The organism is Oceanobacter sp. 1_MG-2023 (genome assembly GCF_030689025.1).
GTDB lineage: Bacteria > Pseudomonadota > Gammaproteobacteria > Pseudomonadales > Oceanobacteraceae > Oceanobacter.
Genome location: NZ_JAUYWA010000001.1, coordinates 230,686 through 288,356 on the forward strand (window position 1 = coordinate 230,686; position 57,671 = coordinate 288,356).

Consider the following 57,671-nt stretch of genomic DNA (forward strand, 5'->3'; position numbering starts at 1 on the left):
GCACTTCCAGTGACACACGGGCCACGGAGTAGTGTTTGACGATGTCGGTCCGCACATCGGTTCCTTCAACGTTTACCACCACTTCCACCGGGTAGCCGTACCAGTACGGGTTGACCTGTAACAGGCTCAGGTCGGTGTGGTAATCGGCAATGGAGTCGTAGTAGCTGTCGATCGAGCCGGTTGCGGCCGAGCGGGCACGGGCATTGGGTTCATACTCTTCTGACGCCAGGTGGGTGTTCCATGGTGTCACAACAGCAGCACAGTGGTTGTAGCCGCCATGAATGGCAGAGAAGTCCAGCACTTCGGTGGTCATCGGCGTCAGTTCGCCCGTGATGCTGTCCTGGCTCAGTTCCAGCAGGTTCATGCCACCGGGAATATTCTCAAACTGGCTGACGGCAAAGATGCGGTCGCCAATCGGCAGAATCGACATAAACTCGTTGTAGTTGGAGACAAACAGGTCGGAGCCAGCGCTGTCACGTACCTGGGCGTAGACGTTGCCATCCACCAGCTGGCCAGACTTCACCAGGGTTTTGTAGCCCGAGTTGGCAACCGCTGCGCCATTCACACTCAAGCCGGTAGAGCCAATGGCAATGTACGAGTCGGCAGAACCTTCTACCGGCGCTGCAACAGCCTCAAACGACAAGGTGCCTTCGCTCCGCTGGTTCACTGCGTTCAGAGCCGTATAGGACGGGGCAGTCTCTGCGATCTCGGTGGTGCCTGTTGTGTTGCTGCTGTCGGTATCAACTACCGTGCTGGTTTTTTCTTGAATCAGGAAATTGGCAATTTCCCAGGTCGCGGAATTGGCCGGGTCACTGGTGTAAACAAACGCGACATAAATCGTCTGACCAATATACGCAGACAGATCGATCTCACCGGAGCTGATGGCATCGGTATAACCCGACGATGGTTGTGTTGCCCAGTTCACCAGATGACTCAGGTCATCCCAGGTCGCTGTGGCGGTATCGGAACCATCAAAGTCGGTTGAGATCATCAAAGCGATTTCAGAAGCATCTGATGGGCCATAGCTGTTACGCAGGCTGTCGAATGTCAGTACAGGCACATTGGCACTGGTCAGATCAGCGCTTTTGATCAGCCAGTCGTTGCAGTTTTCTGCACCGTTGTAACAAGAGATTTTGGCGTATTGCAAATCACCGTAGCTGCTGGCGTACCAGTCGTTACCGTCGGCACCACCATTAATTACGGTAGCGTCATCAAGGCTGGCGAAATCATCTTCGGCATAAGGGGCAAGCTGCCCAGTCACTTTGAAATTGGCAATTTCCCAGGTCGCGGAATTGGCCGGATCACTGCTGTATACGATGGCGATATATACCGTCTGTCCTTCATACGCTGACAGGTCGATATCACCGGAGCTGATGGCATCGGTATAACCCGACGACGGTTGTGTTGCCCAGTTTACCTGGCCACTCAGGTCATCCCAGGTTGCCGTGGTGGTATCGGTGCCATCAAAGTCGGTTGAGATCATCAAAGCGATTTCAGAAGCATCCGACGGGCCATAGCTGTTGCGCAGGCTGTCAAACGTCAGTACTGGCGTATTGGCAGTGGTCAGGTCAACGCTTTTGATCAGCCAGTCGTTACAGTTTTCTGCACCGTTGTAACAAGAGATTTTGGCGTATTGCAGATCGCCGTAGCTGCTGGCGTACCAGTTATTGCTGTCGGCACCCTGATCCAGCACGATGAAGCCATCCAGGCTGTCAAAATGGTCAGCGACCAGCTCTACACCATTGTTGCCAGTACCTGTATCACCGCCACCAATGGCTGTTGTGCCGTCGGTAAGGGTCAGATCCATCCACACCATGCGGTGGTCGGAGCTGGCAATATCGGTGCTGTCGATAGCTTCTATCAGGTAGTTCAGGTTATCGGCGCTGGATGGCCAGAAGACACCTCCCTGCGCGACTTCCAGACCAAAGGCCGATGGCAGTACATAGTCCGCCCGCATCGCCCAGCTGGCTGTATGCGTGGATGAGTAAATGCTATCCGGGGTATTTTCGGTACCGGCAACGGACGTCGGTGCCTGGAAGGTGGTGCTGTCTTCGTGCAGGTTGGGGTTAACCAACTCTGACAAGGTCAGTTGTTCAATCGCCCGGACACCGTCCTTGGTGTAAGCGTCGCCTTCTTTGGCGGAGGCGTTTTCATCACCCAGAATCACAAAACGGGTGTTTTCTGCCAGCGTGACGCTAACGCCATCATCGTCGTACAGGTAGCTGCTGGCTGGGTCGATGTAATCAGCCCACATCCGGATTTCATCGAAGTTACGCATGCCGTTGCGGTCTTCGTTGCCATCAAACGTAGGAGGCGTCGGATGCGAGGCCAACACGTGAACGGTGGTGCCATCAATGGTGACCGGCAGGTCGATATGAGTTTTGGAAGACAGACGGAATACCGTCATTTCTTCGTCGGTGTACCAGTTGCCATCGGTTACATTACCGTCGCTGTCCACGGCGGAAGGCACCAGATAGTCTGGCATATCGGCCCATTTGAATTCCTGGAAGGTGCGGATATTGGCTTCATCAATGGGGTACTTGGAGAAAATCGCCATGCAGTACTGGCCATTGTAGTTACCAAAACCGTAACGATCTTCCGGATCCAGGCTGTCGCCGTCCTTGTTGAAGTCGATTTCGATGCCTTCTTCAATCGGTGCACCGGTGTTGCAGTAGTTGGTGTTGCCGTTGTCGCCGTAATACACATAAGGGTATACCGCCGCATCCACGTCATCTGCTTGCGCGACTTGCAGGTATTCCTCATTGAATGTGTTTACTGTGGCCCCATCGTCGTTACCGTCGATTTCGTTCAGCAACAGAACATCCGGGTTGGCTCGCTGGATGATTTCGGCCACTTTCTGGGCTTTGCGGTACTCGCCGCCGCTGAAAGCCGTGTTCTGCTCGCCGACAGCGGATTGCAGATCAAAGCCGGCATTAAAAGTCGCAATACGGAAGTCACCGCTTTTCTCCGGTACGGTATACACAGAACCGGTCGCTACATCGATAAACAGGCTGCTGGTCTCGGTATCACCGTCGTTATCGCTTACGGTCAATGTCACTTCGTAGCGACCCGCTTCGGTAAAGGTGTGATTGGCGACCGCATCGGTTGCACTGGCACCATCACCAAAGTTCCAGGCATAGGTGTACGGTTCACCGGCACCGTTCACGGCGGCACCCGTAAACTTGATACTGCGTTCGGTGTAGAACTCATCGCCAGCGACACTGATTTCTGCCGCGAGCGGGAAGTCTCCGGTGCCATTACCCTTGATCAACACATCATCAATTTCCCATTTGCTGGCATCGCTGACCGGATGGGCATAGTGGAACGCCACATACACTGGCTGGCCAACAAAGTCCGACAGATCAACCGTACCGGATTCGACAAACTCAAAGCTGCCCGGGGACCAGGTCGCCCGATCAGAAATATCCGTCCAGGTGGCGGTGCTGACATCCCCATCGTAGTCGGTAGAAACCATCAACGACATCTGATCAGTACCGGTACCATAGTTCCAGGCACTGTTGAAGGTCATTTGCAGATCTTCAAAGTTGGTCACATCCAGTGCCGGTGTCATCATCCAGGCATCACACTCACCGGCGCTGCCGTAGCAGTTGGCGACGGCAAACAGGTCTCCGGCATAGCTCTCGGTGAGCCATGAGTTGCTGCCAGCAATACTGTTGATCACAGTCCATTTGGCGGTGGAAGCGGACTCGAAGTCATCTTCAAACAGTTTGATTTCGCGCGGCTCTTCCGTTTCGCCAGCATCATCAACGCGGTTAATCGCCAGCGTGAAGGTTTTTTCCAGGCTGTTAACACCATCGGAGACAGTGACCGTGGCGCTCAGCTCCGTCAGGTTGAGATCATCATCGTTGATCGCCTCAACACCTGCTTCAGACAAGGTGATCTGATTGCCTGTCAGGGTGAAATAGCTGATGTTCACACCCTCGATATGAACACTCAACGTATCCTGCTCAGGGTCTGACGCTTCCACGGTTGCCACTTGGGTATCAGTAGTGACATCGTCTTCAGTCAGGCTGCTAACCGCGTCAACGCTCAGGACTGGCGCATCGTTAACACGCGTCACATTGATCGTCAGCGTTTGCTGGGCAGACAACTGGTTGTCGCTGACCACCAGCGTGACACTCAATGCCGTCAGGCTCAGGCTGTCGTCATTGATGGCCGTCACACCGGCGCTGGTCAACACAACCGTCGAACCGGAAATCATGAAGTAACCATCGCTGTTATCGTCCAGACGATAGAACAGCTCGTCACCTTCGGCATCGGTGGCATCAAATGTCGCTACAACCGTGGTGCTGCTGACGCTGTCTTCGGTCAGGCTATTGGTCGTGGCGCCCAATTCAGGGGCGGTGTTATCAGCCACGGTATCGTCAATACGTGTAATCGCCACGGTGGCGGAGTCGGTCGCCGACAGCTCACCATCCGAGACAGTCACGGTCACAGACAATGATGAAAGGTTGAGGCTGTCATCATTAACAGCGTTAACCCCTTGGCTGTTCAGCTGGACAGTATCACCAGAAATGGTGGCGTAGGTGTTGTCGCTGAGGCTGTAGCTGAGTGTATCGCCATCGGCATCCGTGGCGGTGATGGTTGCCAATACGGCACCTGCCGAGACACCGTCTTCGACCAGCGTATCACCTGCCGTCAGCACCAGCTCGGGGGCCGTATTCACACTGACGTCATTATCATTATCGTTATTGTTGTTGTCGTCATCAGAGCCACAACTTGCCAGTGCCAGAGAAGCAACCAGCACAGACATCGGCAATAGCCGTTTGGTCAGTGCAGGCGTTCCGGACAGCAGCAAACCGTCATCGGTTGCTTGAGTCATCGGGATTTCCTCGTTTCTTTAACGTGTGTTGGGTTTGAACGTCCTGACCTGCGGCTCAGCCGCAGGCAACCTGGCGGATACGACGCCGCAGCATCGCCGCCAAAGTCAGCAACACCCCCAGGGCAGCAAAAGACCATGCACCACCATGAGCAGCACCAGCGTCATGCCTGGCCTGGCTGGCATCTGCAGCGCTTTCATTACGGTGGGAGTCGGGGGATGAAATATCTGCGGCCACCATGGCCGGACTGAGATCGGGCCATTGCAGCCGGAGGTCGTAGTGATACTGACGACTGGCTGGCAATACCGGAACATGGTCCTGATCGACCGTCGCAAACACATTGACGGGATCGCCCAACACGGCATCTCTGCCCAGATAAAAGGATTGTTCCAACACGGTGCGCTGATAGGCTTTGTTAAGCGCCAGCGCACGTTCAGTAGAAGGGATTAACAAGGTATACACATCGGCCGTTGCAACGGCGGCTTTATTCACCGAACCATCGCCGTTAAACCAGCGCTCGATCATCTCACCGTTTTGACGGAACTCATCGCCACCACCGACCCGCTCAAAATAGCTCGCTATCTCACCGAGAGAATCACCGTAGTTCGCAACGTCATTCATACCTTTGAGGTTGATATAACCCCAGCCAGCAGCACCGGTCACTTTGCGTGGAAATGCCAGTGTGCTGTCAATATGGGTGCCTGTTGTGGTATGGCAGCCCATACAAAATGCGTTTTCTTCGTAGTTCTGCAGACGCAGATCGCCAGATTCATTTTCAATCCAACCCTGAATCTGCCAGCCCAATTTGTTGTTCATCCCTGCTTGTGACGCGGGTTGTGCCCAGGAGTAATGCGGCAGTTTTTCTTCTGCTTTTTCCCGATGCTCCTGATTAAACGCATAACGTAGCGCCACTTCAGACAGCTGGCGATACTTGCGGCTGTAACGGAGTTCTTTCAGGCGCCGCGACGGCTCAATATCACCATGGCGACTGATATCCAGATAACGAACCGTGTGAATAAATTCGGTGCCAACCGGATATTGCTGACGTACCAGATCGATCGTGGCTGCAGCACCCAGATATTGCTCGCGCCGCTGCATGCGTACCGCCAAGCCCAGGGTATTGTCGCCATCCAGATCCAGCCCCAGCAGGGATTCATCCGTTACCGGGATCGAGATGTTATCGAGATCCTTGATTGTCATTTCCAGCAAGGACAAATTCAGTAAATACAGCGATCGACTGTCATTACCACCAGTATCCTGCCGGAACACTGGCGGCAAGCGGATCATCACATCATCAAAACTGCCATTGGTCGGCCAAAACGTACTCGGCAACGGCTTGTAATTAAAGGCTACCCAGCCAGAGCCATCGCGGGCAAACCCCTGTCCATCAAATGCCAGCCGAGGATCAGCCAGATGCGTTAAGTCCGGCGTATACCCTGCATTTGGAGTCGCCATCAGCGCGCTGTAGTTATCCTGGCGGACATAATCAAGAATATATTCATCCGACACATTGGCGATTTCTGCCAGCCGGGGTTTGAACAGATTGCTCCAGTGATTGGTCTCTCCCAGTTCAGAAAAGCTGTAATCCCCCTGGATATCACCATCATCCATATAGTTAATGCGCGTGCCTTGCGGATGGCTTTGGTGGCAAACATAACAAGGGTTGAACTTGCCTTCTGTTTGGGTATAGCACTGCGGTGGAATCACCGCTTCGTGGTTATGCATGGTCTCGGCAGACGCCAGCAACGGCCAACCGGCGATCACCATGCATATCAGCTGCTGCAATTGTTGCTGCTGTCCTCTGCCCCACACCTTGCTCAACACCATAACCATCCCGCTGCGCCTACTGCTCACCGGTCGCCAACAGACGAATAGTTTGACCTTGCGTGACAAAGCGCCACACAAACCTTCATAACTTGACCGGGACGTGCACTGTGAAGGTGCAAGATGAAAGGTTCGTGTGATTTATATTTCACTCAGGTTAAAATTTTTATTCTTCTTGTTAATAATATAATGAGATAAAGGGTATCGAAGACTGAAGAAGGCCAGCATAAATGCCAAGGTTTTGAGTTGGGTTTTGAGTTGGGTTCTGGGGTGGGGTTGGGTATTTAAAGGGAGTGTTCAAACTGTGCGCATAGTATAAATATCATACACAAATATTTATATAATGGGATATATTCAGACAATGGCCCGTCAACCGAAGAATGATTTAACGCCAGCGCATATTAATAATATCATCAGATCAATATAGCCATTTTTATCAGTATATTATTATAATTAAAATCATGACAAAAAAAGTATTAATATTTTTCTATTTTATTACCATTGTTCAACACAGTAGAGTACTTCTCGCTTACTCAATGAGACAGCGGTATATGCTATCAGATTATGATTCCAATTCTCCTGGATGTCCTCGAGGTCGGAATCAAAGAGAAAAATTCTGAAACCTTCAGGTAATTCGCTGAGCTTCCCCAGACTATTTTCTTCTGAAGATTTTTCAATCCTATAATCCGGATAACAATTTGATACAGAAATATCGCCAAAATCACTGATTTCCATTCGCCCGCTTTGCTCCAGATCATGCAATAACCGGGAAATTTTCTCTTTGGGTAAACGCTGTCGCAAACCGAGTACATCATTACCCTGCAGGATACCTGGAATATGAAAAAATGCCGTGGCTTCTGCTTCAGTATCAATCACGCTTGGAAGGAATAAATAACTGGATGAGTATTTCACTTTGGTTGAAATAATTTCTTCATAATCCTCCAGGGAGACCTTTGGCTCGAGATCGGAGAGACCCCAGACCAACAGATTTGAAAGAAACAAAAAAAACCAAAAAGGAATCCATATAGATCCGGCAATCCCGAAGGTAATCAGGATTGCGATAATGGCACCAATCGACTTAACAGTACGTTTCATTTTTACAGCAAGCATGAGGTGAGCTTCCCTGGTACCTTTTACATCCTGAATTCAGATAATAACCATAACACTTGAACGCTGACAGGAAAAAGAAATGATCGGAGTCGTTGACAAAGCCCCATGCCGGCAGACTCTACCAGGTTCCTTGAGCTGCAATGGGTGGGCACAGTACCTCTTTGAAAACCATATCATTGACAGGGCAGATCCCGCGCGCCTTTAATCCACCAATAAACACGGTAAATCGGAGTCTATATTGTGATTGTGCAGCATCCATACCAAGGAAAACCTGTATGGATCTACAACTGTATATTAGGAAATAATATTAGGAAGCAGCTAGTTTGGGAAAATAGCGAAAATATAAGCCACTGATTTTTAAAGGAAAAATTGGTCGGGACGGAGTGATTCGAACACTCGACCCCTTGCACCCCATGCAAGTGCGCTACCAGGCTGCGCTACGCCCCGACACTCTGAAACAGAGGCTGTTCCAGAAGCACGCATTATACTCAAGTAGTTGATAGATGGAAGTTTTTTTACCATTCCGAGAGCAGAGTCTCGATTTCCTTCAACTCGATAATCATGGATTTTATCAATGCCTGATCCATGGCGGCGGTATTCTCGCTTGCTCCGTATTCCAGGCGCTGACGTGCCCCCTGAATGGTGTAGCCTTCGCCATACAGCAGTTCACGAATTTCACGTACCAGGATCACATCCTGACGCTGGTAATAACGACGATTGCCGCGACGCTTGACCGGGCTAAGCTGTGGGAATTCCTGCTCCCAGTAGCGCAGCACATGTGGTTTGACGTCGCAGAGATCGCTGACTTCACCGATGGCAAAGTATCGTTTTGCCGGAATGGCTGGCAATTCGTTATTGTGGCTGGGTTCCAGCATAAGCTTCTACTCGAACCTTCAGTTTCTGGCCGGGTTTGAAGGTAACAACGCGGCGAGCGGAGATCGGAATCTCCTCGCCGGTTTTTGGGTTACGCCCTGGCCTTTGGCTTTTGTCGCGCAGGTCAAAATTACCGAAACCGGATAATTTGACCTGTTCGTTTCGGCGCAGACTATCGCGGATCTCATCAAAAAAGAGATCGACCATATCCTTGGCCTCACGTTTGTTGAGACCAAGTTCCTCGAACAGTTTTTCTGCCAGTTCCGCTTTGGTCAAGGCTGTCATGCTAACCCCGCAACGTTGCTCCAAGTGTTTGCTCCAAGTGTGACAAAACAGCATCCACTGAATCGTTCACTTCTTGGTCAGTAAGAGTGCGCGATGGATGTTGCCAGGTCAAGCCCAGAGCCAGGCTTTTTCTATCTGGATCAATGCCTTTACCTTCGTATACATCAAACAGATTAAGCTTGGCGAGGTACTCTCCGGCCTGGCTGCGAATCTGCTCCAGTACGTCGTCAACAGCAAGATGCTTGTCGACCACCAAGGCGAGGTCCCGACGCATTTCCGGGTATTTGGATAACTCTTCAAAAGCCGGAATGGTGGTTTGCAGCAACAGGCTCATATCCAGCTGAACCACAAACAGGGTTTGCTTGATATCCACCTGTTTCTGGGTTTCCGGGTGTAATGCCCCCATCCAGCCCAGTTCCGTCCACTCACCATCAATCAGCTTGTCGATTCGGGCGGTTTGTCCCGGATGCAAGGCTGAGTGCTTGTCGGCCACAAAGCGGAATTCATCCAGACTGCCGGTTCTTGCCAGCAGGGCTTCGACGTCCCCTTTGACATCAAAGAAGTCGACGGGAGTTTCTGTGGCAGACCAGTTTTGTTGCAACCGATTGCCCGTCGCCAGCATGGCCAGTGTTGGCAACTGCTTCAGGCCATCTTCCGATGGCACAAACCGCAAGCCGGTTTCAAACAGACGCACTCGTGGCTGTTGGCGCTTGAGGTTGTAACCTGCGGCCGGTACCAGTCCGGCCCACAGATTGGTGCGCATGACAGACATTTCCGAAGAAATCGGGTTCAACAATGCCAGACCGGCAAGATCAGGGTCCAGCGCCTGTTGCATCGCCGGATCAACAAAGCTGTAGGTGATGGCTTCGTGATAACCCCGTGCCACCATCATGCGGCGAACGTCGCTGATGGTGTAGCGGTTTTCTGGCACGATAGCCAGAGGCATCGCGGCTTCCGGTGTACGCACAGGCAAGCGGTTGTAACCGTAGATCCGGGCCAGCTCTTCGATCAGGTCAGGCTCAATGGCCATATCAAAACGGTAGCTGGGGGCGATGGCTTTCCAGCCGTCATCAGTGCGTGTCACGCTCATGCCCAGGCGCGCAAGGATATCTTCTACTTCTGCATCCTCAAACGTCAGGCCCAGAATCAGCTCGATACGGGCTTTACGCAGATGAATTTCAGCGGCTTTGGGCAGGTGCTCTGCTGCTGCAATGTCAACGACCGGGCCAGGCTGGCCGCCACAGATATCCAGAATCAACCGGGTTGCACGTTCCATGGCTTGTACAGCCAGGTCGTAGTCCACCCCACGCTCAAAGCGATGGGAAGAGTCTGTGTGTAATCCATGGGCACGGGCTTTACCGGCGATAATGATCGGATTAAAAAATGCCGCTTCCAGTAACAGGTCAACCGTTGTGTTACTGACGCCGGAATGCTCACCGCCCATCACACCGGCCATGGCCAGCGGTTTGTTATGGTCGGCAATCATCAGGGTATCGGAACCGGGTTCTATTTCCTGGCCGTCGAGCAGGGTCAGTTTTTCGCCTTGTTCGGCCATGCGGACACGGATACCACCGTCGATACGGGAGTAGTCAAAGGCGTGCATGGGCTGGCCCAGTTCCAACAGAATAAAGTTGGTAATGTCGACCACTGGATCGATTGAGCGGACACCGCTACGACGTAATTTCTCGACCATCCACAATGGAGTTTCGGCTTTGACATCGACCCCTTTGATGATGCGACTCACATAACGAGGGCATGCTTCTGGCGCAACCACGTCGATAACAGGTACATCGTCAATCACGGCGGCAACCGGCTCGATCGCTGGTCCCTGCACTGCGGCCTTGAACAGCAGGCCGGTTTCACGTGCCAGGCCGGCAATGCTCAGACAATCACCCCGGTTGGGGGTCAGGTCCACATCAATAACGACGTCGTCCAGATTCATGTAGACGCGGAAATCTTCACCGACGGGAGCCGATGCTGGCAGCTCCATCAGGCCATCAGAACTTTCTGACAGGCCCAGTTCGGCTTCGGCACACAACATGCCGAACGATTCGACGCCGCGTAATTTGGCTTTCTTGATTTTGAAGTTGCCGGGCAAAACGGCACCAATCTTGGCGAACGGGATTTTTAACCCTTCGCGTACATTGGGAGCACCACAGACAATCTGGAAAGTCTCGTTGCCGTCGGTCACCTGGCACAAGCTGAGCTTGTCGGCATCCGGGTGTTGTTCTCGTGTGACAACCTGGCCAACCACAACGCCAGAGAAATCACCGGCGACGGCTTCAGTGCCATCCACTTCCAGGCCCGCCATCGTGATCTGATCAACCAGTTGCTGGGTGTCTGCTTCAGGCTGCACCCATTCGCGCAACCACTGTTCGCTGAATTTCATGTGTTTACCTTTTTCGATGAGCCTGAATTAACGGAATTGCTGCAGGAAGCGCAGATCGTTCTCGAAGAACAAGCGCAGGTCGTTGACGCCATAACGCAACATCGCCAGACGCTCTACCCCCATGCCAAAGGCAAAACCGGTGTACTCATCCGGGTCAATCCCTACGTGTTTGAACACGTTCGGGTGAACCATGCCGCAGCCCCCCACTTCGAGCCAGCGACGCTTGGTGCCTTCCGGTGTTTCGATAACCCATTCGATGTCGATTTCGGCAGATGGCTCAGTAAACGGAAAATAGGAAGGCCGCAGGCGAACTACCAGTTCTTTTTCGAAAAACACGCTCAAAAACTGCTGGATCGTACCCTTCAGGTCAGCAAAGCTGACGCCCTTGTCGACCAGCAACCCTTCCACCTGGTGGAACATCGGTGAGTGGGTCTGATCGTAGTCACAACGGTATACCCGGCCAGGGCAAATAATCCGTACCGGTGGCTGACGGGCTTCCATGGTGCGAATCTGTACCGGTGAAGTATGAGTCCGCAACAGGGTGTTCGCATCGAAGTAGAAGGTATCGTGCATCGCACGGGCCGGATGATGCGATGGAATGTTCAAGGCTTCAAAATTATGGAAATCGTCTTCAATTTCTGGCCCTTCTTCAACCTGGTATCCGGCATTACGGAAGAAGGTTTCGATACGCTCCAGGGTGCGGGTCACAGGATGCAGACTGCCTTCCTGCTGCGCTCGACCTGGCAGGGTAACGTCGATTTTTTCTGCCGCCAGCCGGGCTTCCAGAGCTGCGGATTCCAGCGCTTGCTTGCGGCTGTTGATCGCGTCCTGAACCTGGCTTTTGGCTTCATTGATCACCGCACCGATTTTGGGGCGATCTTCCGCAGACACTTTGCCCAGGTTTTTCATCAGGGAAGTAATTTCCCCTTTTTTACCCAGAAACTGAACTCGAACCTGATCCAGCGCGGCCACATCCTGCGCATCGGATACAGCGGCCAGGGCTTGCTGAGTCAGGGCCTCAAGGTTTTCCATCGCTGATTCCATCGTTGTCTTGAATTTGGACAAAAAAATAGGGGAATCGCCTTGGCTATTCCCCTATTTTCGTTGCTTCCAACCATAACAGAAGTTATCGCCAGAAGCTGAATTTGGCATTACCTTGCTGTCTGGATTATATCCATCAGGCAAGGCAACCCAGAGAAATTACAGGCTAACTTTGGCTTTCTCAACCAGAGCTGCAAATGCTGCTTTCTCGTTTACTGCCAGGTCGGCCAGTACTTTACGGTCAATTTCAACAGAGGCTTTTTTCAGGCCGTTGATGAATTTGCTGTAAGACAGTCCGTTCTGACGAGCACCCGCATTGATACGAGCAATCCACAGTTGACGGAACTGACGCTTCCTTTGACGACGGTCACGGTAAGCATACTGACCAGCTTTGATCACGGCTTGTTTGGCAACACGGAATACACGTGAACGTGCACCGTAATAACCTTTGGCCAGTTTCAGAATTTTTTTGTGACGACGACGAGCGACTACACCACGTTTTACGCGAGCCATATTCTATCTCCTGGACTTAAAGGTTAGGCAACATGCGGATAACAAGCTTTTTATCTGAGGCATTGACTTGATTCATGCCGCGCAGATGACGCTTACGCTTGGTGCTCTTTTTGGTCAGGATGTGGCTGCGGAATGCATTACGGTGTTTGAAGCCGTTTGCAGTCTTTTTAAAACGCTTGGCTGCCGCGCGCTTAGTTTTGATTTTAGGCATTTTGGTACTCCAATAGTAATGGCGCGCACAGAAACTAAGACCCTGTACTACACCTGCCGTTACACCCGCTCTGGCCCTTGGGCACGGACGGGATCTGTTCAGTAGTCGGTAGAAAAACAGAAACCCCGGCTAACGCAGGGGTTTCTGGATGTCGTTTGCAGAACCGGACTACTTCTTCTTACCTGGTGCGATCACCATAACCATCTGGCGACCTTCCATTTTGGGATGTTGCTCAACAACACCCATCTCAGCAAGATCAGCTTCGATGCGTCTCATCAGCTCCATACCGATATTCTGGTGGGCCATTTCTCGGCCACGGAAACGCAGGGAGACTTTCGCCTTGTCGCCGCCTTCCAGGAATCGAGTGAGGTTACGCAGCTTGATCTGGTAATCCCCTTCTTCAGTACCAGGGCGGAATTTCATTTCCTTGATCTGAACCTGGTGCTGTTTTTTCTTGGCTTCGGCTTTCTGCTTTTTCTCTTCGTAAAGCTTCTTGCCAAAGTCCATGACTTTACAAACAATCGGGTCACCGTCTGAGATCTGAACAAGATCCAGCTCGGATTCTTCCGCTATTTGCAGAGCTTCCTGGATGCTAACTACCCCGACCTGATTGCCATCGGCGCCGATCAGTCGGACTTCGGTTGCACGTATCTGATCGTTAATAGCAGCCCGATCGTCGTTGCGGCTGCCTCTTCTATTGTCGCGTCTGATATTCAGTTCTCCATTCCAAACCGTCCGCGCTGTTCTATAGCACTATCGAGGAGGGCTTGGAATGCGTCAATAGTCATTACGCCTAGATCATCTCCCTTACGAGTGCGCACAGCTACGGTGTTTGCTTCAACTTCTTTATCCCCTACCACAAGCAGATAGGGTACCTTGTGCAAAGTGTGCTCACGAATTTTAAAGCCGATCTTCTCGTTTCTCAAGTCCGCATTCGCCCGATAGCCTCTTGATTTGAGTGTTTTTGCCAAATTCTGGCAATATTCACCCTGATTATCGGTAATATTCAGAACGGCAACCTGCTGCGGAGCCAACCAGGGTGGCATGGCACCGGCATAGTGCTCGATCAGAATACCAACAAAGCGCTCAAACGAGCCAAGAATCGCCCGGTGCAACATCACTGGTGTTTTGCGTTCGTTGTCTTCATCGACATATTGCGCGCCCAGTCGTTCTGGCAGCATAAAGTCGAGCTGGACGGTACCACACTGCCAAACCCGACCGATACAATCCCGTAATGAGAATTCGATTTTCGGTCCGTAGAAGGCTCCTTCGCCAGGCTGCAGTTCCCAGTCCAGGCCGGCATCATTCAAGGCATCTTCCAATGCCGATTCTGCCTGATCCCACAATGTATCATCACCGATACGGCCTTCAGGTCGGGTCGACAGCTTCATCTCAACCACGTCAAAGCCGAAATCTTTGTAAACATCCAGCGTCAGACGGATAAAGTCGGCCGCTTCCTGACGAATCTGGCTTTCGGTAACAAAGATATGGGCGTCATCCTGGGTAAAACCACGTACACGCATAATGCCGTGCAAGGCACCGGATGGTTCGTTGCGGTGACAGGAACCAAATTCGGCCAGACGCAGCGGCAGGTCACGATAGCTTTTCAGCCCCTGGTTAAAGACCTGGATATGACACGGGCAGTTCATCGGCTTGACCGCGTAAGTGCGTTTTTCCGATTCAGTGGTAAACATCGCGTCGGCGTAGTGTTCCCAGTGCCCGGATTTTTCCCACAGCGTGCGGTCAACAACTTGCGGGGTTTTAATTTCCAGATAACCGGCATCGTTCTGCACTTTGCGCATGTACTGTTCCAGCACCTGATAAATGGTCCAGCCATTCGGATGCCAGAACACCATACCCGGTGCTTCTTCCTGCAGGTGGAACAAGTCCAGTTGTTTGGCCAGTTTACGGTGATCCCGTTTTTCCGCTTCTTCCAGGCGCACGAGATATTCTTTCATCGCCTTCTTGTCGTTCCAGGCGGTACCGTAAATACGCTGCAACTGTTTGTTGTTGGAATCGCCACGCCAGTAGGCACCGGACACACGCTGCAACTTGAAGATGCGCATGACTCGGGTATTCGGCACGTGAGGGCCAACACACATATCAATGTATTCTTCGTGGTGGTACAGGCCGACGCTGGTTTCACCTTTTTCAATCAGGCCATCAACCAGTTCAACCTTGTACTCTTCGCCACGTTCAACAAACACCTGCCGAGCCTGCTCGATAGGTGTCATTTCCTTGATCACGGGATAGTCTTTTTTGACCAGCTCCTTGATACGCTTTTCGATCGCTGCCACGTCTTCCGGTGTAAATGGACGCTCATAATCGATGTCGTAATAGAAGCCGTTCTCGATCACTGGACCAATCGCCATTTTGGCGGTTGGGTACAGTTGCTTGACCGCATGGCCAACCAGGTGAGCAAAGGAGTGACGAATCACTTCCAGACCTTCCATATCCCGGCCGGTAATCAGCGTGACATCCGCATCATCGGTAATCAGTTCACAAGCATCCACCAGCGTGCCGTTGATACGGCCGCAAACGGTGGCCTTCGCCAGACCCGGGCCAATATCTTCGGCCACTTGCATCAGAGTTACCGGTTGCTCGAACGTACGTTGAGAACCATCGGGAAGGGTAATAACAGGCATAGTATTTCCTTGGTCAGTGGTGGCCCCTACGACAGGCCACGTGCGATCACAAAATTCAGGCGGGGTACTCTAACGCCACACTGGCGGGCTGTAAACCGGACAGCGGCCCTCACGCCCTCAGACAGGGCATTATCCTGTATCCGTAACATTACAGTGCAGCGACAATAACCAGTGAAAAGTCATATATTTGTCTTTGAATAGTCTCTGAACTGTCTTTCATCTGCCATCGAAGGGTATCAACACTAAAAATCGAACCACTGTCATCGCTTTTGCAGGCAGACAAGCAGTGACAATTCGCCGCATCCCAATCAAATGATGAGAAGGCCGGATTATGCTAGCCACTCCGACTTTATTCTTGCTCTCCTGTCACCTCTGGCAGCCATCAAGGTGATCAAGACCAGCCGGTATTTGTGGCGTGGCTCTTGCTGTTTGAAGCAGATACTCTTTTATTGGCAGTTGCGGCATGACAAGTGTTCAGCCTCGTATCGAAAACACGGTTTGTAACGAAGTCAATTCCTTCGCCCATTCACTTTCTTCCTGGCCGCAGCAATACGACCAGGTAGTGCCAGGGCATTTCCATGGCCGCTTGCAGGATGTCGAACTGCCATCGGTCCGGCTGTTCCGGGAAACCATGAATCTGTCGGTGGCCCAGCACACCCACACTCCAACAGGCAAGATCAGTGTCCTGATTCCGATCTCGTTCCATAATGCCAAAACCTCGGATCAGGCGCGTAATATCGCCAGTGACGGCGTCACCCTGCTGCCCTATCAGAATGAGTTCTTTTTTGTTGGCCCGGCCAATACCGACTACATCGTGATTTCACTGGATCAACAGGAACTGACCGCGTTATTGACAGAAGAGGATATGAACCAGCTGCTGTCGGCCCAACGCAGTTACGAAGTACCCGTAAATACGCGCCATCTGGCCAGACTGCAAAGCCAGGCAATCTCTTTGCTGAACCAGCTGCTGGCGCTGCAATCCGAAGACGGCGAGCACACGGTTGTCTTTCCGGACGAGGCCGAACTCTCGCATCAGGAGGAACGCAAGGCCACGCGCCGGGCGGCACTCGAGCGCGCCATCCAGCACCAGCTGATCAGCATGACGCTAGATCTGTTTATACCGTCAACTGACCATAACCGGCCGATGCGCCCCTTGGGCAACCAGCATCATTATCTGGTGCGCAGCTGCCATCAGCATGTACTCTCGGAACAAGGTGCCGACGACAGTATTCTGGATATCTGCAAAACGCTGAACGTACCTCGGCGGACGCTGAATTACAGTTTTGAACGGGTGGCAGGTTGTTCTCCTGCGCAGTATCTGCGCGCCGTCAAACTGAATGCGGCACGGCGGGAATTATTATCCAGTGAGCTACCGATTGGTTCGGTTGCCGCCAATTACGGGTTTTACCATGGCGGCTATTTTGGGCAGGAATATCGACGTCTGTTTGGTGAAACGCCCAGCGCTACCCGCACAGGACGCCCGTAGTCTTCGGCGGCATGATTCCACTGCTCACCGGCTCTGAGCCAGACCCCGAAGGATCTGACAAAGGACCATGCACGACCCGACTCATTAACCAATAACTGAATGCGCCGCTCAGTAACACGGCCCCTCCCAGCCATTGGTCGACAATGCCAGGCAGTGCCAGGGGTAGCCATGCCAGCAACGGAGCAGCCTCGGGATAGGCCGTGATTGCCGTCGTCATACGATACATCAACGGGTTAAGCACCATCGCCAGACCCAGTCCCACCAAGGGTAGCAACATCACCAGGGCAACCGGCAAGGCATGCTGTTGCAGGCGCTGAGGATTCAGACACAGCCATACCCCCCCCAGCGCCATGGCCCATTTTCCCAGGGCATACAGCACCGGACTGTCCATCAAGGGTTGATGCCAGGCTGGCAACATGCCGATCCAGGATAGCAGCCCCGCCAGAGTCAATCCGAGCCAGAATGGCAGTGATGTTTCTTTATGCTGCTGGCAATCACCTTTGCTGTCCGCTTCCTCAGCACGCTTGGCTGAGAGACCAGCCTCGGCAAAAACCGCCAGCCAAAGCATGGGAACCAGATGGTGGACAACCACACTTTGCCAGCTGTGCAACCAAATGGAATGACGTGCCAGGGTGTCCAGCCAAGGGTTCATGGCCACCACAAACAGTGCCACGGCGAACCAGAACAAGGGCTGCTTCCAGCCACCGGATTGCCGGGCGATCCAGACCACAACCAGCAAAATAAACCCACACTCCAGCCAGAACTGATTATTCAGTGCAAACATGGCGCTCTCCATCATATTTGGCGCAAAGGCCAACCCGCCGCTTTCCCGGTTGGCTGGCCTTCGGTCAGGACATCGTCTCAATCATGTATTGATCGTTTCGATGCTCATGTCCTAGCTGGCACAGCAATCACCACCATCACCACCATCACTGTCGTCATCGGCGACGCCGACACTGCGATGATCCTTGCCGGCTGGCAGGTCCATGGCCGGGTTGGCGTCGAAGAAATTGTTGGGCTTGAGCTTGAAGCCAACGTATTCCACCGGCATCACCGGGAAATCTTCCGGCTTGCAGATATGGGTATGGCCGTAGGTGTGCCACAACACAATATCGGTATTTTCGACATTCCGGTCTTGTTGGGTATACACCGGCAAGCCATCCCCCTTGTTCTGGTTCGGGTAGTTGCCGGTGCCGTAACGCTCCGATGGCTCGTAAGGGGTTACCCATACGTGTTTGGCGGCAAAACCGGCACGCTGACCAATATAACTGTCGGCCTGGGCCAGCATGACGGGGTTATGCTCCGCCATCAGTTTGTAACCAGGATGATTGCCCACGGCATTTGTTTTGTTGGGGTTGATCACCTTCCAGAAGCGGCCGCTCTGGCCATTGGCTTCCCGGGCAGCTTGCTGTTCGGTGGTCAAGGTAGTGACATCGGTATTGAAAGCATTCCCCCAAGGGTTGTCTTCCCCCGCAGGCTTGGCGCTGAAATTGGTTTCCAGAACCGAGTTTTGTTCCCCATCCAGCATCATATGCAAACGGGCATTAAAGAAATGCTGGTGTGAAGGGCCATAAATTTCCGGAGTCACCAGGCCACCACCACAGGCCGGTTTGGTGCCAGGAACCATACCGGCCGTCTGGATAATACCGGTCAGTTTGGTTTCCATTTCAATGGTGCCATCCTGGTACAGATACCAGTAAAAACCATAATCATAGTTGCCAACGGTACAGAAAAAGCTGATCACCAGACGACGTGAACGGCGGACTTCAAATACATCGGTACGGAATTCGTAATGCTTCCACAAGGTGCCGTAATCTTCTTCATGCATACATACGGCGTTCTTCATGGTGAAGGGTTCGCCCTTGTCATCGACCGCCGGAATATCAAAATAATGGATCGCACCCAGGCAATCACAGCCCAGCTCCAGCTGGTTGGCCAGTCGCCCCAGGCCATACTCGCCGCCGTCGAAGGCGCATTTCCAGTAGTGGTTCAACGCCGTGTCGGAATAAGGTACCGCCATGTCCGTGACACTGGCGCGGTAGATGATGGGACGGGTTTCGCCCTTGTCGTTATAACCTAATTGATGCAATACCAGGCCTTCCCGTGGCGTAAAGCCGACCCGGAATTCCCAGTTTTGCCAGTTAACTTTCCAGCCATCCACTTCAAAGCTCACGCCTTCCGGTTGCACAATATGCAGCGGTTTGACATCGCTACGTGGCTCCCCCAACGATGGTGTGTCGTAGTTACGCTTGGTTTTTGGAATCGGGGTATCACGGCCATCGTCAAGCAGCTCGATAACCTTGCCTTCGTTCAAATCAATAATGGCTACCAGACCTTCAATCGGATGGGCATAGCCGTTATCGGTAAACTGGTCACGATAAAACGCCACGCCACGCATCAGGCGCTTGCCTTTGTATTTGGGGTCATCCCCAAAATACCCGAACGACCAGGGATCAATCTGGATGTTTTCAATATCGGCATCGGTCAGACCACGACGTTTGACCGCAGCGCGCCAGTCAGCATCGTTCTGGACGATATCCACACAGGTAAAGAATTCTTCGATCATGATCGGGGCTTGCCCGGTCACTTCAGGGTCCAGTTGCTGCCAGTCGGTGACGGTTTCTGCAACCAGATCCACCATGGCTTCAAACATCGCACCGTTGCTTTTATCCAGCACGGTGGCAAAGACACGACGGGAAAAGGCCTTTCCTGCTTCAAATGCCAGCACTTCGGCTTTGGGCGGCTCTTCCAGTTGTAAATACGGAAACCGGCAGCTATCGCCAAGCTGCTGCGTTTGTTTCAGAATCGCCGCGGCCTGTGCCAGTTCGTCCTGGGTCAAGGGATCCAGTGGATGAACCGGGGTTGGTATCGTGGTAGATGCCTTGGATGCGCAACAGGTCTCGCTCATGATGTATTCCTCGTGATTCAGTGAATACAGCCATGCTAAGCAGAAGCACCGGGGACGTTATCGCAAAGTGGCAAAATAACCCGTGTCAGAAAAAACCAGCGGATAACACCGACAAAACATGACATTTGCCCCCGTAACTCTCACACTGCGCCCGTTACTTGTTTGTCTTGATCGTATCTCTTGCTATTTCAATATGAGGACTCTGCCATGAACGCCCTGATTGCTATTGCCAATGGTAGCGAAGAACTGGAAGTCATTACCCTGGTAAACGTACTGCGCCGAGCTGGAATCACCGTCACACTGGCGTCGACTGGCCCGGAACGCAGCGTACGTTGCGCTCGCGCCACCGTGATTGAAGCCGATTGCGTACTGGGCAAGCTGGCGATTGATCACCCATTTGATCTGATTGCCATACCGGGCGGTATGCCGGGAGCTGCCAATCTGGCTACGTCGCTGGGGTTGTTACACCGTTTGCAGCAACAAAACCGGGCCGGAAAGTGGATCGCCGCGATTTGTGCCGCACCGGCGGTGGTATTGGGTGCTGCCGGTATTACTGCAGGCCGGGTTATGACCGGTTATCCCAGCTTTGATCCGCTGCTGACCCAGGCAGGAGCCTGCATCAATCATGATGATGACGTGGTCGTGGATGGCAATCTGATCACCAGCCGCGGGCCAGCAACCGCCCTGCCCCTGGCACTGACTCTGGTGGAGTTATTGTGTGGCAAGCTGGTGCGCGACGATGTCGCTGCTGCCATGCTGTATCAAGGCTGATACCTCACGTCCTGTTACCTTGTGCCCTGCTGGCTGATGACGTTTCTTGCTAACGCGGGCAATCTGTCGTCATCCAGCAATGATCCGTCAGCCCAGAATCTTGCGCATCAGCTCGGCGGTGCTGCCAACGCCAAACTTCTGCCGGATCACCGTAGCGCGATTGGCAACGGTTTTGGCACTGATGCCAAGCTCGGTGGCAATAACCTGATTGTTTTTGCCTTCCAAGAGTCGCTCGGCAATTTCACGTTCCCGGGTTGCCAGCGACGCCAGCGGGTCAATCACTGCAGCACCACAGTTAGTCGGGTCGGCCATACGCTTGCGCTCGGTAGAGCGACAGCCCACTGCCAACAATGATTCAAATCTCGGTTCCATAAAGGACTGTCCAGCAGCCACCTGAGTAACCGCCTGCAACATCACTGCCGGTGGGCTCGACTTGGATAAGTACCCCAGTGCCCCCGCGTTTAATGCTTCCCGAATCACCGTCGCTTCTTCATACATACTGAAGATAAGAATACGGGCATCCGGCTTGGCGCCTATCAACTGGCGACACACTTCGATGCCCGACATATCTGCCATATTCACATCCAGAATCAGAATATCGGGGGCATGCTGAAAAAACAGCAAGGCGGCATCCGTCCCCGAACCCGCCTCGATAAACTGCACCTCATCAATCATGGCCGCCAACAGGGAGCCATAACCTTGCCGTACCACAGCGTGATCATCTGCCAGTAAAATTGTCAGAGCCATCCAGCCACTTCCTTTGTTAAATATCCTGCGGGCAAGGGTCTTTATCCTCGGCATCTTGTGGATAAGGCAGATGCGCGCTGACCTTCGTTCCCTCAGCGGCAAAGTCGACCGTCAGGGTACCACCCAGCAATCGGGCACGCTCAGCCATGGAGCGCATACCAAACCCGGCCACTGCCTCCGTTGCACCATTACCGTTATCCTGAATCTGCAGCGTCACGGTTTTCTGGCTGTCCAGGGTTAACGATACCCGGATCTCATCCGCTGCCGCATGCCGCACGGCATTGTTAACCGCTTCCTGTACCAGCCGATAGATCTGCGCGGCGTCCTCTTCGTTCCAGCCTGGCCAGGTATCACCCGACAACACACAATCCAGCCCCGTCGTTTGCCCGGTCGTGCGTAACAACTCATCGACGGCGGACTGCAAACCCAGCCGCTCCAGCACCACGGGATACAGGTTGTTGATGATACGACGAAAACCCAGATTGATGGCATCGCAGCCCGCCTGGATACACTCACTGGTTTCCAGTAACTGGGCTGGCTTGTCCAACTGGAAAGGTAATACGCAGGAATGCACCCGAACACCCGTTAGCTGCTGACCAAGGTCATCGTGTAATTCCCGGGCTAACGCCGAGCGCTCTTGCTCCTGAATTTCCATCAGGGTGCGGGTCAGGTAGCGGTTTTCGTTACGGGCGCTTTCCAGTGATTCTGTCATGGCGTTGAAATGCCAGGCCAGGTTATTGGCTTCGCGTAAACTGTAATGCCCGAGACGGGCGTTCAGGTGCCCTTGCTGCACCTGGTCAAAAGCGGCCAGCACATCCGCCAAAGGCCGCAGTCCGGCCCGTACCCCCAGATAAATAGCGAGGTTGGAAACCAGCGCACAACCACAAAACAACCAGAACAGCCAGCTGGAGGAATGCCAGACTTCTTCGATTTCATCACGATCATCCGACATCAGGATCACTTTTTGGCCGTGACTGTCGGTCAGTGCCAGCTGATAACCGCGTCCGGGGTGATCGAACAAGGCCTCAAACCAGGCTGGCACCGAGTGTTCGTCCGGGCGTTCGGTATAGGTACCGGCAACCCGTACATGCCGCAAACTGCTACCAACCAGCGCCAGTATCTGTTGCGGCTGACCGGAACGGATCAATGCTTCCACTACCGGTTTCATCGCCTGCTGCTCGCGCAGCACATCGTCCCGCCCTTGCACCAGCAACGTGGCCAGGCTGACCAGCAGCGCCAGTGCAAAGGCGCTGTTGACCATCAGCAGGATACGGGTCATGACGTTCATACACGTGCCCCGGTTGTGCCCTGGGGCAATGGCCGTAATGGCCATCGCATCGGCTGATCAGAAGCCGATTTTGATACCTGCCTTGACGGTTCGTGGTGCACCTGGGCCAACAAAGCTGTCTTCTTCAAATCCGGGATAGGCTTCATCCAGCACTTCATCCGATTCACCATAAACACCAAAGGTTTCGTATTCGCGATCGAATACATTAACGACACGACCATAGATTTCAATGGCATCGGTTGGCGCGTAGCTGGCCCGGACATTCACCAGGGTATAACCAGCCAGTTGCTCATTTTCATTGGCCTCATCACCACGGAAGTACTGGCTGCTGCGATACTGAATATCGCCACCCACTGACACTTGTGGCAACAGGTTCCAGTCGGCCGCCATTTTCAGATTGTGCTGTGGCAGCCCGGGAATCTGGTCGCCCGCTTCAACCTGTCGATCAGAACCTTGCGGATTATTGGGGCTGAACGATACAAACGGCGTTTCAAAGGTGGCTCGCATCCAGGTATAAGAAACGGCTACCTGAACATCGCTCCAGTGGCCTGTCATCCCCAGCTCGGTTCCCAGTCGGCGGGTTTTCCCGACATTGGCAAAATACCCTTCAGACGGCAAACCACCCGCCTGCTGAAACAGAATATCATCGTGGCTGGTAGAGCGGAAAACACCGGCGGTCCAGCGGATATTGCGGCTGGCAGTGCCTTTCAGACCAGCTTCCACAGAACGCGTAACCACTTGCTCCAGCGGTGGATCTGACACAAAACCATTGGGCAGTTTGCATGGATCATTTTCATCCGCACAGCTGAGCTCGGCCGGGCTTGGCGCTCGTGATGATTCGCTGTAGCTGGCGTATACGTTCAAGCCATTATCCATGATATAGGCTGCTCCCAGCATTGGATTGACCCGGGTAAAGGTGTGGTCGCCATCCAGCGATCCCGGCCCGGATTCCAATTGATCCTGCATCTTGATATGGACGTGATTGTATCGGGCACCAACGGTCACACTGAGCTGGTCATCCACGGCCAGCGTGTTGCTAAAAAACACCCCCATGGTCTGGGTATCGGTTTGCAGGCTGACTTCAGACTCACTGTCGTAGAGGCCAATGGCTGTGACATCTCGGGCATCCCCTGGCTCATCGTTATTGAGAATGGCAAAGCCGGTACGTGAGCGAAAGTGAATATCAGCCTGATCCAGTGTCACACCAGCGGTAAACAGATTGTCCCGACCGGCAACTGGTGCCGAAGACGCCAACTGCAGACTGAAGCCCTGACTGTTTTGTTCGGTGCGGGAGGTGTTCAGAGTACCGTCAACGTCGTCAGCATCAATATCCAGCCCCAGCTCGGCAGCAATGGCTTCCAGTGTGTCATCGTCATCGTAACCCACAAAGGTGACTGGCTCTTCATCGCCACCGTCTTCGTCTTCTTCACACAGGGTTTCAGCACCATTAAGCAAGCATTCTTCGTAATCCGAGTCGTCGCCATTTACTGTGGTGGTGAGGTTACGGCGCAGATAAATATTACCGGCCAGCTGCAAGGTATCCGAGAACCAGTGATCACCATCCAGGGCAAAATAATTCAGTCGGTTGCGAGTGATATCCGGGTTGGTATAAATAGCGCTGCGGCCTTCGATATCCATCAATGCCTGGGGCACGGCACCATTACCGATCATTTCGTTGTCGTCCAGCAAGACTGTCAGATTCAACGAGCTGTTCAGCGAGCGCCAGCTCAGTACCGACATGGCCTGGCGAATATCGCTGCCAGAGGCATCACGCCAGCCATCTTCTTCTTCACGATTGAGTAATACGTAATAGCCAACGTCTTGATTACCCAACTGGCCATTGCCACCGCTCTGGAACTGCGCTTGACGAAAACCAAACTGACCCGCACCCAGCTCCAACTCATTGTATTCGGTGTTGAAGCCGTTTTTGGTGGTCATCGCAATGGCGCCGCCCTGGGTATTCTGGCCAAACAGCGGATTGGAGCCAGAATACAGCGTCATATTACTGACGGCATCCGTTGGTAACAGATCCCAGTTTACCGTGTCCCCAAAAGGTTCGTTAAAACGCACGCCGTTCATATACACGGATACGCCTTGCGGTAATCCCAGCAACGGCGATGCCGTAAAACCACGATATTGAACATCCGGTTGATAGGGGTTGCTGACCGCTTCGTTAATGCTTACCGAACCCAGCTGATAGCGCAGATGTTCAGCAATATTTTGTGCCTGGATACGCTCCAGGTCATCACTGCCCAGACTTTGTACCGGGCTGACCAGTTGGTTTTCCCGCACACCGGTACCCATCACAGGAGTCGGCGCTATGACAACGATTTCGTCCGTAACCGGACTAGCCTCTGCCCAGGCGGCCAGGGGTACCAGACACCCCGCCAGACTGCCAAAGACAGTCCATGTCGAACCACTGTTAGAGGGAGAATTTAGAAATGCCATCCACATCTGCCTTATCGTTATTATTAGATGCAGCTATTCTGGACGACCGCCGGTCTGCTGACTCTGCCTCTGCCGTTGCTGATCGCGTCTGCTTTGGCACTAGGTAAACAGGATAGGGAAATCTTCCCGATTAATGCCCTGGATTCATAAAATATACAATTTTTACCAAGAACCATGCTAAAGAAAGCAAAAATACGGTGCCAAAGAAGGCGATTTCGACTAACTTTACTACTTTAGACCCCCATACAAAACGCCAAGGTAGGATACCTGACAGTAGCAACACGGGGTGTAATGCAGAGATTACAAAAATAAATAAACAGGTGTAGCTATCATGTTGACACTCCAGACCGGCCACAGCGCATCCTCAAGCGCCAGTGATGACTCCCCCAGCCAGAGCGCACAGCCAGATATGACTGATACAATCACTACGGCAGAATTGCCGACCAGCCCGCTGACGGAAAACGACACGCCTGTTTACAAGCTGCTGATTGCGGATGATCACCCGCTGTTCCGGGAAGCCATTGCCGATGTCATTCGTAACCGCTACCCCAATTCCGATATTCTCGAGGCAGAAAATCTTGAGTCTGCCGCGGCGATGGCCGGTACCCAGGATGACCTCGACCTGATTCTGCTCGATCTGAACATGCCTGGCATGAACGGCTTGAACGGCCTGATTCAGTTACGCAACGAGTCCCCGACAATCCCGGTGGTTATCATCTCTGCCGAGGAAGAAAAAAGCGTGGTGCTGCAAGCCATGACCTATGGCGCTGTGGGCTTTATTATCAAGTCACTGCCACGAGAAAAAATGACCCAGGCACTTGAACAGGTGTTAGCTGGACAGGTGTATCTGCCATCCGATGTCATCCGTGCCACGGATGATGGCCGTTCCCGTCAGCGCCGTATCCAGGATGAAAACCTGATTCCTCCAGAAATGCTTAACAGTCTGACTCGTCGCCAATTGCTGGTATTGGAACGTATGGCCAGTGGCGAATCCAACAAGCAGATTGCCTACAATCTGTCGATTGCTGAAACCACCGTCAAAGCGCACGTCTCGGCGATTTTGCGTAAACTCAGTGTACACAATCGTATTCAGGCGGTATTGGCTGCCAGCAATGTCGATTTTAACCAGTATCTGCGCCGCTAACTTCGCGAGTGCGCCTGATTACTGACAATAAAAAACCGGGCAGCGCCCGGTTTTTTATTGCTTGCCCCGATCATCGTCGTTTTACAGACCAGACCTGTCAGGCCATCGGATCCATCGCTGGAGCAGACAGCTCAACTCTCAACGATCCCGGTCCACCAAACCGGCCCACAAACATCCGGTATCAGGACAAGGCAGCCTTGGCCGCCCGGGCCTTATGCAATTTTTTATAGCTGTCGATCAGGCGCAAATGCTTGTCGAGACCGTCCAGCTGCAGGCTGGTCGGGGTCAGGCCATAAAAGCGCACGGAACCATCCACCATGCCGATGGCGGCGGCCAGTCGTTCAGCTCCAAACATACGACCAAAATTAAGCCGGTAATCGTCCAGTTCCATATCATCGTCCAGGGTAACTTCCAGCACGGCATTGACGACTTGAAAGAACAAGCCACGTTCCACCGTGTTGTCGTTAAATTGCAGCAGGGTTTCAACCTGCTCCTTGGCGTCATCCAGACGCTGAAGCGCCAGACAAATCATGAACTTCAGCTCTAGAATGGTGAGCTGGCCCCAAACGGTATTATCGTCAAACTCAATGCCAATCAGAGTGGTGATATCGGTGTAGTCATCCAGCTCGCTGTCTTCCAGTCCGTCCAGCAGCGCCTCCAGCTGTTGCTCACTGAGACGGTGCAGGTTGAGTATATCTTCGCGGAAAAACAGTGCCTTGTTAGTGTTGTCCCAGATCAGATCATCCACCGGGTACACTTCGGAATATCCCGGCACCAGGATTCGGCAAGCCGGTACTCCCAGGTCGTTGTATCCAGCACAATAAACCTCCAGCCCCATATCTGCGAGAATGGCAAACAGGCTGTCGGCTTCTGCCTGACTGGCCTGCTGGCGTTCTTCCGGGCTGGGGTTGGCTGACAAGGGGGCGCAGAAATCCCATTCGCTGAATTCCACATCCGCTTTGCTACTGAAGAAGCGCCAGCTCACTACCCCGGTCGAATCAATAAAGTGTTCAACAAAGTTATTGGGCTCCGTCAGCGCATTGCTTTCAAAGGTTGGCTGCGGCAAGTCGTTCAGGCCTTCGAAGCTGCGCCCTTGCAACAACTCGGTCAGCGACCGCTCCAGGGCAACTTCAAAACTGGGATGCGCTCCGAATGAGGCAAAGACACCACCGGTCCGTGGATTCATCAGCGTGACGCACATCACCGGATACAAACCACCCAGAGACGCATCCTTCACCAGCACAGGGAAGCCCTGCTCTTCCAGCCCTTTAATCCCTGCAACAATACCCGGGTAACGTGCCAGTACCGCATCCGGCACATCGGGCAACGCCAGCTCTTGCTCCAGAATCTGACGTTTGACTGCCCGTTCGAAAATTTCCGACAAACACTGCACCTGCGCTTCCGCCAGGGTATTACCGGCGCTCATGCCATTACTGAGAAACAGGTTTTCGATCAGGTTGGAAGGGAAATACACCGTCTCACCATCGGACTGGCGTGTAAAAGGCAAGGAAACAATACCACGGTCAATGTTGCCGCCATGGTTCACCAGCCGCGAATTGGTATCGAACAGGTGCGAGGCGCATAACTCGCCGTCGGCGTTATAAATTGACAGGCAATGCTCATCCAGGATTTCAGGCGGCAGCGCATCATCAGGGCCAGGCTGGAACCAGCGCTCATTGGGGTAAAATACAAAATCAGCGTCAGCAATATCAGTACCAAAGAACTGGTCATTGTAGAAAAAATTACAGTTCAGCCGCTCCAGAAATTCCCCCAGCGCCGATGCCAAGGCACTCTCTTTGGTGGCGCCTTTACCATTGGTAAAACACATCGGTGAGGCCGCATCCCGAATATGTAACGACCAGACATTCGGCACGATATTACGCCAGGAGGCGATCTCGATTTTCATCCCCAGATCCGCCAGCAGGCCGGTCATTTTGGCGATGGTTTGTTCCAGCGGCAGATCTTTACCGGCAATATAGGTGGCTGCCGGTGTGTCTTCTCCCGCTACCGCCGAGCCTGCCAGCAACAGCGCCTGGGTATCGTCATCCAGGTTATCGACCACTTCAATATCAAACTCGATCCCGGTCTGAATCGCCCGTTTGACGGTGCAACGTTCCATGGAGCGCAAAATTCCCTGGCGGTCTTTTTCAGCAATACCCTCCGGTAATTCCAGCTGGATTTTCAGCAGTTGTTTATAGCGGTTCTCCGGATCAACAATATTGTTTTGCACCAGCCGCAGGTTTTCGGTCGGTATATCCCGGGCAATACAGTACATCTTGGCAAAATACGCGGCACACATGGCCGACGACGCCAGAAAATAATCAAACGGCCCCGGTGCGGAACCATCGCCTTTATAACGAATGGGCTGATCCGAGATAACGTTAAAATCATCGAACTTGCCTTCGAGGCGAAGGTTATCGAGAAAGTTGACCTTGATTTCCATGGGGATACCGGATTAAAAATTGGAGAGTGACGCGGCGGCGTTAAGCGCAACAGTGCAAGCAAAGCCGAGAGCAATGTAAGGGAAGGTATTATCCAGATTTTGAAGCTGGCGTCTTGGGCCGTGTCGACTCCGTAAGTGAACAACCCTGTCAACAGATGGTCATTCCCTGCAGCGGTAAGAACCCGTGCCTGAAGCCCTGGCCTTGCGTATCGAGCCAGGCTGCTGACCCAAGACACCGCCCGGGTTTTGCCCAACCCCGGCCAATCCCTGTATCGTAGCCGTTTGCTACCCAACCGAACGGGCCTTTTTATGAATCGTTTTACCGCCTTATGCCTCACCAGCCTGATGAGTCTGTGCTGGTCACTGTCCGCCAGTGCGTTACAGGCCGGGGAACCGGGGTTTGACTTTAACCTGCCCTCGTTATCCCGGGATGGCTCTCATCAGCGTCTGAGTGACTTTCGGGGCAAGGTGGTGTATCTGGATTTCTGGGCTTCCTGGTGCGGCCCCTGCCGTAAGTCCTTGCCGCAACTGGCGCATTTACAGCAGCAGCTCAGCGACCAAGCGTTTGTGGTATTGGGGGTGAACCTGGATGATGACCCGGCATTGGGTCGCCGCTTCCTGGACGAACTGGGTGTGTCTTTCCCCAATGTCTCGGATACCTCTGGCAGCAGCTACGACACCTTTGGCCTGGTGGGTATGCCGACCTCCTATCTGATTGATCAGCAAGGTATGGTGCGCTGGGTACATCAGGGGTTTGCCGACGGTGATATCGCAGTGATTCGCCAGCATGTTGATGCCCTGTTGCAGTCAAATCCATAACCCATAACCCATAACCCGAGGCAGGTCTGGTTTTGCCCTGCTCCGTCGGAACCGGCGCCATCCGTGTCCGAACCGGCGCCGTATCCGTTGCACCGGCTCAGTCGATCTTGCACTCTCGAGTCAGGTATTCATGGGATTGCATTTCCAGCATCCGGGAGGTGGTACGCTGGAATTCAAATTCCAATTTGCCACCTTCGTAAATATCAGGAATCGCTGCACCCGCAGACATAATCACCTTGACGCCACGATCGTAAAACTCATCAATCAGGTTGATAAAACGGCGGGCCAGGTCGTCATTTTTAACGCTCATCACCGGCACATTGGAAATCAACAAGGCGTGGAACTGTTTGCCCAGCTCAATATAATCATTCTGTGAACGAGGGCCGTCACACAAAGCGTCAAATTCAAACCAGCCAACATCATTACAGACAGCCTTGGCCGGAATTTCCCGTCCAAGCACCTCAACGCCAACGTTAAATTCAACCTGGCTCATATCCGGTGCCAGGCTGTCAAAACTTTTCTGAAGGCTGGCTTCAGCGCTGTCGTCCAACGGGTAATGATATAGCTCGGCCTGCTCCAGTGTGCGCAAACGATAATCCACCCCGCTGTCCACGTTGACCACATCGGTGTATTTGTTCAGCAGTTTGATGGCTGGAATAAAACGGTCGCGTTGCAATCCGTTTTTATACAAACCATCCGGCACAATATTGGAAGTCGATACCAGCGTCACACCACGATCGAACAGCTCTTGCATCAGGCTGCCCAGAATCATGGCGTCACCAATATCGGAGACAAAAAATTCGTCGAAACAAATAACCACGGCTTCTTCAGCGATACGATCAGCAACGACGGTTAACGGGTTTTTGGTGCCCGCCAGCTTGGTCAGATCCTGATGCACACGCTGCATAAAGCGGTGGAAGTGGGTCCGCATCTTGCGTTCAAACGGCAGCGCTTCGTAGAAGGTATCAACCAGATAGGTTTTCCCTCGACCAACGCCTCCCCAGAAGTACAGCCCTTGCACCGGTTCCGGCTTTTTGCGGCTGAACTTGCTACCCAGCTTGCCAACAAAACCTTTGTTGGCCCGTCGTGCTTCGGCAGCCACCAGATCGTCAAACAGGCGCTGTAAATGTTTGACCGCCATTTCCTGGGCGGCATCATAAGAAAAGTCATCTCGCTGAAGGTCAGCTTGATAAAGCTCCCAAGGGGTCGACACGGGCGTACTCCATCGTAGGAATCGGGGGGCGAAATGTATCCGACCATGCCGAAAACATCAAACCGACTAATGGCTGCAATCCGGGAAAGATGGGTAGGTTTGACAGAAAATTTGCCAATTGACCGCTTCCGTGCCGGCTCAATCGGGTTTAAACGCGGCCATATCCCGAATCAGGGACTTTTTCAGCTCTCCCAAACGACCATGGAAGAAGTGGCCACCACCGGCAAAAACCTGCCAATGGGGTACAGGAACAACCAGATTGGTCCAGTGTTCTACCTCATCAAAAGGCACCACTTCATCGGCATCTCCCATATAGACAAAGGTTTCAAATTCATGGGGCAAGGTATTGGGGGCATCAAAATGATGTACTGCCGGTGCCATCAGGTACAGGGCGGCAATTTGCTCCGGCCTGTCTACCGCAGCCAGACAAGCCATTCCGGCACCAAATGAGAAACCACCCAGCAGAATGGTTTCCCAGCCCAAGGTATCACGGGCATAGTCCAATGCCGCCAGCACATCCTGTTGTTCACCACGACCGTGATCGTGTTCGCCGTCACTCTCACCAACACCCCGGAAGTTGAAGCGCAAGGTCGACATCCCCAAGCCCAGCGCCGTTCTCAGCGTGGTGGTCACAACCTTGTTATCCATGGTGCCATCAAACAACGGATGCGGGTGGCACATCAGCATTCCCACGTTACCTTGCTGGATCGTACGGCCGTCCAGTACTCCGGCTGGCCCTTTGATCTGTACTACTTGCTCTTGCGCCATGTCTGCTCCTGCTGGTTTTGTTGACGCTTCCCGGGACTGGCAGGAAGGCTATAAAGGCCATGAGGATACCATAGCCTGATGCGGCATTTAGGGCATAAGCAAGACCATATTATTAGAACCAAACGATCTTAATACTGCCTTTTTATATACCACAAGCCTTGTTATAGTCCCTGCAAATCGTAACAATCAGAGCCTAGACAACACGATTGCAACGCGGTCGTGATGCCTCTGAATCAGCATCCCTACTTCCGAGAATAATTGTCCCATGATCAGTGACTACCATCTCACCCACCTCAAGCAACTGGAGGCGGAGAGCATTCATATTATCCGTGAGGTTGCGGCGGAGTTCGACAACCCGGTAATGATGTATTCCATCGGCAAGGACTCTGCGGTCATGCTGCACCTCGCCCGCAAAGCCTTTTATCCGGGCAAACCGCCCTTCCCGCTATTACACGTCGATACCACCTGGAAGTTTCGTGAAATGATCGAATTTCGGGACAAGGTAGCCAAAGATATTGGTATGGATCTGCTGGTTCATATTAATCAGGACGGCGTCGACCAGGGAATTGGTCCTTTTACCCATGGCTCATCCAAGCATACCGACGTGATGAAAACCGCCGGTCTAAAACAAGCGTTAGACAAGTATGGCTTTGATGCTGCCTTTGGTGGTGCCCGCCGTGATGAAGAAAAATCCCGCGCCAAGGAACGGGTTTACTCCTTCCGCGACAGCAAGCACCGCTGGGACCCCAAAAACCAGCGTCCCGAGCTGTGGAATATTTACAACGGCAAGGTCAACAAAGGCGAAAGCATCCGGGTTTTTCCTCTGTCCAACTGGACCGAGCTGGATATCTGGCAATACATCTATCTGGAAAACATCGACATTGTGCCGCTGTATTATGCCGCCAAGCGTCCGGTGGTTGAGCGCGACGGTATGCTGATTATGGTCGACGACGACCGTATGCCATTGAAGGATGGCGAGGTACCAGAAATGAAATCCGTGCGTTTCCGTACGCTGGGCTGCTACCCACTGACCGGTGCGGTAGAGTCTGAAGCCACCACGCTGCCTGAAATCATTCAGGAAATGCTGCTGACCACGACATCCGAACGTCAAGGCCGGGCCATTGACCATGATTCATCCGGATCGATGGAAAAGAAAAAACAAGAGGGGTATTTCTAAATGTCTCACCAGTCCGATTTGATTGCTTCCGACATTCTGGAATACCTGGAGCAACACGAAAACAAGGAAATGATGCGTTTCCTGACCTGCGGTAACGTTGATGATGGCAAATCCACCCTGATCGGCCGCCTGCTGTACGATTCCAAGATGATCTACGAAGATCAGCTGGCATCCGTCACCAAAGACAGTGCCAAAGTGGGTACCACCGGCGACCGTCCCGACCTGGCTCTGCTGGTTGATGGTCTGGCTGCCGAGCGTGAACAAGGCATTACCATCGATGTTGCCTACCGCTATTTCAGTACTGCCAAGCGCAAGTTCATTATTGCTGATACTCCCGGACACGAGCAGTACACACGAAATATGGCCACCGGGGCATCGACCTGTGATCTGGCGATTATCCTGATCGACGCCCGTTACGGGGTTCAGACCCAAACCCGGCGTCACAGCTTTATTGCTTCCTTGCTGGGTATCAAACACGTCATTGTTGCCGTCAACAAGATGGATTTGATGGACTTTGACCAGGAGCGCTTTGAACAAATTCGTACCGACTATCTGGCCTTCGCCAAAGACCTGAATATCAGTGACATTCAGTGTGTGCCTATTTCTGCCCTCGATGGTGACAACGTCGTTGATCGCTCCAGCCGTTCCCCCTGGTACGATGGCCAGACGCTGATGGAAATTCTGGAAACCGTTGAAATTGCCGCTGACAAAAACATCGACAATTTCCGCTTGCCAGTACAATACGTCAACCGTCCGAACCTCGATTTCCGTGGTTTCTGCGGCACCATCTCTGCGGGCGTGGTCAAACCGGGCGACACGGTGATGGCATTACCTTCGCAGAAAACCAGCAAGGTTGACCGTATTGTCACCTGGGACGGTGATCAGGAAAAAGCCTTTGTCGGCCAATCCATCACCCTGACACTGGAAGACGAAATCGATATCAGCCGTGGCGATGTCATCGTCAAGGTGAATGACCAGCCGATCGTTGGTAATCGCTTTAATGCTGATCTGGTCTGGATGACCGAGCAATCCATGGTGCCAGGCCGTCCGTATGACCTGAAATTTGCTACCGGTGCCAGCGCTGGCACCATCAGCAAGATCCATAATCTGGTCGATATCAATACCATGGAAAAGCGTGAAGCCGATGAGGTAAAACTCAACGAAATCGCGCTGGTCGAGGTCAGCCTCGACAAAGCCGTTCCTTTTGATGCTTACGCCAAGGTTCATGGTACTGGCTGCTTTATCGTGATCGACCGTTTGACCAATGTGACCATTGGTGCCGGTATGATTGTGGGTGAAGCCATCGGCTCAGGTAGCTTCGAAGCCGTTGCGGCAGAAGAAAAAGCCCGCCGTTTTAATCAGAAACCGGCGATTGTCACCATCAATGCAGTCAATGCCGAAACCCTGGTTAATGGCCTTGATCGCCGCCTGTTTGAAATGGGTCGTCTTGCGGCTATTGGCGCTGCCGAAACCGCTCAGGTGTTAAAGGATGCTGGTCTGGTCGCTTTGGTCGCCGGTGGTGCGGACGGTGCTGATATCAGTATTGCTGCCGATGGCGACAACATCGACACTCTGATTGCGGCACTGCAGGATCAAGGCATTATCTGATGTCATGATCGGGCTACCCTGTCTATTGGTGCTGGTTGGCCAATGGACGGCATACAAAAAAAGCGGCTTGAAAGCCGCTTTTTTTTGTGTCAGACGCTACGATTGGCTAGCCAATGACTCTGCTACCGTTATGCATATTCATACGGTCATCGTGATTTACAAACCAATAGACAAGGACAGTCCGTAATACACACCTGATACATCCAGATCGGTTTCAATATCGATGTCATCCGGATCGGTTTCCAGCGTCATTTGACGGTAACCGGCTTCCAGACCAAGATCGACCACAGGAATTGGCAAGAGGTATCCAACGCCATAACTGATATCCGACAGTTTGTTATCGCCATAACCCACATAATTGATATCGGCACTGGCGTACAAGCCAAACGGCGTATCAATTTTCAATTCGCCATACACCATCGGCAATACCAGATCCAGATCCACGGTTTCAGTATTGCTGTCGCTCTTGACTTCAGCGTAACCATCAAACTGACGGCCACTAACACCGAAATTGATATCAACAAACGGGATCGGCAATGGCAAGCCCCAGTAAAGGGTCAGATCGGTATGGGTCAGATCAATCGTGCTATTCACATCGCCATCAAATGCTTCATCGGCAAAGGTAATATCTACCGTACCATTGCCACTGACTTCCAGACTGGTGCTCTTGATTTTAACGTTGGGAATAAAAGGGACTGGATGTTCAAAAAAAACGGTCAGCTGTTGACCATTTTCTTCTTCCATATTTAATCCATCTTCTTCAACCGATACGTCAGAATCGATCTGTCCAGTAGGATCGGCATTCCAGACACTGGCCTTGGCGCCAACGGTAAACAGAAGATCAGCCTGTGCTGACAAGGGAGCCAGTGCAACCAGTGCGACGGCCATTACGGTCTTTTTCATTGGTGTCATCCCGTTTCAATCTCGATAAAATATAATTGTGCAAACAAACCTGATAACGCCAGTCTGCCTATAAACCAGCAGAATGCCAATATTATGTGTCGACCATCTGACAAAACGGCAATACCATTTATTTATTGCTTGCTATCTTTTGTCACGACAATCCAAACTGGTCAATCCGCTCGTCACAGACCCGGATACAAAAACAGGCCCTACGGCCTGTTCTGATCAATCAGTCATGCTGTCACGTATCAAAACGTAATACCGATACGGCGTCCAACTTCCTCATAACCTTCAACCACATCACCCAACCCCTGGCGGAAACGGTCTTTATCAAGTTTTTCCCGCGTCGCCTTGTCCCACAAACGGCAGCCATCCGGCGAGAACTCATCCCCCAGCACAACCTCACCCTTATACAAACCAAACTCCAGTTTGTAGTCGACCAGAATCAGGCCACCGTCATCAAACAGGGTTTTGAGGGCCTTGTTGACAGCAAAGGTCAGCTCTTTCATACGATCGAGGTGAGCGTCTTCGGCCCAGCCAAAAGAACGAACGTGATATTCATTCACCATGGGATCGCCCAGCGCATCGTTTTTCAGGAACAATTCGAAGGTGACAGGATCCAGTTCGATACCTTCATCAACTCCCAAACGACGACACAGGCTGCCAGAAGACACGTTGCGTACAACGCATTCCAGCGGAATCATATCCAGCCGCTTGACCAGTGAGTCGGTATCCGACAACAAGGATTCAAAATGGGTAGGAATACCGGCTTCTTCCAGTTTGGCCATAATGAACGCATTAAACTTGTTGTTCACCATACCTTTACGATCCAGCTGCTCGACTTTTTTGCCGTCAAAAGCAGACGTATCGTTGCGGAATTCCAGTATCATCAGATCCTGATCATCTGTGCTGTATACCGATTTGGCTTTACCTGAGTAAAGCAGTTCGCGTTTTTCCATGGGAATCTCCGCCATTAAACAATAAATAATGAAGTATCCGCCTCATCGGCAGATAGCATCCTAATTCACAATATGAACGTATTAAACGGCTATAGAATGAACCTGCTGACGTTAAAACTCACACCAGTCAGCAACCCGGTTTTGCGCTAACAGGCGCACCGGCCTGTCGCTTAGCCCTGGTATAACTGCCAGTGCCTGCCCGACCAGGTCGGGGTGATTGTTTTTTTCACTGATATGCCCTGCCGTCAGGTGTTGCACTCCAGGCCAGTCGATACGTTGAATCAATTCCGCACACTGGGCATTACTCAGGTGTCCGTAAGGCCCGGCGACACGCGCCTGCAATCTTGGTGGGTATGGCCCTTTGCGCAGCATATCCGGATCGTGATTTGCTTCCAGCTGCAAACCATGGCATCCCTGATAAGCAGCGACAACATGCGGCGTCAAACTACCAAGATCTGACAACACGCCTACTTTCAGACCCGCTGCTTCCACCACAAATTGCAGTGGCTCCCGGGCATCATGAGGAACCGTCACCGCCGCAACGGACATACCGGCTACCGAAGCGAGGTCTCCACCCGTGAGTGGCTTCCAGCGAGGATGATCGATCCAACCCATATGAATCGCCGTTCCCTGAGAGCAGTACAAGGGAATATCCAGCAACTCGCACACCGCCATCACGCCTTTGGCATGATCGCTGTGCTCGTGTGTCACCAGTACGGCTTCCAACTGACCCGCATCGGCCTGGGCCGATTCGATCCGCTGCAACAACGTCTTGCGGCTGAAACCACAGTCGATCAGCAGGCTTCTGCCCTGGTGTTCCAGCAGTGTTGCATTGCCCTTGCTACCGCTGCCGAGAGAAATGTACCTCACTTCTCCAGCTGTTGTTTGATCGTATTCAGAACCGGTAAAGCGTAATCGTCTCCCGCCAGCTTATCGACATCTTCCAACAAGGACAGATACACACCGTGTCGTGCCCGGTTCATTTTCAACAAATAGGTGCCCGCAATCACTTCTGGCTCGGAACCCCAGAGTCTTGCCCACCAGCCACGCTCGTCATCCCGTTGCGGGCGGCTGATTTCCAGATAATAAGTACCCACACTGCGATTGAGATCGGTCATATTCAGATCAGAGGCAGCAATGGCTTCTGTTACCGCAGCCCAGGCGTAAGCAAACTGACCATCCAGACGTAATATCTGACTACCGGAGCCGTCTTTTTCGATACGCGGATTAAGATCCAGCGAGCGATATTCATTCAACGACGTGGCCTGCTCTGACGAGCTGTCGTTGTCATCGATTATCAACGCTTGTGGTACGGGTAACTCAAAACTGTTTGGCCGGTCAGGAATCACGGCCAATTCAGGAATAGGTAAAGCATTCCGGCGCGCCAGTGGCTGTCCATCCGGGGTTGTTGCCTCGTCATTCTCTGTCGTGGTCAGATAATCATCAGCGCGATCGCGAAAACGATCACCAAAGATGGTACTGCAACCACTGACAGCAACCACAAGCACTACCAGCAAATACTTCATGAGATCAGATCAACCCCAAAGCTGTCATCGCCAACTCAACCTTGGGTGCATAACGACGGTCCATTTCGACCAGCGGTAAGCGGATACCGGATTCCATACGGCCCATGCGAGCCAGAGCCCATTTCACCGGAACCGGATTCGCTTCATAAAACATGGCGTCATGCAGTGGCATCAGCGTTTGTTGCAACACCCGGGCTTCTTCCGCCTTGCCATCCAGAGCCAGCATGCACAAGTCGTGCATCAATTTGGGCGCCACGTTGGCAGTGACTGAGATATTGCCTTTGCCTCCGGCCAGAATCAGCTCATGGGCCGTTGGATCATCACCGGAATAAACCGCCATACGATCACCAACCAGTTCGATCAACTTGCGTGCCCGGTCGATATCGCCGGTCGCTTCCTTGATCGCCACAATCTGCTCAACATCCGCCAGAGCCGCCACGGTTTCCGGCAACATATCGCAGCCAGTACGACCAGGAACGTTATACAGCCACTGCGGCACATCCACCGCCGCCGCGATGGTTTCATAGTGCTTGATCAGGCCACGCTGGGGTGGTTTGTTGTAATAAGGAGTGACCAGCAAGCAGGCATCGGCACCGAGGTTTTTGGCTTCCTGGGTCAACTCAATCGCTTCGGTGGTGCTGTTGGCACCGGTGCCGGCAATAACCGGACGACGTCCGTTAACCAGTTTGACGACCCGATCAATAACAGCGCAATGCTCTGTCGTGCTCAGCGTTGCTGATTCTCCTGTTGTTCCAACAGGCAAAATCGCATCGGTTCCCTGCTTGATGTGGAATTCCACCAGGCCATCAAGAGCTTCCCAATCGAGAGAGCCGTCGGGATGCATTGGCGTAACCAGTGCCACAATACTGCCGGTGATCATGAAATTGTACTCCACAAAACGAACTTCCCCTGCCATCTTGATGGAAAAGCAGGGATCCAAAAAACAAGAGCGTAATACTACTGGTGCGGCGTTATCGAGACAAGAGAGTCAAGCCGCTTGCGAGTGATTAGCGCCGCGCAAACGCTGATTATCCGCGCCCGGGCTGCCATTTTGCCACTGCCACCCAGTCATTGTGCAACTACCGCTCAATTACCGCTCAATCATGACCAGTATGGCCAGGCCAGGACTGGATCACCGCCTTGAGCAAGGTCGCCAGTGGAATCGCAAAAAACACGCCCCAGAACCCCCACACTCCCCCGAATACCAGTACCGCAACAATAATGGCTACCGGGTGCAGGTTTACCACCTCTGAAAACAACAGTGGCACCAGCACATTACCATCCAGTGCCTGAATAATGCCGTAAACCGTCATCAGGTAAAAAAAGTCATTATTCCAGCCCCACTGCATATAGCCCACCAGAGCGATCGGGATTGTGACTACCGCTGCACCGATGTAAGGCACCAGCACCGACAATCCGACCGCAATCGCCAGCAAAGCAGCGTAATTTACTCCCAACAGCAAAAAGGCTACGTAGGTAACCCCGCCCACAATAACAATCTCGACCACCTTGCCGCGAATGTAATTGGCGATTTGCAGATCCATTTCGACCCAGACTTCGTTCAACAAAGCACGCTGACGTGGCAGAAAATTCAGACACCAGGACAAAATATCGTCCCCGTCTTTCAACAGAAAAAACACCAGGATAGGTACCAAAACGCAATAAATCAGCATCGCCATCAGCACGGTAATGCCGGAAAGGGAAAAGCTCAGCGCCCATTGCCCCATCGACGCCAGTTCTTCTCGCGCCTGATGTACCCACTCCTGCACCTGAACCGTGGTAATCAGGTCAGGGTATTGTTCTGGCAACAACATCAGCAGCGCCTGACCTTTACTGGCCATTCGTGGCAGCTCATAAAAAAACTGTGACAATTGCGCCCAGGTGGCAGGCAGAATAAACAGCAACAGGGTCAACATCACCCCGACAAACATAAGAAACACCGCCACCGTCGCCGTCATATGCCCAACCCCGCGCCGTTTGAGGAACTGCATACTGCCCTGTAACAGATAGGCCACCACCACCGCGGTCAGGAATGGCGCCAGGACATTGCCCATAAAACCGATAACCAGCAAAAAAGTGCCGATCAGCAGCAACAGCAATAACGCTTCTTCATTAGAGAGATAGCGGTCGATCCAGCGCCCGAAAACCTTGATCATCGTTTGACTCCCTTGACAATCCAGTAGTGATATTCATTTCCTTCCCGGGAAGCCGACATAAGTTGGTGTTCCGACAATTCCAGATAGCGTGGTATATCACGCCACGAGCCGGCATCACAGGCACGTACCAACAAGACATCCCCCACTGCCAGGCTTTTTAATGCCAGCTTGGTTTTAAGCAAGGGGAGCGGACAGCTCAATGCCGTTACATCGAGTAGTTGAGTATAATCATTCGGGTTAGACACACATTCCGCCATTTGCCACACTGCGAACCAAAAGAGATCTGGATGATCTCAGACACATGGGCCATTAAGCAATAATCTTGCGCACCACAGCACCTTGTAACAGTGAGTCAGCCAGACCATGTACTTTTCATTGACATCAAGATCCGGGACACACCGATTGAAACTCCGAAAAGCCTTGCTTGCGACTACCTTGCTGTTTGCTTTCAACACCAGTATTCATGCCGCCAGCAACGATTTGCCCGCACTGGGAGACGCAGCCTCATCGATTGTTTCCCTGCAAGAGGAATACGAACTCGGCCGCGCCTGGTTACGTCAGCTGCATGCACATGCCCGCACCATCGACGACCCGCTGTCCATCGAGTTTATCGAAAACCTGGTGTTTCGGATGATTCCTCACAGCGGTGCGCCACAGCAGGATTTTGACTTTGTCATTATCGACAAAAAAGAACTCAATGCCTTTGCAGTACCGGGCGGTGTAATAGGCATCAATCTGGGGCTATTACTGTACACCCGGGACGAAGATGAAATTGCTGCCGTACTGGCTCACGAACTGGCTCACTTGAGTCAGCGTCATTTTGCCCGCCAGGTCGAACGGGCAGAACAGCAGCAACCCATGGCCATTGCGACCCTGCTGGCCTCCATCCTGCTGATTGCAACCAATAACGCCGATGCCGGTTTTGCCGGATTAATGGCCAGCCAGGCTGCATCCATCCAGTCACAACTGGCCTATAGCCGCGATTGGGAACGGGAAGCAGACCGTATTGGTATTAACACCCTGGCAGAATCCGGCTTCGATCCACAAGCCATGCCATCCATGTTTAACCAGATGATGGCGGCCGGGCGCCTTGGTAAAAAGCCACCGGAATTTCTGCTGACTCACCCGTTAACACTGAATCGGGTATCCGATGCCGCCGCACGAGCTGAAGGTTATTCCTCCCAACCGCGCCACCTGAGTTTTGACTTTGCCATTCTGAAAAATCGCGCCCGTATCCGTTATCAGCTCAGCGACAAACAGGTAGCGGCCACTTTTACTCCGGAAGCCGAAGCCACCGATAATTCATCCCTGACCCGGAATGCCGCCCGCTACTCTCTGGCCGAATACGCCTTGCAACATCAGGACAATGCAACCGCCCTACAGCAATTAAACCAATTGGATGCAAGCTACCAACAGTCCCCGGCTGCCCTGGCACTGTTGGCCAAGGCGCTAACCGCCACCAACCAGGCCCCCAAAGCGCTGGAGATGCTGACACTGGCACTGACCTATCATCCCGGCAGTTATTTATTGATCAGCACCCGGGCCAATGTGCTTGCCGCACTCGGACGTGCAGAAGAAGCGGTCAACAGTTTGCGGCCACTGACCGAGCAACGTCCAACCACCCCGGCGCTATGGTTTCAACTGAGCCAGCTGGCGGCCCAGGCGAGCCATACGGTACTGACGTATCAGGCCAGTGCTGAATACTGGTATTTGAACGGAGATTACACCAAAGCCAGCCGGCAAATGGATCTGGCTATCGCAGAAGCGGCCAAAAAGAAAGATTTCCAGCGCCAGGAGGCGCTGAAAGAGCGGCTAAAAGGCATGGCCGCCAGTCAAAAACAATTAGGGTAAAACAAACAGCCAATCAAATCTTAAAGTCCAACATTCGTTGCAGACTCCGAATCGCACCGACCCGCAGGGGTTCGGCAACAAATATTTCCTGATCGCCATTATCCAACACACTGGCAATATTGCGCAGACCGTTCATCGCCATCCAGGGACAGTGGGCACAACTGCGGCAAGTAGCGCCATTACCGGAGGTTGGTGCCTCTACCAGTAACTTGTCGGGTACCGCTTGCTGCATTTTGTAAAAAATGGCTTTGTCAGTAGCCACAATCAGCACAGGGTTAGGCAACTCTACCGCCGCCTTGATCAACTGACTGGTCGAGCCAACCGCATCGGCCAGCTCAACCACGGACTGAGGAGATTCCGGGTGCACCAGAATCGCGGCATCCGGATATACCAGCCGCAAATCCTGCAAGCCCTTGGCCTTGAATTCATCATGGACGATGCATTCGCTGTCCCAGAGAATCATATCCGCACCGGTCTCCCGGCACACATAATCCCCAAGATGACGATCAGGTGCCCAGATCAGTTTTTCACCCTTGCCGTGTAAATAGTTCACCACATCCAGCGCAATACTGGAGGTCACCACCCAATCGGCACGGGCTTTCACCGCCGCCGAGGTATTGGCGTACACCACCACGGTACGATCCGGGTGCTGATCACAAAACTCAGTAAATTCATCCACCGGACAACCAAGATCCAGTGAACAGGTCGCTTCCAGCGTCGGCATCAAGACCCGTTTTTCCGGGCTGAGTACCTTGGCGGTCTCACCCATAAAACGCACCCCGGCCACCACCAGGGTACTGGCTGGATGATTGGCACCAAAGCGAGCCATTTCAAGAGAATCGGCAACACAGCCGCCGGTTTCTTCCGCCAGCGCCTGAATAGCAGGATCGGTGTAATAATGCGCTACCAGGACGGCATCTTCGCGCTGCAGCAGCGTACGAATCTGTTCCTTGTAGTGAGTAATCTGGTCAGCGTCCAGTGGGGCTTCAGGAGTTGCCCAGAAATCCTGGACGATATGTCGTTGTTCTTGTTCAGCGGCCTGGGACATAGGGTTCTCGGATACCAGTCGAAATGCAAACAGGGCCAAGTGTAACACAGTAGAAAAGCAGGCAATGGCCACTGCGTTTAAGCGAATCGCAAATAAAAAAGGGAGAAAGCAATGCTTTCTCCCTTTTTAGGAATTGGTGGGTCGTGCTGGATTCGAACCAGCGACCAATTGGTTAAAAGCCAACTGCTCTACCAGCTGAGCTAACGACCCGATACCTTCGTATTCTACTGACAAGGAATAAATTGTCAACCTTTTCAGTAAGTTACCCCATCCTTAAATCTGCGTCCGAACAAATCTCCGAAAGATTTTTGTTCATTTCGATCTGTAATTACTTGAGTAACTACAAACCAACACCAGATTTTAATGGTGGGTCGTGCTGGATTCGAACCAGCGACCAATTGGTTAAAAGCCAACTGCTCTACCAGCTGAGCTAACGACCCGAAGGAGGCGCATATAATACTTAATTTTGGGGGAGTGACAAGTCTTTTTTAATAAAAATTTATTGTGCCGGTGTTATTTTTTCCAAATAACCCTCAGCCTGACGCACCGTTACAGGAGAAGACGTCGCATAACGTTCCTGGATAGTCTCCAACCAGTGTTGAGCTGCCGCAGTATCACCGGATTTGTGCAGGGTCACTGCATATTTATAAGTCGCATCGGCCGCCTTGCTGTGATCAGGAAAATCATCAATCACCGTGCGGAAACTTTCCAATGCTGACGGATACTCACCCCGTACCAGATACACTTCACCGTTCCAGTACCAGGCATTGGCCACCAGTTCATCCTCGGGATATTGCTCAACAAAGCGTCCGAATGCCTGATTGGCCTGTTCAAATTTTTTGTCTCTCACCAGCATCATTGCCTGGTTATACACGTCCTGCGCAGAGGCTTCTGCTGATGCAGCAACAGCAACCGGTTTCTTATCGGCTTCTGTCGTCAGATACACAATACGCCGATCCAGATCCAGATAACGATTGTCACCGTCCCGCTTGAGTTGCCGTAATTCGTTACTCTGCCGCTCAATCTGACCACGCAGTTCAGCAATTTCCTGCTGCATTTGCTCAACCTGCATCAACAACTCGTTGACCAACTCTGGAGAGGCACCGGACTGGGTCGTACTGGAAGAGGGAGAAGTAACAGCAGGTTGACTAACGGAAGCAGTCGATGACGCAGGAGTTACCACAGGGGCAGCTCCTACCGAAACCCACTCTTCCGCTTGCAGGCTGGCAGACAATGCCAGCGAACAAAGGAAGTACAATGATTTCATTAACGACTCTAGTATTTCACTTCAACGCGACGGTTTTTGGACCAGCTGGATTCGCTGTGACCCATGGCAACCGGACGTTCTTCACCAAAGCTGACAACTTCCAGCTGACTGGCACTGGCACCATTGGCCAACAAGAAACGACGGACAGCCATACCGCGACGCTCACCCAAAGCCAGGTTGTACTCTACAGTACCACGCTCATCGGCATGACCTTCCAGAACAACGCTAGCCGAGCTGTTTGCAGCCAGGTAAGCGGCGTGTGCTTTCAGGGCAGCCAGGCTGCTGCTTTTGATTGAGCTCTGATCAAAGTCAAAGTAGAAGACAGTCTGTTCAAGCAATGCTGCTTCAGCTTCTGTCATCCGGGATTCCAGAGTCTCGCCACTGACTGCAGAGGTATCAACCGCAGTCGTGCTTGCGTCTTCAACCGTTTCTTCAACTTCGGTAACCACTTCTTCAACTTCAGTTACAGTCTCAGATTCGCCTTCGTTGATTTCACCAGTGCTTGAACATGCAGCAACCAGCAGTGCTCCCAGTGTTAACCCCAAGGCTTTATACAATGCATTTATTTGCATAACTGTCTTCCCACTCCACTTGATGTTTTTAGTTTTTAAAAATCGGGGACCACGCTGGCTCCCTTACATCGCCATATTTGGATGGCAATCGAAATTTGACGTCACCATCCACAGAGACTGCGGCTAATATGCTGCGATCTGCTTCACTGGCTGCATAAATTACCATACTTCCATTAGGTGCAACACTCGGTGACTCATCAAGGTCGGTATCTGTTGTAAGAATATGAACTTGTCCCGAATGCAGGTCCTGAGAGGCAATATGAAAGTTCTTGCCTTCCCGGTGCACATAAATCAATTTGCGCCCATCATCCGTGACTCTGGCTCGGGCATTATAGCTACCCTCATATGTTATTCGTTTGACAGCTTTGCTACTGACATCCAACTGATATATCTGTGGCCCACCTGCCCGGCTGGAAGTAAATACCAAATGACGATTATCCATCATCCACTGTGGCTCAGTGTCAATAGCGTAATGATTTGTCAGCCGCTCGGTTTTGCGACTGGCAAGATCCATTACATAAATATCCGGATTCCCCAAATAAGACCGAACAAAGGCCAACCGCGTACCGTCTGGTGAAAATGCCGGTGCACTGGTCGATCCTTCCATTTGTAACACCAGCTCACGCTTGCCAGTCGCCAGCTCCTGAAAATAAATAGCACTGCGGCCACTTTCAAATGATACATACGCTACTTTCTTGCCATCCGGTGCCCAGGCAGGGGAAATAATCGGATCCTTGGAAGTAAATACAAGCTGTTCCCTGGCGCCATCGGCATCGGCATAATTCAAATTAAAGCGCGTACGTTCACGATTGGTCGTCACATAAATAAGCCGGGTTGAAAATACTCCAGGAATACCCGTCAGTTTTTCAAAAACATAATCACTGATGTAATGGGCGATATCCCGTAATTGACTGGCTTTGCCTTTAACCCGGTGCCGTAGTAACTCTACTTTCTGATGAACATCCAGAACATGGAATTCCATAGCATATCCGCTATCATCGATCGAAATACGGCCAATTACGACAAAATCCTGGCGCAAATTGCGCCAATCACTATAAGTAACCGCTTCAAGGGCCGTTGGCTGACTGATCATATTCGCAACCGGCAATATCTTGAAATAACCACTGCTGCCCAAATCGTTGGCAATAATACCGCTGATATCTTCAGGCAGCTGCCCTTCTCCTTGCCATTCGAATGGCACAACCGCGATAGGTATCGCGGATTGCTTGCCTTGAGTCACTTCGATAACCAGTTCAGCCTGAGCCATGCCAGTCATCATTAACAGCATCAGTATGCTAATCCATTGTTTTACCACGTTGCATTCTCCGGTCTGAAAACCATGGTGAGTGTACGGAAACTGCGCTCGAATACCCGCACGTCTTTGGGAACCGGCAAGGGTGATGCCTTGAGCACCGCCTGTTCAACCGAGCGATCCAGCGCCGTGTTGCCACTGCCTTTGATAACCACAACACTGATGACTTCCCCGGTCGGAACCAGGTTGATACGCACCGTTACCTGCTGGTCGGGCTTGACTGCTGGCGGGTACAGCCAGCTGCGCTCAACTTTTTCTCGTACCTGGGAAACAAAGTCTGCCTCCAGCTCCGCTTCGACTTTGGCGCGCCGTTCATTTTCTTGCTGTTGCTGCATTTCCTGAGCGGCCTGCTCGGTTGCCAGTTGCTCCAGCAGTTGCTGTTCTTCTTCGCGTAACTGCTGCTCACGCTCGGCAGCGGCTGCCGCTTCTTCGGCTTCAGCTTTTGCCTTGGCATCCGCCTCGGCTTGTGCCTCAGCTTCGGCTTGCTGTTGTGCTTGCTGTTTTTTCTGTTGGGCCTCAGCCTGCTGCTTTTTCTTTAGTGCCAAAGCATCGGCTTCACGCTGCTTTCTGGCTTTCTCAGCCGCCTGTTTTTTCTTCAGCGCATCGGCGGCCTGTTGTTTTTGTTGTTGGGCATGTTGTTGCTGTGCCTGTTGTTGACGCTGCTGCACGGCACGATTTTCTGTTGCGACCACATTCGCAATAATATGTTTGGGCACCGGAGGCTTGATGATGCGCTCTGCCGCAGGCCATTGCAGCAAGAATAAGCCAGCAACACCGCCATGCAGCAAAATGGCCAGCATCACTGGTATCGAGTAAGACGACGGCTTAAACCACTGTTTCACTCGCCTGCTTCCGCATCCGGGGCTTCAGTAATCAGACCTACATCCGATATACCCGCCACTTGCAAACCTCCCATCAGGCGCACGACCTTGCCGTAGGCAACCTGCTCATCCCCTCGAATCATGACCCGGGTAGCCGGAACCTCGGCTTTTACCTTGGCCATATAATCCTGTACTTGCATCAGAGTCATCGCCGCGGGCTGGCCTTCTTCACGCTCGATAAAATACACACCCTGCTGATTCACGGAGATAACCAGGGTATGGTCATCAGGTTCAATTTCAACCGGCGTCGAGTCAACCCGGGGCAAGTTCACCTGGATACTTTGTACCAGCATGGGAGCTGTCACCATAAAAATCACCAGGAGCACCAACATTACATCGATGTAGGGCACAACGTTGATTTCTGCAACAGGCCGTCGTTTGGCCGCCGGTGGCTGCATTGACTCCATTATTTTTCCCCGCTTGCCGCAGGCTTGGCCCCTTGTTTCAACCGTAATGCCTGTCGGTACAGCAATGAAGAAAATTCATCGGCAAACGTATTCATACCTGTCGTCAAGTGATCCACTCGCGAAACAAACCGGTTATAAAAAATAACCGCAGGAATGGCCGCCAACAGACCCATGGCGGTCGCTACCAGTGCTTCGGAAATACCCGGGGCCACGGTTGCAATGGTGGCCTGCTTGACCGAAGCCAAACCATGGAACGAATTCATAATGCCCCACACCGTACCAAACAGGCCGATATAAGGACTGGTGGAGCCGACGGTGGCCAGCATAGGCAAGTGAGCATCCAGCGCTTCCGACTCCCGGGTAATCGCAATCCGCATTGCCCGCTGGCAGCCCTGGATCATGGCATCCGGGTCATGCGTACTCTGCTGCCGCATCTTGCCAAATTCTTTCAGCCCCGCCATAAAGACGTTTTCGATCATGCTGGTTGTTTCTTTGGCCTGACACTCTCGATACAGATCATTGAGATCGGCACCGGACCAGAAGCGATCTTCAAAATCCAGCAATTGGGCACGGCTGGCAGATAGCACCCGGCTGCGCTGGAAGATCACAACCCAGCTACTCACCGACGCCAGCAACAGCATCAGCATCACCAGCTGTACAACAATACTGGCATTGAGCACCAGGCTGAAAATGGACATGGACTCGTTCACTGCTACTCCCTGACATCCGTTGAGTTCCCCGCGGCGGACAACTGATCCTGCATACGGGTGGTAATAATGGCAGGCAAAGCCATCGGCTTGCCTTCAAAGTTCATGGTGGCGATAACAACATTCGCAGTCACCAGCCGTTCATGCTCACCGCTGTTATTGATGCGACTGACCAGGTGCGATATGTGCAAGCGGGCCTTGCCGACCTTATCGACCTGCACTGAAACATTCAGTTCATCATCCAGCCGGGCCGGTTTGCGGTATTTGACGTCAATGGCAGTTACGACAAGCAGAATACCCTGCTGTCGCAGTATTTCCTGGCCAATATCCATGGACCGCAACCACTCGGTTCGGGCGCGCTCCATGTAGCGTAAATAATTGGCATGATAAACGATGCCACCGGCATCGGTGTCTTCAATATAAATACGGACCGGCCAGTCAAACAGATTCATCTTGAGGCCCCAGTCGTGCCGGCAATGGCAAACCAAAATGCAGGTAGGCCAACCGGGTTGCCATGCGGCCTCGTGGCGTGCGGGTAATATAACCCTGTTGCATCAGATAAGGCTCCAGTACATCTTCGATGGTATCCCGTTCTTCACCAATGGATGCTGCCAGGCTGTCGACCCCGGCGGGGCCACCATCGTATTTTTCCATCAGGGTTAATAACAGGCGACGGTCCATATGATCAAAGCCCTGGGCATCCACATTCAACATGTTCAGTGCTGCATCGGCACAGGCCAGATCAACGCTGCCATCCCCCTTGACCTGGGCATAATCGCGTACCCGCCGTAACAGGCGGTTGGCAATCCGCGGCGTTCCGCGCGCACGACGAGCAATTTCCCTGGCCCCGGCATGATCGACTTCCAGCTCCAGTAGTGAGCCTGAGCGACTGACAATAGTGCTGAGGTCGTCCTCATTATAAAACTCCAGTCGCTGTACAATGCCAAACCGGTCTCGTAATGGCGAAGTCAACAACCCCGCCCGCGTGGTCGCACCCACCAGGGTAAAAGGTGGCAGTTCTATCTTGATGGAGCGGGCTGCTGGCCCTTCTCCCACCATGATATCGAGCTGATAATCTTCCATCGCCGGATACAGTACTTCTTCTACCGCGGGATTCAGGCGATGGATTTCGTCAATAAACAGTACATCACCCGCTTCGAGGTTGGTCAGCATGGCGGCCAGATCACCGGCTTTTTCCAGTACCGGGCCAGACGTGGACTTGATCGATGCGCCCATTTCGACAGCAATGATATTGGCCAGCGTGGTTTTCCCCAGTCCGGGTGGACCAAACACCAGCGTGTGGTCCAGAGCCTCCTGGCGGGCACGAGCAGCACCAATAAAGATTTCCATCTGCTCCCGCACCACGGGCTGGCCAATATAGTCGTCAAGGGTTTTGGGACGAATAGCACGATCTTGATGCTCTTCACCCGGAGCCGACACAGGACTGATAAAACGATCAGTTTCTATCATGCGTTACCCAGACTGTTTTTGAGGGCCAACCGAATCAGTTCTTCCGCGGTGGTCGCCTGATCCACAAACTTGTTCAGCATCCGGGCTGCCTCTGCGGGCTTGTAGCCCAGAGACACCAGTGCCGACTCGGCTTCCAACAGAATCATATCTGCAGACGCCTGCTCGGCATGATCCGCGGCTTGCCACAGCGGAGCCGGTGTCTGCCATTCTTTCAGGCGATCACGCATCTCCACGACCAGCCGCTCAGCCGTTTTTTTGCCAACGCCAGGCAAGCGGGTCAAGGCGGTAATGTCTTCATTATGCACACACATGGCAAAGGCATTAACATCCATACCAGACAAGATAGCCAATGCCAGTTTGGGTCCGACGCCGCTGACCTTGATCAGGGTCCGAAACAAGGAACGCTGGCTTTTATCACTGAAACCATACAACTGGTGAGCATCTTCACGAATCGCCAGATGGGTATACAGCACCACAGGGGAGCCGGTATTCCCCAGAACGGCAAAGGTCGTCAGCGGGGCCTGCACCTCGTAGCCAACGCCATTGACATCAACCAGCAAATCCGGGGCGGATTTTTCGAGCACAACGCCCTGTAAACGACCAATCATAGCGATACCTGCACAAAAAGCGGCTTAGCCTACCAGCAAAGCCAAGCATGGCTCAACTGCCCGGACAAAGCACAGTTGGAGTCAAGAAGGAAAGTTAACCGGACGTCCCCGGCGGCTGCCTTTGGCACCGGCCCGGGCAACCAGGCTGGCAGCAGTAAAGGCATGACAAAGCGCAATCGCCAGCGCATCCGCCGCGTCTGCCTGCGGCCGGCCGGGCAATTTCAGCAAGGTTTGCACCATATGCTGAACCTGTTCTTTTTCCGCTCCGCCGGTACCCGTCACCGCCATTTTAATCGCTCGCGGAGCATACTCCGCCACCGGCAGTTGCTGTAATGCCGCGACAACCATAGCGACACCACGTGCCTGACCGAGTTTCAGCGCCGAGGCGGCATTTTTTCCCATAAAGGCCTGCTCAATCGCAAATTGTTGCGGCGACCAGGTTTCGATCACTTCATTAACCGAGGTGAAAATAGTCTGTAGCCGCTGTGGCATGTCGCCATCACCGCAGCGGATACAGCCGCTGGTAATGTACTCCACGCGCTGACCGACGGCATTAATCACACCAAAGCCGGTCACTCGTGAGCCGGGGTCAATACCCAGAATAATTGCCAAACCAGCTCCTAACGGGGGTTAGCCGGATTAAAGAATTGCCAGACGGCACCAGAATCACTGCTACTGACCCGCAACGATTGCCATGTTTCTGGCAAGGTCAGCATGATACAGGGGGATGTCATGACTTGCGCGGCTATACTGCCTTGTTGTGGCAGCTGCTCATGGAAGGTCACTGACACCATACTGTCTCTCATTTCACTTTGCTCCAGTACCACCTGATAACCGGGGGTTGGACGCGGACCCAGTGCAATAACGACCTGACTACCATCCTCTTTCAGCGTAACGCCAGCATCCATGCCGCAGTGAAGCTGGTTTTCAGCATGATCGCCCAGATCCACCACGGACCCTGCAACCGATGCACAGGCGGTCAACACCAGTGCCGTACTGATTGTTAGCAACTGGCTGGCTTGCACCAGCCATGAATTCTCCATATGCCGAGCCATCACCATATCCTCCAGATTCCGGGCTGCACGTATTATTCCGTTATCACAGCGGCAACAACCATTCAAATACCGCGCTTGGCAACAGATTCTGCAGCCATCATACAGGCAGCCAGAGCAACTCGTCGGATCCACCACAAAAAAACGGCCCTCTCGGGCCGCTTGATGAAGTCAATAATCAAATAACATCACAATGCTTACGATTACATGGCCACAACAGGATGCCGAGAACTGAATACCAGAGTGGAACCACCCTCTTCCTGTTCTGCCACATCAGCCATGATGGTATCCCCCGGCATGAATTTGCCCGAGAGAATATCCTGCGCCAGTGGGTTTTCGACCCAGCGCTGAATTGCCCGTTTTAATGGCCGAGCGCCAAAGACCGGGTCGTAACCCACATCCACCAGCTTGCCAATCGCAGCGTCACTGAATTCCAATGACAGATCACGTTCCGCCAGGCGGTCACGTAACATCTGCAACTGAATATCAGCGATCCCCCGGATCTGGTCTTTCATCAGCGGATGGAATACCACCGCTTCATCGATACGGTTGATAAATTCTGGCCGGAAGTGATTACCCACAATCTCCATAACAGCATCACGCATGTTTTCATACGGCTGATCGGCAAACAGGTTCTGGATCACATCAGAGCCCAGATTCGAGGTCATCACCAGCACAGTGTTCTTGAAGTTCACCCGACGACCATGACCATCGGTCAATTGGCCATCATCCAGCACCTGCAGCAGGATGTTAAACACATCCGGATGGGCTTTCTCGACCTCATCCAGCAAAATCACGGAATAAGGCTTGCGTCGTACCGCTTCGGTCAGGTGACCACCTTCTTCGTAACCCACATAACCTGGAGGCGCACCGATCAAACGGGACACCGAGTGTTTCTCCATATATTCCGACATATCAATCCGTACCATGGCGTCCTTGCTGTCAAACAGGAAGTTGGCCAACGCCTTGCACAGCTCGGTTTTACCCACCCCGGTCGGGCCAAGGAACAGGAAAGAACCATGAGGTCGATTCGGGTCCGACAACCCGGCGCGGGAACGTCGTACCGCGTTGGCCACGGCCTTGATGGCCTGATCCTGTCCCACCACGGACTCATGTAATACATCTTCCATACGCAGCAGTTTTTCCCGTTCACCTTCCAGCATCCGGCTCACCGGAACGCCGGTCCAGCGAGAAACCACTTCAGCGATTTCATCTTCTGTCACCTTGTTACGTAACAGGGTAAATTCCTGCGAGCCATTGGACTCGGCTTCATTGGCACTGGCCAGTTGTTTTTCCAGCTCAGGAATACGGCCATATTGCAGTTCCGACATTCGTTGCAAATCACCACTACGACGGGCAGCGTCCATCTCGATTCGGGCCTGCTCGAGCAATTCCTTCGATTTGGAAGCACCTTCCAGTAGGGCTTTTTCCTGCTTCCAGACATCTTCCAGCTCGACATAAGCACCGCTGGCTTTATTGATGTCGTCGTTCAGGTCACTCAGACGTTTTTTCGCTGCTTCGTCTTTTTCTTTTTTCAGCGCTTCACGCTCAATTTTCAGCTGAATCAGGCGGCGTTCCAGCTTGTCCATTTCCTGTGGCTTGGAATCGATTTCCATACGAATCACCGAAGCGGCTTCATCAATCAGGTCGATTGCTTTATCCGGCAACTGGCGATCAGCGATATAGCGCGTGGACAGTTTTGCCGCCGCAATAATGGCGCTGTCGGTAATCTGTACGCCGTGGTGAACCTCGTAACGCTCTTTCAGACCACGCAAAATGGCGATCGTATCTTCGACCGACGGCTCATCCACCATGATTTTCTGGAAACGACGCTCCAGCGCTGCGTCTTTCTCGATAAATTCCCGGTATTCGTCCAGGGTGGTAGCCCCCACACAGTGCAACTCGCCACGCGCCAATGCCGGTTTCAGCATATTGCCCGCATCCATCGAGCCTTCGCCCTTACCCGCCCCTACCATGGTGTGCAGCTCATCAATAAAGAGCACGATGCGGCCTTCTTCTTTAGCGACGTCTTTTAATACGGCTTTCAGTCGTTCTTCAAACTCACCCCGATATTTGGCACCGGCCACCAGCGAGCCCATATCCAGCGACAGAATACGTTTGTCCTTGAGGGTATCCGGCACTTCACCATTGACGATACGCTGGGCCAGACCTTCTACGACTGCGGTTTTACCCACCCCGGGAGCACCAATCAGAACCGGGTTGTTTTTGGTTCGGCGTTGCAGTACCTGAATCGTGCGGCGAATTTCATCATCTCGACCAATCACTGGATCCAGCTTGCCCGCTTCGGCCCGTTCGGTCAGGTCGATACAGTATTTTTCCAGCCCCTGGCGGCTGTCTTCCGCATTGGCATCGCTCACAGTTTCACCACCACGCATATCCTCTATCGCCTGTTTCACTTTGGTGGCATCAAGACCGGCCGCTTTTAGCGCCTGGCCTGCAGCCCCTTTGTCTTCCAGTGCCACCAGTAGAAAAATCTCGCTGGAAACGTATTGATCGCCCTGCTGTTTGGCCGCTTTTTCGGTGAGGTTCAATAACCGTCCCAGCTCCGCCGACACCTGGATTTGCCCATCAGGGTTACTGACCCGAGGTTGATCTTGCAGTACCTTCTGCAGGGCTTGCTCCAGCTGCGGCACATTGCTGCCAATACGACGAATTACGTCTTTGACCGAACTATTGGCCTGCTGTAACAACGCCAATAACAAATGGACGGTATCAATCTGATTGTGATCCTGGCTCAAGGCCAGGCTTTGGCTTTCGGCCAGGGCGTTTTGCAAACTGGTGGTTAAACGATCCATACGCATACAGAGCTTCTCCTCTGGTAATACCGGCAAACACCAGCCAAGGAAGGCCGGTACTCACAGCGTTGTACAAAATAAAGTCGGGCAAACTGAAGTTGTGCTAAACAGTGACTGCCTTAATGGTAAATGGAGACTTGATGAATAATTTTCAAGTAAAAAACATCAAAAACAAGAAAATCTAATAGTTGCTTATTGATCCTGAGCAATATTCATCATCCATCCGTATACTGATGCCCAAACCAGCAAATCAGCCGACACCGTCAATACTACGCCGACACAACACTGCTGATATTGAGTCATTTCAATGAATTTAAAGACCAGAGGAATTACACCACTGTGAGTCGCGAACTGCGTATCGGGGCGTTATACCTGATGTTGGGAGAAGCGCTATTAGCCATCATGGGCGCCCTGATCAAACATTTGTCAGACGATCTGTCGACAGAGCAAGTGGTGTTTTTCCGCAATATCCTTGGGCTGATCGTACTGGCCCCCCTGATCATGAACAGTGGCATTGGCAGCCTCAAAACCAGCGTCTGGCATTGGCACCTCATGCGTGGACTGGTAGGGGTTGCAGCGATGTACTGTTATTTCTGGGCGCTTGGCAATATGCCACTGACCGAAGCCTTTCTGGTCAAGCTGTCGAGTCCTTTCTTTATGCCTTTACTGGCCTGGTGGTGGCTAAAAGAACCCACGGGCAAGTTCAGTGGCCTGGCTCTGCTGATCGGATTTTCAGGTGTCGCGATTATCCTGCGCCCCGGAGCCGATAGCACCTTTACCCTCGCGGCCTTGATCGGTTTGCTCGGGGCTGCCCTGGCAGCTCTGGCCAAGGTCACCATCCGGCGCATGTCGGTGACGGAATCCAGCCAGTGTATTGTGTTTTACTTTGGCCTGATTGCCAGCCTGGTCTCTTTTCCCGCCGCCCTGATGAACTGGCGACCGGTTCCCGATGATGCCTGGTGGTGGCTCGCGGCGATGGGCCTGGTGGCAACAGTCGGCCAGCTGGCATTAACCAAAGCGTATCGCACCGCACCGACCGGCAAGGTCGGCGTCTACGTTTACAGCGCAGTTATTTATGGTGCCTTGATGGGTTGGTGGTTCTGGGATGAAATTCCGGGCTGGACCACCATTGCCGGAGCAGTGCTGATTATTCTCGCCGGTATCGTTAATCTGTGGCAGCCTCGTAGCCGTGGCACTCCAGACGCCACGACTGCCACGGCCACCAGCGCGACGACGGCGACAGACAACAGCCGATGACCATGCGCCAACGGATATCACGACTTTACTGACAATTAGCCCAATACGGGCCAAAAGGCATTGAATCCACGCTATTTCGGCGTAAAAGGCATCGAATGTAAGCTGATTATTTCCTCAGGATTAATTATACTCCGGCACTAACCTGTTTTCGGCAAGAATCGTACCCATGTCCCGCATAGACACCCTGCAAACATTTGTTTCTGTTGTACGCGCACGCAACTTCACTTCTGCTGCTGATTCGCTAGGCGTTACGCCATCCGCGGTCAGCAAACAAATCAGTGGTCTGGAAGAGCGTCTGGGAGTGAGATTGTTGAACCGCACGACCCGCTCGGTCAGTCCGACGGAAGCGGGGCAGATGTTTTACCAGCACTGTGAAAACATCCTCGAGTCCATTTCCGAAGCCGAAAAACTGGTCACCGATTTTGATGTGACGCCGCGCGGACGTTTGCGCATCACTGCCATGTCCAATTTTGGCCGCCGCGAACTTGCGCGGATGTTCAATGATTTTTCCGAAAAGTACCCGGATATCAGCTTCGACCTGCATATTTCGGATCGACCGCTGGACATCGTCAAGGAAGGCTACGATTTTGCGCTCCGCATTGGCACTCTGGAAGATTCCCGACTGATTGCCAAACCGGTAGCGCGCCAGAATATTGTGATTTGTGCCTCGCCTCAGTACCTCAAGACCTGGGGCACCCCAACATCACTGGAAGACCTCGACAAGCACCGTATTCTGATGGTCACCAACGCCGAGTTTGCCCGTATTAACTGGCTGCGCCAGTTTGAAAAAGATCACGGCTTCACCTTGTCCAGCGTCGAACGCAAGCTGTCTGTCAACGACATCGATATGGTCTATGAAGCCTGCCTGGCCGGTATGGGTATCACGGCCATCCCGACATATATTGCCGATCATCACTTGCAGAATGGCGAGCTTGTGCGCTTGTTCAGTAATGTTGAGATCCCGGTTCGTACGATCAAGGTGGTATTCCCACAAAATCGCTACCTGGCCACCAAAAGCCGGGCGTTTCTCGACTTTATCAGCGAATATTTCGACGACCTTGGCATTAACAGCGACGACAGCTGATACCACAAGACAAGGCTCCGGCTCCCCTCTGACAGCGCCTTGATCCTTCGTGGCTCAAGCGTTGCTCAGTCGGCACTTTTCCCCTGGCAACGCTGTCTGAATATCTCCGGCACCCGCGCCAGTTTACGTTCCGTATAATCAAAAAATACAATGCCGGTCTTGGCTTCCGCCACCAGTTTACCGCTGGACTGGTTACTGACCCGGTAAATCACATCACAACCGTATTTGTTAAAATCCATCACCCCGACGGCAAAGGTCAATACTTCGCCAATAAAGGCTTCGGCCCGGAAACTAACCACCAGGTCGGCGACCATAATCCCCAGGCCATCAATATCCAGTTCCGAAAAGTCCAGAGAACGCAAATAACGCAGCCGCGCCTCGTGTAGCAGCGTCACCATCCGGTCATTGCCCAGATGGTTGCCATAGTTGATTTCTGAAATCCGGACATCAAGATCAACCGAAAAATCGATCGTCGATGGCAATGCAAGCGTGACTCTGGCCATATTGGCTCCTGTATTTTGTCTATTAATGTCAGGATAAAACGTACTGCGTATAACATCATTGGCCGTGATTGGCCGTCGGAAGTTTATTCCCTCTGATTAAGCACCAGCAGCAAGGAATTATTTTTGTTCTTTGTTATCAAATATGGTCTCTGGCACCATTTATGCGCCAAACGGCCCGAAAGGCAGTCTATAATGGATAACTTGGCATCCATATCGGCCTGAATTATGGTGCCTTGGTATCACAGTAGCGGCCAAACGGCGGCGATCATCATCCCATGCCCCGTGGTTGTACAAATTTGACTCAACGAGTAGACGCCTGGCTGTAACTATGTATTTGAGACTATCAAAAGCGCTTTCGTCATTACTGTTGCTAACAGTAATCTTCACTTCAACCGCAGCCCTGGCAGCCATCAAGGATATCCGTCCCGGCACGCCTTTTACACCGCTGGAACCGACTCGGGAACAGGCTGTCACGACCCAGCAGATTCTCAATAACCTGCTGCGTGGCCATTATGAGCTCCAGCGTCTTGATGACCGCTTGTCGAGCAAGATTTTTGACCTGTACCTCGACGATCTCGACAGCACCCGAAGTTACCTGTTGGCCAGTGATGTCCAGTCTTTCGAACGATATCGCAAACAGTTCGATGACGCCTTGATGCGTGGCGACCTGACCATTCCCTTTTTTATCTACAACCGCTTGCAACAACGGGTCAACGAACGCCTGACCTTTATGCTGGCAG

General features: G+C 52.6%; 50 protein-coding genes and 3 tRNA genes (2 of these 53 only partly in view). 10 read left to right on the plus strand and 43 right to left on the minus strand.

The genetic code is table 11. The annotated features are described in order from the left end of the window. The 12 genes from Q8W22_RS00960 to thrS form a co-directional block, all read right to left on the minus strand. Window positions 1-4,843, minus strand: the 5' portion of a protein-coding gene (locus tag Q8W22_RS00960) for a DUF5017 domain-containing protein (protein WP_305451366.1). 992 nt of this gene lie to the left of the window's left edge; the window shows 4,843 of its 5,835 coding nt (coding positions 1-4,843); its start codon is at window positions 4,841-4,843; its stop codon lies beyond the left edge, outside the window. A 55-nt stretch (window positions 4,844-4,898) separates the two neighbouring features. Further along, window positions 4,899-6,674 carry a hypothetical protein gene (locus tag Q8W22_RS00965; RefSeq protein ID WP_305451367.1) on the minus strand — a complete coding sequence of 592 codons (1,776 nt, stop codon included), beginning with the start codon at window positions 6,672-6,674 and terminating at the stop codon, window positions 4,899-4,901. 486 nt (window positions 6,675-7,160) lie between these two features. Continuing rightward, window positions 7,161-7,775 (minus strand): hypothetical protein, encoded by a 615-nt coding sequence (locus Q8W22_RS00970; protein ID WP_305451368.1) that lies wholly within the window; start codon window positions 7,773-7,775, stop codon window positions 7,161-7,163. A gap of 370 nt (window positions 7,776-8,145) precedes the next feature. Continuing rightward, window positions 8,146-8,222: transfer RNA gene (locus tag Q8W22_RS00975), tRNA-Pro, on the minus strand. Window positions 8,223-8,290: 68 nt separating this feature from the next. Then, window positions 8,291-8,650 (minus strand): MerR family transcriptional regulator, encoded by a 360-nt coding sequence (locus tag Q8W22_RS00980; protein ID WP_303433709.1) that lies wholly within the window; start codon window positions 8,648-8,650, stop codon window positions 8,291-8,293. Further along, on the minus strand, window positions 8,628-8,933 hold the full coding sequence (gene ihfA / locus Q8W22_RS00985) for an integration host factor subunit alpha (protein ID WP_303433711.1): 306 nt from the start codon (window positions 8,931-8,933) through the stop codon (window positions 8,628-8,630). Before ihfA ends, Q8W22_RS00980 begins: the two co-directional genes overlap by 23 nt. A gap of 1 nt (window position 8,934) precedes the next feature. Next, on the minus strand, window positions 8,935-11,322 hold the full coding sequence (gene pheT, locus Q8W22_RS00990) for a phenylalanine--tRNA ligase subunit beta (RefSeq protein ID WP_305451369.1): 2,388 nt from the start codon (window positions 11,320-11,322) through the stop codon (window positions 8,935-8,937). Window positions 11,323-11,349: 27 nt separating this feature from the next. After that, entirely contained in the window at window positions 11,350-12,354 is a 1,005-nt protein-coding gene (gene pheS, locus Q8W22_RS00995; RefSeq protein WP_303433715.1) for a phenylalanine--tRNA ligase subunit alpha, read from the minus strand. A 168-nt stretch (window positions 12,355-12,522) separates the two neighbouring features. After that, window positions 12,523-12,876 (minus strand): 50S ribosomal protein L20, encoded by a 354-nt coding sequence (gene rplT / locus Q8W22_RS01000; protein WP_303433717.1) that lies wholly within the window; start codon window positions 12,874-12,876, stop codon window positions 12,523-12,525. A 16-nt stretch (window positions 12,877-12,892) separates the two neighbouring features. Further along, the gene (gene rpmI / locus Q8W22_RS01005) at window positions 12,893-13,087 is read right to left on the minus strand and encodes a 50S ribosomal protein L35 (protein WP_303433719.1); all 195 of its coding nucleotides are present in this window, start codon (window positions 13,085-13,087) and stop codon (window positions 12,893-12,895) included. Window positions 13,088-13,255: 168 nt separating this feature from the next. After that, entirely contained in the window at window positions 13,256-13,798 is a 543-nt protein-coding gene (gene infC / locus Q8W22_RS01010; protein ID WP_303433845.1) for a translation initiation factor IF-3, read from the minus strand. Between the two features lie 2 nt (window positions 13,799-13,800). Next, entirely contained in the window at window positions 13,801-15,732 is a 1,932-nt protein-coding gene (gene thrS / locus Q8W22_RS01015) for a threonine--tRNA ligase (protein ID WP_303433720.1), read from the minus strand. 463 nt (window positions 15,733-16,195) lie between these two features. Between thrS and Q8W22_RS01020 the strand changes: the two genes are divergently transcribed. Beyond that, window positions 16,196-17,218 (plus strand): helix-turn-helix domain-containing protein, encoded by a 1,023-nt coding sequence (locus Q8W22_RS01020; protein WP_305451371.1) that lies wholly within the window; start codon window positions 16,196-16,198, stop codon window positions 17,216-17,218. On the opposite strand, the gene Q8W22_RS01025 is transcribed toward Q8W22_RS01020, so the two are convergent. Together Q8W22_RS01025 and Q8W22_RS01030 are read right to left on the minus strand one after the other, a co-directional pair. Then, the gene (locus Q8W22_RS01025; protein WP_303433724.1) at window positions 17,196-18,002 is read right to left on the minus strand and encodes a cytochrome c oxidase assembly protein; all 807 of its coding nucleotides are present in this window, start codon (window positions 18,000-18,002) and stop codon (window positions 17,196-17,198) included. The genes Q8W22_RS01020 and Q8W22_RS01025 overlap by 23 nt on opposite strands. A gap of 111 nt (window positions 18,003-18,113) precedes the next feature. Beyond that, window positions 18,114-20,126, minus strand: coding sequence for a primary-amine oxidase (locus tag Q8W22_RS01030; RefSeq protein ID WP_305413785.1), 2,013 nt, complete (start codon window positions 20,124-20,126; stop codon window positions 18,114-18,116). A 207-nt stretch (window positions 20,127-20,333) separates the two neighbouring features. On the opposite strand from Q8W22_RS01030, the gene Q8W22_RS01035 reads away from it, so the two are divergent. Beyond that, on the plus strand, window positions 20,334-20,897 hold the full coding sequence (locus Q8W22_RS01035; protein WP_303433728.1) for a DJ-1 family glyoxalase III: 564 nt from the start codon (window positions 20,334-20,336) through the stop codon (window positions 20,895-20,897). An 87-nt stretch (window positions 20,898-20,984) separates the two neighbouring features. Here Q8W22_RS01035 and Q8W22_RS01040 read toward each other — a convergent pair whose 3' ends face one another. The 3 genes from Q8W22_RS01040 to Q8W22_RS01050 are packed head-to-tail and all read right to left on the minus strand — an operon-like array spanning window position 20,985 to window position 25,380. Further along, window positions 20,985-21,644 carry a response regulator transcription factor gene (locus Q8W22_RS01040; protein ID WP_303433729.1) on the minus strand — a complete coding sequence of 220 codons (660 nt, stop codon included), beginning with the start codon at window positions 21,642-21,644 and terminating at the stop codon, window positions 20,985-20,987. A gap of 16 nt (window positions 21,645-21,660) precedes the next feature. Further along, window positions 21,661-22,932 (minus strand): sensor histidine kinase, encoded by a 1,272-nt coding sequence (locus tag Q8W22_RS01045; RefSeq protein WP_303433731.1) that lies wholly within the window; start codon window positions 22,930-22,932, stop codon window positions 21,661-21,663. A 57-nt stretch (window positions 22,933-22,989) separates the two neighbouring features. Then, window positions 22,990-25,380 carry a TonB-dependent receptor gene (locus Q8W22_RS01050; RefSeq protein ID WP_305451372.1) on the minus strand — a complete coding sequence of 797 codons (2,391 nt, stop codon included), beginning with the start codon at window positions 25,378-25,380 and terminating at the stop codon, window positions 22,990-22,992. A gap of 331 nt (window positions 25,381-25,711) precedes the next feature. On the opposite strand from Q8W22_RS01050, the gene Q8W22_RS01055 reads away from it, so the two are divergent. Further along, the gene (locus Q8W22_RS01055) at window positions 25,712-26,524 is read left to right on the plus strand and encodes a response regulator transcription factor (RefSeq protein WP_305413794.1); all 813 of its coding nucleotides are present in this window, start codon (window positions 25,712-25,714) and stop codon (window positions 26,522-26,524) included. A 181-nt stretch (window positions 26,525-26,705) separates the two neighbouring features. Here the strand turns inward: Q8W22_RS01055 and Q8W22_RS01060 are convergent, their stop codons facing one another. Continuing rightward, window positions 26,706-28,967, minus strand: a complete 2,262-nt coding sequence (locus Q8W22_RS01060; RefSeq protein WP_305451373.1) for an OsmC domain/YcaO domain-containing protein — start codon at window positions 28,965-28,967, stop codon at window positions 26,706-26,708. 309 nt (window positions 28,968-29,276) lie between these two features. On the opposite strand from Q8W22_RS01060, the gene Q8W22_RS01065 reads away from it, so the two are divergent. Continuing rightward, window positions 29,277-29,786 carry a TlpA disulfide reductase family protein gene (locus Q8W22_RS01065; RefSeq protein ID WP_303433739.1) on the plus strand — a complete coding sequence of 170 codons (510 nt, stop codon included), beginning with the start codon at window positions 29,277-29,279 and terminating at the stop codon, window positions 29,784-29,786. A 97-nt stretch (window positions 29,787-29,883) separates the two neighbouring features. Here the strand turns inward: Q8W22_RS01065 and zapE are convergent, their stop codons facing one another. Together zapE and Q8W22_RS01075 are read right to left on the minus strand one after the other, a co-directional pair. Beyond that, window positions 29,884-30,999, minus strand: coding sequence for a cell division protein ZapE (gene zapE, locus Q8W22_RS01070; protein ID WP_303433741.1), 1,116 nt, complete (start codon window positions 30,997-30,999; stop codon window positions 29,884-29,886). Window positions 31,000-31,137: 138 nt separating this feature from the next. Further along, the gene (locus Q8W22_RS01075; RefSeq protein ID WP_305451374.1) at window positions 31,138-31,767 is read right to left on the minus strand and encodes an alpha/beta hydrolase; all 630 of its coding nucleotides are present in this window, start codon (window positions 31,765-31,767) and stop codon (window positions 31,138-31,140) included. 238 nt (window positions 31,768-32,005) lie between these two features. Between Q8W22_RS01075 and cysD the strand changes: the two genes are divergently transcribed. Both cysD and cysN read left to right on the plus strand, forming a co-directional pair. After that, window positions 32,006-32,944 (plus strand): sulfate adenylyltransferase subunit CysD, encoded by a 939-nt coding sequence (gene cysD, locus Q8W22_RS01080; RefSeq protein ID WP_303433847.1) that lies wholly within the window; start codon window positions 32,006-32,008, stop codon window positions 32,942-32,944. Next, the gene (gene cysN, locus Q8W22_RS01085) at window positions 32,945-34,552 is read left to right on the plus strand and encodes a sulfate adenylyltransferase subunit CysN (protein ID WP_303433745.1); all 1,608 of its coding nucleotides are present in this window, start codon (window positions 32,945-32,947) and stop codon (window positions 34,550-34,552) included. Window positions 34,553-34,708: 156 nt separating this feature from the next. Here the strand turns inward: cysN and Q8W22_RS01090 are convergent, their stop codons facing one another. From Q8W22_RS01090 to Q8W22_RS01120, 7 genes are all read right to left on the minus strand, one after another. After that, window positions 34,709-35,455: a TIGR04219 family outer membrane beta-barrel protein gene (locus tag Q8W22_RS01090; RefSeq protein WP_305451376.1), complete on the minus strand. Its 747-nt coding sequence runs from the start codon at window positions 35,453-35,455 to the stop codon at window positions 34,709-34,711. Between the two features lie 248 nt (window positions 35,456-35,703). Next, on the minus strand, window positions 35,704-36,414 hold the full coding sequence (gene purC / locus Q8W22_RS01095; protein ID WP_305451377.1) for a phosphoribosylaminoimidazolesuccinocarboxamide synthase: 711 nt from the start codon (window positions 36,412-36,414) through the stop codon (window positions 35,704-35,706). Between the two features lie 111 nt (window positions 36,415-36,525). Further along, window positions 36,526-37,284, minus strand: coding sequence for an MBL fold metallo-hydrolase (locus Q8W22_RS01100; protein WP_305451378.1), 759 nt, complete (start codon window positions 37,282-37,284; stop codon window positions 36,526-36,528). Beyond that, window positions 37,281-37,940: an outer membrane protein assembly factor BamC gene (bamC, locus tag Q8W22_RS01105; protein ID WP_303433753.1), complete on the minus strand. Its 660-nt coding sequence runs from the start codon at window positions 37,938-37,940 to the stop codon at window positions 37,281-37,283. Before bamC ends, Q8W22_RS01100 begins: the two co-directional genes overlap by 4 nt. Window positions 37,941-37,944: 4 nt before the next feature. After that, entirely contained in the window at window positions 37,945-38,820 is an 876-nt protein-coding gene (dapA, locus tag Q8W22_RS01110; protein WP_305451379.1) for a 4-hydroxy-tetrahydrodipicolinate synthase, read from the minus strand. Between the two features lie 217 nt (window positions 38,821-39,037). Continuing rightward, complete coding sequence (locus Q8W22_RS01115; RefSeq protein ID WP_303433756.1) at window positions 39,038-40,096, minus strand: AI-2E family transporter; 1,059 nt, start codon at window positions 40,094-40,096, stop codon at window positions 39,038-39,040. Beyond that, window positions 40,093-40,341 carry a sulfurtransferase TusA family protein gene (locus tag Q8W22_RS01120; protein WP_303433758.1) on the minus strand — a complete coding sequence of 83 codons (249 nt, stop codon included), beginning with the start codon at window positions 40,339-40,341 and terminating at the stop codon, window positions 40,093-40,095. The genes Q8W22_RS01115 and Q8W22_RS01120 overlap by 4 nt, the downstream gene beginning before the upstream one ends. Before the next feature lie 157 nt (window positions 40,342-40,498). Here Q8W22_RS01120 and Q8W22_RS01125 point away from each other — a divergent pair, with 157 nt between their 5' ends. Beyond that, on the plus strand, window positions 40,499-41,947 hold the full coding sequence (locus Q8W22_RS01125) for a M48 family metalloprotease (protein ID WP_305413806.1): 1,449 nt from the start codon (window positions 40,499-40,501) through the stop codon (window positions 41,945-41,947). A 13-nt stretch (window positions 41,948-41,960) separates the two neighbouring features. On the opposite strand, the gene nadA is transcribed toward Q8W22_RS01125, so the two are convergent. The 15 genes from nadA to clpB form a co-directional block, all read right to left on the minus strand. Continuing rightward, on the minus strand, window positions 41,961-42,995 hold the full coding sequence (gene nadA, locus Q8W22_RS01130) for a quinolinate synthase NadA (RefSeq protein ID WP_305451380.1): 1,035 nt from the start codon (window positions 42,993-42,995) through the stop codon (window positions 41,961-41,963). 134 nt (window positions 42,996-43,129) lie between these two features. Further along, window positions 43,130-43,205: transfer RNA gene (locus Q8W22_RS01135), tRNA-Lys, on the minus strand. 154 nt (window positions 43,206-43,359) lie between these two features. Then, window positions 43,360-43,435: transfer RNA gene (locus tag Q8W22_RS01140), tRNA-Lys, on the minus strand. Window positions 43,436-43,494: 59 nt separating this feature from the next. Further along, complete coding sequence (ybgF, locus tag Q8W22_RS01145) at window positions 43,495-44,262, minus strand: tol-pal system protein YbgF (protein ID WP_305451381.1); 768 nt, start codon at window positions 44,260-44,262, stop codon at window positions 43,495-43,497. An 8-nt stretch (window positions 44,263-44,270) separates the two neighbouring features. Beyond that, window positions 44,271-44,834, minus strand: a complete 564-nt coding sequence (pal, locus tag Q8W22_RS01150) for a peptidoglycan-associated lipoprotein Pal (RefSeq protein WP_303433765.1) — start codon at window positions 44,832-44,834, stop codon at window positions 44,271-44,273. A gap of 28 nt (window positions 44,835-44,862) precedes the next feature. Continuing rightward, window positions 44,863-46,122, minus strand: coding sequence for a Tol-Pal system beta propeller repeat protein TolB (gene tolB / locus Q8W22_RS01155; protein WP_305451382.1), 1,260 nt, complete (start codon window positions 46,120-46,122; stop codon window positions 44,863-44,865). 20 nt (window positions 46,123-46,142) lie between these two features. Further along, window positions 46,143-46,988 (minus strand): cell envelope integrity protein TolA, encoded by an 846-nt coding sequence (gene tolA / locus Q8W22_RS01160; RefSeq protein WP_305451383.1) that lies wholly within the window; start codon window positions 46,986-46,988, stop codon window positions 46,143-46,145. After that, entirely contained in the window at window positions 46,985-47,434 is a 450-nt protein-coding gene (gene tolR, locus Q8W22_RS01165; protein WP_303433770.1) for a protein TolR, read from the minus strand. The genes tolA and tolR overlap by 4 nt, the downstream gene beginning before the upstream one ends. After that, window positions 47,434-48,144: a protein TolQ gene (gene tolQ, locus Q8W22_RS01170; RefSeq protein WP_303433772.1), complete on the minus strand. Its 711-nt coding sequence runs from the start codon at window positions 48,142-48,144 to the stop codon at window positions 47,434-47,436. The genes tolR and tolQ overlap by 1 nt, the downstream gene beginning before the upstream one ends. A gap of 2 nt (window positions 48,145-48,146) precedes the next feature. After that, window positions 48,147-48,593 carry a YbgC/FadM family acyl-CoA thioesterase gene (locus Q8W22_RS01175; RefSeq protein WP_303433774.1) on the minus strand — a complete coding sequence of 149 codons (447 nt, stop codon included), beginning with the start codon at window positions 48,591-48,593 and terminating at the stop codon, window positions 48,147-48,149. Beyond that, window positions 48,580-49,611, minus strand: a complete 1,032-nt coding sequence (gene ruvB, locus Q8W22_RS01180; RefSeq protein WP_303433776.1) for a Holliday junction branch migration DNA helicase RuvB — start codon at window positions 49,609-49,611, stop codon at window positions 48,580-48,582. Before ruvB ends, Q8W22_RS01175 begins: the two co-directional genes overlap by 14 nt. Next, window positions 49,608-50,219 (minus strand): Holliday junction branch migration protein RuvA, encoded by a 612-nt coding sequence (gene ruvA, locus Q8W22_RS01185; RefSeq protein WP_303433778.1) that lies wholly within the window; start codon window positions 50,217-50,219, stop codon window positions 49,608-49,610. The genes ruvB and ruvA overlap by 4 nt, the downstream gene beginning before the upstream one ends. 81 nt (window positions 50,220-50,300) lie before the next feature. Beyond that, on the minus strand, window positions 50,301-50,831 hold the full coding sequence (ruvC, locus tag Q8W22_RS01190) for a crossover junction endodeoxyribonuclease RuvC (protein WP_303433779.1): 531 nt from the start codon (window positions 50,829-50,831) through the stop codon (window positions 50,301-50,303). Between the two features lie 8 nt (window positions 50,832-50,839). Continuing rightward, window positions 50,840-51,274, minus strand: a complete 435-nt coding sequence (locus Q8W22_RS01195) for a protease complex subunit PrcB family protein (protein ID WP_305413810.1) — start codon at window positions 51,272-51,274, stop codon at window positions 50,840-50,842. 200 nt (window positions 51,275-51,474) lie between these two features. Continuing rightward, on the minus strand, window positions 51,475-54,093 hold the full coding sequence (clpB, locus tag Q8W22_RS01200; protein WP_303433783.1) for an ATP-dependent chaperone ClpB: 2,619 nt from the start codon (window positions 54,091-54,093) through the stop codon (window positions 51,475-51,477). Window positions 54,094-54,426: 333 nt separating this feature from the next. On the opposite strand from clpB, the gene Q8W22_RS01205 reads away from it, so the two are divergent. Next, window positions 54,427-55,344: a DMT family transporter gene (locus tag Q8W22_RS01205; protein WP_305413813.1), complete on the plus strand. Its 918-nt coding sequence runs from the start codon at window positions 54,427-54,429 to the stop codon at window positions 55,342-55,344. A 166-nt stretch (window positions 55,345-55,510) separates the two neighbouring features. Continuing rightward, entirely contained in the window at window positions 55,511-56,428 is a 918-nt protein-coding gene (locus Q8W22_RS01210) for a LysR family transcriptional regulator (protein ID WP_303433786.1), read from the plus strand. 65 nt (window positions 56,429-56,493) lie between these two features. Here the strand turns inward: Q8W22_RS01210 and Q8W22_RS01215 are convergent, their stop codons facing one another. Then, complete coding sequence (locus Q8W22_RS01215) at window positions 56,494-56,931, minus strand: thioesterase family protein (protein ID WP_303433788.1); 438 nt, start codon at window positions 56,929-56,931, stop codon at window positions 56,494-56,496. Between the two features lie 367 nt (window positions 56,932-57,298). Between Q8W22_RS01215 and Q8W22_RS01220 the strand changes: the two genes are divergently transcribed. Continuing rightward, on the plus strand, window positions 57,299-57,671 hold the 5' end (the start) of the coding sequence (locus tag Q8W22_RS01220) for a carboxy terminal-processing peptidase (RefSeq protein WP_303433790.1). Its footprint extends 1,715 nt past the window's final position; the window shows 373 of its 2,088 coding nt (coding positions 1-373); the start codon lies at window positions 57,299-57,301; its stop codon lies beyond the right edge, outside the window.

What these genes read in the sequence shown, in the direction of transcription:
- clpB (WP_303433783.1), bottom strand. Translation starts at nt 54,093, where the DNA reads ATGCGTATGGATCGTTTAACCACCAGTTTGCAAAACGCCCTGGCCGAA.
- Q8W22_RS00980 (WP_303433709.1), bottom strand. Translation starts at nt 8,650, where the DNA reads ATGCTGGAACCCAGCCACAATAACGAATTGCCAGCCATTCCGGCAAAA.
- Q8W22_RS01050 (WP_305451372.1), bottom strand. Translation starts at nt 25,380, where the DNA reads ATGGCATTTCTAAATTCTCCCTCTAACAGTGGTTCGACATGGACTGTC.
- pheT (WP_305451369.1), bottom strand. Translation starts at nt 11,322, where the DNA reads ATGAAATTCAGCGAACAGTGGTTGCGCGAATGGGTGCAGCCTGAAGCA.
- Q8W22_RS01195 (WP_305413810.1), bottom strand. Translation starts at nt 51,274, where the DNA reads ATGGCTCGGCATATGGAGAATTCATGGCTGGTGCAAGCCAGCCAGTTG.
- rpmI (WP_303433719.1), bottom strand. Translation starts at nt 13,087, where the DNA reads ATGCCTAAAATCAAAACTAAGCGCGCGGCAGCCAAGCGTTTTAAAAAG.
- Q8W22_RS01060 (WP_305451373.1), bottom strand. Translation starts at nt 28,967, where the DNA reads ATGGAAATCAAGGTCAACTTTCTCGATAACCTTCGCCTCGAAGGCAAG.
- Q8W22_RS00965 (WP_305451367.1), bottom strand. Translation starts at nt 6,674, where the DNA reads ATGGTTATGGTGTTGAGCAAGGTGTGGGGCAGAGGACAGCAGCAACAA.
- tolR (WP_303433770.1), bottom strand. Translation starts at nt 47,434, where the DNA reads ATGGAGTCAATGCAGCCACCGGCGGCCAAACGACGGCCTGTTGCAGAA.
- ihfA (WP_303433711.1), bottom strand. Translation starts at nt 8,933, where the DNA reads ATGACAGCCTTGACCAAAGCGGAACTGGCAGAAAAACTGTTCGAGGAA.
- Q8W22_RS00970 (WP_305451368.1), bottom strand. Translation starts at nt 7,775, where the DNA reads ATGCTTGCTGTAAAAATGAAACGTACTGTTAAGTCGATTGGTGCCATT.
- Q8W22_RS01175 (WP_303433774.1), bottom strand. Translation starts at nt 48,593, where the DNA reads ATGAATCTGTTTGACTGGCCGGTCCGTATTTATATTGAAGACACCGAT.
- Q8W22_RS01025 (WP_303433724.1), bottom strand. Translation starts at nt 18,002, where the DNA reads ATGTTTGCACTGAATAATCAGTTCTGGCTGGAGTGTGGGTTTATTTTG.
- ybgF (WP_305451381.1), bottom strand. Translation starts at nt 44,262, where the DNA reads ATGAAATCATTGTACTTCCTTTGTTCGCTGGCATTGTCTGCCAGCCTG.
- Q8W22_RS01075 (WP_305451374.1), bottom strand. Translation starts at nt 31,767, where the DNA reads ATGGCGCAAGAGCAAGTAGTACAGATCAAAGGGCCAGCCGGAGTACTG.
- rplT (WP_303433717.1), bottom strand. Translation starts at nt 12,876, where the DNA reads ATGGCTCGCGTAAAACGTGGTGTAGTCGCTCGTCGTCGTCACAAAAAA.
- thrS (WP_303433720.1), bottom strand. Translation starts at nt 15,732, where the DNA reads ATGCCTGTTATTACCCTTCCCGATGGTTCTCAACGTACGTTCGAGCAA.
- Q8W22_RS01210 (WP_303433786.1), top strand. Translation starts at nt 55,511, where the DNA reads ATGTCCCGCATAGACACCCTGCAAACATTTGTTTCTGTTGTACGCGCA.
- Q8W22_RS01055 (WP_305413794.1), top strand. Translation starts at nt 25,712, where the DNA reads ATGTTGACACTCCAGACCGGCCACAGCGCATCCTCAAGCGCCAGTGAT.
- Q8W22_RS01065 (WP_303433739.1), top strand. Translation starts at nt 29,277, where the DNA reads ATGAATCGTTTTACCGCCTTATGCCTCACCAGCCTGATGAGTCTGTGC.
- ruvA (WP_303433778.1), bottom strand. Translation starts at nt 50,219, where the DNA reads ATGATTGGTCGTTTACAGGGCGTTGTGCTCGAAAAATCCGCCCCGGAT.
- Q8W22_RS01090 (WP_305451376.1), bottom strand. Translation starts at nt 35,455, where the DNA reads ATGAAAAAGACCGTAATGGCCGTCGCACTGGTTGCACTGGCTCCCTTG.
- Q8W22_RS01020 (WP_305451371.1), top strand. Translation starts at nt 16,196, where the DNA reads ATGACAAGTGTTCAGCCTCGTATCGAAAACACGGTTTGTAACGAAGTC.
- Q8W22_RS01040 (WP_303433729.1), bottom strand. Translation starts at nt 21,644, where the DNA reads ATGGCTCTGACAATTTTACTGGCAGATGATCACGCTGTGGTACGGCAA.
- nadA (WP_305451380.1), bottom strand. Translation starts at nt 42,995, where the DNA reads ATGTCCCAGGCCGCTGAACAAGAACAACGACATATCGTCCAGGATTTC.
- Q8W22_RS01045 (WP_303433731.1), bottom strand. Translation starts at nt 22,932, where the DNA reads ATGAACGTCATGACCCGTATCCTGCTGATGGTCAACAGCGCCTTTGCA.
- Q8W22_RS01035 (WP_303433728.1), top strand. Translation starts at nt 20,334, where the DNA reads ATGAACGCCCTGATTGCTATTGCCAATGGTAGCGAAGAACTGGAAGTC.
- tolB (WP_305451382.1), bottom strand. Translation starts at nt 46,122, where the DNA reads ATGCTGTTAATGATGACTGGCATGGCTCAGGCTGAACTGGTTATCGAA.
- cysN (WP_303433745.1), top strand. Translation starts at nt 32,945, where the DNA reads ATGTCTCACCAGTCCGATTTGATTGCTTCCGACATTCTGGAATACCTG.
- purC (WP_305451377.1), bottom strand. Translation starts at nt 36,414, where the DNA reads ATGGAAAAACGCGAACTGCTTTACTCAGGTAAAGCCAAATCGGTATAC.
- dapA (WP_305451379.1), bottom strand. Translation starts at nt 38,820, where the DNA reads ATGATCACCGGCAGTATTGTGGCACTGGTTACGCCAATGCATCCCGAC.
- bamC (WP_303433753.1), bottom strand. Translation starts at nt 37,940, where the DNA reads ATGAAGTATTTGCTGGTAGTGCTTGTGGTTGCTGTCAGTGGTTGCAGT.
- ruvB (WP_303433776.1), bottom strand. Translation starts at nt 49,611, where the DNA reads ATGATAGAAACTGATCGTTTTATCAGTCCTGTGTCGGCTCCGGGTGAA.
- Q8W22_RS01115 (WP_303433756.1), bottom strand. Translation starts at nt 40,096, where the DNA reads ATGATCAAGGTTTTCGGGCGCTGGATCGACCGCTATCTCTCTAATGAA.
- pheS (WP_303433715.1), bottom strand. Translation starts at nt 12,354, where the DNA reads ATGGAAAACCTTGAGGCCCTGACTCAGCAAGCCCTGGCCGCTGTATCC.
- Q8W22_RS01030 (WP_305413785.1), bottom strand. Translation starts at nt 20,126, where the DNA reads ATGAGCGAGACCTGTTGCGCATCCAAGGCATCTACCACGATACCAACC.
- pal (WP_303433765.1), bottom strand. Translation starts at nt 44,834, where the DNA reads ATGCAAATAAATGCATTGTATAAAGCCTTGGGGTTAACACTGGGAGCA.
- Q8W22_RS01215 (WP_303433788.1), bottom strand. Translation starts at nt 56,931, where the DNA reads ATGGCCAGAGTCACGCTTGCATTGCCATCGACGATCGATTTTTCGGTT.